The sequence below is a fragment of the Candidatus Methylobacter oryzae genome, from assembly GCF_003994235.2.
Classification (GTDB): Bacteria; Pseudomonadota; Gammaproteobacteria; order Methylococcales; family Methylomonadaceae; genus Methylobacter_A; species Methylobacter_A oryzae.
The window spans coordinates 1-50784 of the sequence record NZ_RYFG02000094.1; the positions used below are offsets into that span (position 1 = coordinate 1).

The following is a 50784-nucleotide window of genomic DNA, read 5'->3' on the forward strand; positions in this document are numbered from 1 at the left end:
TTCGGACAACTGTTTTACTGTACTCATCAATTTACAACGGCAAAAATCGATGGACTTTATAATAGCCTAAATAATGTGATAGGTGGTGAGCACCGGAGCTTTTGCCGAGAATGGCCCGCAGGGGTGCGGCAGGGATGCCGCACGTCAGCAGAGGGGCAGGAGCCCCTTCTGCTGACCCTCGGCAAAAGCGAGGAGCGCAGGAGACGAGCGGCAACCGGGCCGCCTTTCTTTTGGATACTTTTCTTTGGCGGAGCAAAGAAAAGTATCTCGCCCTCGGGTGCGAGAACCCGATTCAAATAACCGTCGCGCTAAGCGACTCTTTAACTAACTCAGAAGCCTCACAAACTTTTATGCCTGAAATAAAAAAACGGCGCATATTCAAAAATCGCAACATATCCCTGAATTTCAGGCATAAAAAAGCCGGCATTGACCGGCTTTTTTGCACATCGCTATATCGGCTTTTTAACCAAATTATTTCAAATACTGAATAACCGCATATCTCGTTATATTTCTTCCGCTTGCCGCATTGTAATAAGCGGTGCTCGAATAAGCGCCGTAAATATTAACCGACGAGCCGCCGGCTTTGTAAAACTCCGCCAATTGCGATTGGGTATTCATCTTCACAACCGCGTCGCCGCCTGCATTACGCGCCTTTTCGACGACATCGTCGCGAACCGACGACGTATGAGACTGCCACCAGCTCGAGCCGCGATTGTCCTCGATAAAACCAAGCACTTTAAACTTACGCGGAGGCTCGCCGCCATCCCAAACTTCCATGCCGTCGACGATAGTCTTGGTTCCGCCTTTACCGTCTATTACCGCTTGCTGCACGCCCTCAAACGCTTTGTATTCGGTACTTACGCATGCGCATCCGGACAGCAGCAACACTGTCGTTAATGCAGTCGTCATTGTCGTTTTTTTCATATTGTTCCTTATTTTTTGAATGCCGGCACCGCACAATCGCATTGATGAGCTGGGCCGTAAATGTCTAAATTACAGAAGGGGCAAATTATATAATCGTTAACGACCGCCTGCCCCGGTATCCAGGTTAAGTATAACGCATTCCGGCTTTTAACGGCTAAAACGGCGGCTTTTAAAGTGCTAACGAGACTGTGAAATATTATCCAAACCGGTTTAAAAGCTTATTCACCACGCACCGCGTCCATCATGCCATGCCGTCATAAGATACCGACTGGATGATATTGACCAGCAGGCTCGGATAAATTCCCAACCAGACCAACAATATCGTTAAAACCGTAAGCAGCACGTTGGAAAGCCAATCTTGCGTAAATCCGGTTTTAACGGTTTCGGCATCCATCGACATCACCACGATAATTCGCAAATAGTAATAAAGCCCCAGGCCGCTGCCGACAATAACGGCCAGCAATAATCCCCATAAGCCGCCGTCGGCCGCGCCGGTAAATATATAAAACTTGCCGATAAAACCCACAGTCAGCGGAATACCGGCCAGCGACAGCAGCATCAGCGTAAAAATCGCCGCCAACCACGGCCTTCGCCAGAACAGCCCCCGGTAAAAAGCCAGATCGTCGGCTTCCGCTTGCGGCGACGACAGCACCGAAACAACCCCAAAAGCACCGATCGTGGTAATGAAATAAGCCAACAGATAGAAAGCAACCGGCTCTACGATCAATACCGAAGAAACGCTGCCGCCGGCAATGAACGCCACCAGCAGATAGCCCATATGCGCGATGGACGAATAAGCCAGCAAACGCTTAACATTGTTTTGCAACAGCGCCAGCAGGTTACCGCCCAGTATCGATAGCGCGGCCATCACGCTGAAGACGTTCAATAACGGCGTATACGCGTAACTGTCGGTGCTGACAAAATATCTCAGCAATAAAACAAAAACCGCGCCTTTTGAAACGGTGGCGATAAATCCTGAGATCGGCGCGGGCGCGCCCTGATAAACGTCCGGCGTCCACAGATGGAACGGTATCAGCGACAGCTTGAAGCCCAGCCCGGCCATGACCAACAGGACTCCGCTAAAAACCATCGCGTTAATATCGTCGCGGCTGGCGATATAGCCTTCGATGCCGCGGAAATAAAGCTCGCCGCTTTGCGCATAAATCAACGCGATGCCCATCAGCAGGAAAGCCGAAGATACGCCGGACAAAATCAGGTATTTAATCGCCGCCTCCAGCGCTTGCGCTTGATTGAGCGGATAACCGATCAACACAAACAGCGAGATGCTGAGCAGCTCAAGACCGATAAAAAAGCTCGCAAAATGCGTGCTGGCAGCCAATACCGAAGCGCCCAGCAATGCAGTCAGCAACAACAACGGAAGCTCTTCGTTTTCACCGTCCCGGTCTTTGAAATAGTCGTAGCAAAACCCCAGCACCGCAAGGCCCGCCGACAACAATAGCGCTATATAAAACAGCGCGTAGACATCGATCAGCATCAGCGGGCTTGCCTGAACCGGAGTTCCCGGCCATACGGAGCCCAATGCGGCCAACGACAAGACGATGCCAACGGCGGCAATAGCGCAGGACAACACGAAGTTCCGCCAGGCCGCAATCCCGATCATTACCGCTATCGCGGTTCCGGCAAGCGCGGTCAACGGCGCAAGAGCGATAAATTGGTTAATATTCATCGCTCCGCCACCTCCATCGCGCTTTGCATTGCCGGAGCCGAGACGTTCAATACGGCTTGAGGACTCAGGCCCAACCACACGGAAATAAACACCAGCAAGCCAAGCGTCGCCCATTCGCGCCGGTTGAAACCGGGCAGGAAATCATGCCGGGAGCACGGGCCGTAAAAGCCCTTTTGCATCATGCCGAGCGCATAAAGCGGCGACAGAACCAGCACCAAAGCGGCCGCCGCGGTCAAAATCCGGTTAACGCCAAAAGCCCCTTGCAGGACCAAAAATTCGCCGATAAAGTTTCCCAATCCCGGCAAGCCCAGCGAAGCCAGTGCAAAGAACAACGTCACGGCCGACAGTCCCGGCACGACGGACCAGAGCCCGCCCATATTGCCGATTTCCCGCGTATGCAGGCGTTTTTGCAAGATACCGGCGATCATAAACAAGGCCGCAGCGCTGACGCCGTGAGCCAGCATCGTAATAACCGCGCCTTGCAAGGCCGCCCCGTTCCATGAAAATACCCCAATCAGGATAAAACCCATGTGACTGACGCTGGTATAAGCGATCAATCGTTTCAAATCGGACTGGGCAAACGCCATGACCGCCGCATACAGCACGCCAATGGCTCCCATTGCCATCGCAACCGGGGCGAATTGATGCGCCGCGTCAGGAAACAGCGGTACGACAAAACGCAGCAAGCCGTAAGCACCGGTCTTCAGCATGACGCCGGCCAGGATCACGCTGCCGCCGGTCGGGGCCTGGGTATGCGCATCCGGCAACCAGGTATGAAAAGGCAGCGCCGGCAGCTTGACGGTAAAGGCGATAAAAAAACCCAGCATCAGCCAAAATGCGGCTTCGGGACTCAGTCCGGTATTCAGCAATTCGAAATAACCGAAACTATAGACGCCCGTTGCTTCGCGATGTATCAATACCAAGGCAACAATCGCCAGCAGCATCAGCAGGCTGCTGACTTGCGTGAAAATAAAAAACTTTATTGCCGCATAAGTGCGGTCTTCATGGCCCCAAATGCTGATCAGGAAATACATCGGGATAATCATCAGTTCCCAGAAAAAAAAGAACAGGAACAGGTCAATCGCCATAAACACGCCAACAGTACCGGCCAGGCACGACAACAGATTAAAGTAAAAAAAGCCCTGGCGATGCTTGATTTCGGCCCACGAACTACTAACCGCGATAAATCCCAATACCACGGTCAGCGTTATCAGCAACAGGCTGAATCCGTCCATCGCCAAATAGAACTCGATGCCGAAACGCGGAATCCACGGCACATAAAAATAGCCGAACCAAGCCGACGGCAAGCTGCCGATACTCTCTACCGCCCGATACGGGAATATCAGCAACAGCGCCTCAAGCGTAAGAACAACAATCGCAACCCAGCGCGGCGCTCCCGGACGCCAACAGCCAAAAAACCAAGCGATAAAAGCGCCCAGTTGCAACAAACAAATCAACAAAAACAAAATCACGACAGCCACCCTATCGCGATAACGACCACGGTGCCGAGCGCTATCGACGAGGTATACCACCGGATATGCCCGGTCTGCGATCTACGGGCCAGCAGATGCCCTTCCCTGCCAAGCAGCGCTACCAATGTATAAAGACTATCCAGCGCATCGTTCTTATTGGCTTTAGCGATAAAGTAAAAAGGCCGTACCGCTAAGGCTTGGTAAAGCGTATCGATGCCCCAACCGCTAAAAAAGAACATCCGCATCCGGTTTATCAGGCCAAAACCGGCAAGAGGCAACGTAGAAAAACCGCCTTTAAAATACAGCAGTACTGCGATCAATAAACCGAGAAAAGGTGCCGCAATCGTAGCAACCGAAACCAGACTCAGATTGCGGTCGGGATTAAGCAGCCCCGGAAACACGGAATCCAGCGGAATTCTCAACATGCCGCCAAACAAAGTCAGCACGCCCAGCAAAACCAGCGGCACGCTCATCCGCCAGTCGAGACGATTGTCAACGTCCTGAGGCTGGACGCCGAAAAAGACCAAGAACACCAGGCGGAAACTGTACAGGCCGGTAATGACAGCGCCGAGACAGCCGGCTGCCCACAAGCCCGGAGAGACCTCGTAAGCCGCCGACAGAATCTCGTGTTTACTGTAAAAACCGGACGTAAAAGGCAATGCGGACAGCGCCGCGCTGCCGATCAAGAAACTCGCGAAAGCCAGCGGCATGGCTCGATGCAAGCCGCCCATCCTGAAAATATTATGTTCGTGATGAAAACAGAAAATGACCGCGCCGGCGGCCAGAAACAACAGCGCCTTGAAAAAAGCATGCGTCAGCAAATGGAAAATGGCCGACGACCAGGCCCCGACGCCTAAAGCCATAAACATATAGCCGATCTGGCTGATCGTCGAGTACGCAAGAATGCGTTTGATGTCGGTCTGGGCCAGCGCCGAACAGCCGGCCATCAATAAAGTCAGCGCACCGATCACCGCGACAATCCATTGAACCGGCGGCGCCATCGCGAACAGATCATGCGTCCTGGCAATCAGGTAAACGCCGGCCGTAACCATCGTCGCCGCATGTATTAACGCGCTGACCGGCGTAGGACCGGCCATCGCATCCGGAAGCCAGGATTGCAGCGGCAATTGCGCCGATTTACCGACAGCGCCGCCCAACAGCAGCGCCGCAACGGCGACAGGCAACGCAGTACCCGGAGCCCACAAGCTGGCAGCACGGAACATCAGGGCCTGAATATCGAAGGTATGCAGTTCTATAAACAGCAGCAACAGGCCTAGCAATAACGACGTGTCGCCTATCCGCGTCATTACAAACGCCTTGCGGGCCGCATAGCCGTTGTTCGGGTCTTCATACCAGAAACCGATCAGCAGATAACTGCCGAGGCCAACTCCCTCCCAGCCCAGGTAAAGTAATACCAGATTGTCCGCCAGCACCAGCACCAGCATCGCCGACACAAACAGATTCATATACGCGAAAAAGCGCGCATAGCCGGCATCGTCTTTCATAAAACCGGCCGCATACAGATGAATCAACAAGCCGACGCCGGTAACGACGAACATCATCGTCAGCGACAATGCGTCCAGATAGAAGCCGATGGGTACCGACAAGTCGCCGACTTCGATCCAATTGCCCAATACCAAGCGGTAAGGTTGCCGCGTTCCGCTCAGAAATTGGCCTCCAATCAATGCAGTCAATAGCATCGACACAGCGACGCTTCCGACGCCTACCCAGGCCACCGGCGGTTTGGGAAGCCGTCTGCCGGCCAATGCCAGCATTAAGAAGCCAAGCAACGGAAAAAATGGGACCCAGCCTAATAGCTCAATCATTCCCTCTCCTTTTCCTGGCTCTATCGTTCCCACGGGAGCGAACAAGCGAAGCTCCCCACAACGCCCAGCGAAACCCAAAAACAAAAGGCATCATTGCCATCCATCCAAGCACTTCGATCGCTTTCATCCCTATCCTCTCATTCCGTTTAACGAATCCGCATCCAGCGTATGGAAGCGCCGGAAAATTTGCAGCACCAAGCCCAGCCCGACACCCACTTCAGCCGCAGCCAGCGTCAATATCAGCAAGAACATGATTTGCCCGTCCGCCTGTCCCCAGCGCGATCCGGCGACGATAAAAGCCAAACCGGCCGCATTGAACATGACTTCCATCGCCATCAAAATCATAATCAGGTTGCGCCTCGCCAATACCCCGATCAGCCCAAGCACAAACAGCGCGGCGGATAACAGCAAACCCTGTTCAATAGAAATTTCACTCATACATTTCTCCCGGGCTTCCTAAGCTTAAAGCTGAGTTGAGCAGCTTGTCCGCTCAAACGAAACTTATGCCCTCTGGGTATAAGTATCGGCTTTGCCAAGTGATACGCGCCGACCAGGCCGGCCAGCAGCAACATCGAAGCCAGCTCCACGGCCAGCAGATAAGGCCCGTACAATACCGTTCCGACTTGCTTCGCGTTGACGATGTAGCCGGTATCTGCACGGTCGCCGGACATCACAATGACCAGCATTTCGGCAAACAGAATCAACGCCAACAGCGTCGGACCTATCCAGGTGCCCGGCTTCAGCCAGGCTTGTTCCTGGTCAATAGTCCGTTGGCCTTGATTCAGCATCATGATCACGAATACAAACAGCACCATGATTGCCCCTGCGTAAATAATCACTTCCAGCACGGCCGCAAAATGCGCGCCCAACAGGAAGAACAGCACCCCGACGGCCAGCAGCGATAAAATCAGGTACAGCAAGCCATGCACCGCATTGAGCCGGGTAATCATCATCACCGTCGCGAAAATAGCTACGGCGGACGTGATGTAAAACAAAGTCAAGGCCATGATGTTCTCCTCATTAACCGTCAATAGTTCCCACGCTCCAGAGCTCACCGTTATACACATCTCGAAGTAGTACGAAACCCATCCCCTATGCCGCGCCGAGCACCGGAGCTTTTGCCGAGAATAGCCCGTGAGGGGTGCGGCAGGGATGCCGCACGTCAGTAGAGGGGCAGGAGCCCCTTCTGCTGACCCTCGGTAAAAGCGAGGAGCGCAGGAAGCAAGCGGCATGGGGCCGCCTTTTCTTTGGTTACTTTCTTTTGGCGGAGCAAAAGAAAGTAACTCGCCCTCGGGGGCGAGACCCCGATTCAAATAAACCGTCGCACGAACGACTCCTTAATTGCCCTCCTTGGCCGCTGGATCCCGGAAATCCCTGCCGGGATGACGTGCTTTTATAGACTTGTGTATTACGACGAGCGCTGGAGCGCGGGAACAATAAAATCAAGGCAACAAAGTTCTCACATCCACCGGCGGCGCTTCGTTCTCGGCCTGCCCTTTCGTTTTGCCGCTCACCGTCATGCCGGCGATCCTATAAAAATTGTAATCGTGGTATTTCCCGGTCCCGTCAATCAACAAATGCTGTTTTTCGTAAACCATGTTTTGCCGGTCGTATTCACACATTTCAAAATCCGGCGTCAGTTGAATCGCATGGGTCGGGCAGGCTTCCTCGCAGTATCCGCACATAATGCAGCGGGAAAAATTGATGCGGAAAAACTCGGGATACCAGCGCCCGCTTTCGTCCTCGGCTTTCTGCAACGCTATGCAATCGACCGGGCAAGCCACCGCGCAAAGGTTGCAGGCAACGCAACGCTCTTCGCCGTCGGGATCTCGGGTCAGCACGATGCGTCCGCGGTAGCGGGCAGACAGCGCCGGTTTTTGCTCCGGGTATTCGACCGTATCCGCCTTGACGAAAGTATGCTTCAACACTTCCCATAATGACCGCAGTTGGCTTAGCATCGTTTTATCCTTCCTCACAAGTCATGTATTACGCTAGTTCCCAAGCTGGAGCTTGGAAACCAGCGGAAAAGCCTTCCGCCTGCTTTTTCGTGCTTTTCGTGTCTTTCGTGGACTTTGCTTTTCCCGTCTCAACCCTGCAACGACAACACCACCGCACCTGTCGCCAACAGATTGACCAGCGCCGCCGGCAGCAACACTTTCCAGCCGAAAGCCATCAATTGATCGTAACGGGGCCTCGGCAGCGAGCCTCTCAATAAAATAAAAAACATAATGCCGACAGCGGTTTTCAAACAAAACCACAGCAACGGCGGCAGCCAAGGGCCGAGCCAGCCGCCGAAAAACAGCGTCACGATCATCGCCGAACTGAGCGTAATGGCCAGATACTCGCCAACGAAGAACATGCCGAATTTCATGCCCGAATACTCGGTATGAAAACCGGCCACCAGTTCTTGTTCGGCTTCCGGCAAATCCAGCGGCGTCCGGCGGCTTTCGGCAACGACCGCGATCAGGAAAATAATAAAGCCGAGAAACTGCGGAATGATGAACCAGCCGCCGCGCTGGGCTTCGACAATCTCCCTTAAATTAAAAGTGCCGGCCAGCATCACGACACCCATGATCGAAATGCCCATGAAGACCTCGTAGCTGACCGTCTGCGCAGCAGCGCGAAGACCGCCGAGCAGCGAATATTTATTGCCGGATGCATAACCGGCCAGCACGACGCTGTAAACCGACAGCGACGACATCGCCAGGAAATACAGCAAGCCGAAATTGAAATCGATAATGCCGACGCCCGGCGCAAACGGAACCACGGCAAAACCGGTCAACATCGTGATAAAGACAATCGTAGGCGCCAGTACGAATACCGCTTTGTCCGCAAAAGGCGGAATCCAGTCTTCCTTGAAAAACATTTTGATCATGTCCGCGACCACCTGCATCAGCCCCAAAGGCCCGACCCGGTTCGGGCCCAAACGATCCTGCCAGACCGCCAGCAACCGTCTTTCGACCCAAATCAGCATCGCCGCGACCACAATCAATGAAGCAAGAATGCCGGCAATATCCGCTGCATCGCCTAGGCCTGCGTTCATAACGGCGCCCCCGGGTTAACTTTTTTTAAACCGACCTCCGCCCCGTTTTCGATAGCCTGTAGTCCCGGCAATCCGGCAGTTGCTGCCAGTAATCCCAAAGGCAGCGTAGGCTCGATTTGCACCGGAACTTTCATCGCCGCAACGCCCGTAAGACTGTCGATTTCCGCTAAATCGCCGGCTTCGACGCCCAAAGCCTCGGCGTCCAAAGGATTCAGCAACACGCAAAACGGCGGCAAGCGTTCGAGCAACGGCGGCGAATGCAGGCTTAATTCCTCGCTGCCGAAGATATGCGGCAATAACGCGGTTCGCCACCGGCCCGGCGACGGCGCGAACTCCGCCGGAATGTCGCCGAACCAAGGCAAGGAGCCGGATGCTTCAATCAAACGCACGCCTACATCGCCGCCACGCAAGGAAGCGCCGATTTCCTGCTGGAATTTATTAATCGCCTGGTTCGAATTCCAGCCCGGCGCCCAAACGACCGGCAACAATGCCGGCGGCGCTTGCTCCGTATCGCCTTCCATCGAAAAAGCGAACGGCGTTTCGTTATCCTGCGGCTGACGAGGCTCGCTGACCTCCGGGCGCATTGCCGTGCGGCCGCTGTAACGGTGCGCTTGCCTAGGAATTTTGCTGCCTTCGACGGTGTAATTCGCACCCGGTCCGGCCTGGACAATATCGGCAAGGCAGGGAAATGCGCCGGCGCAAGCGTCTGTCAACTGATCGTGATGCTGCCATTGGCAATCTTCAATCACGCTCGTCAGCCATTGCCAAGCGGCTCGCACCGGTTCCGCCTGCGGATAGACCGGAAAATAGCGCTGCGCCCGCCCTTCGTTATTGATCAACGTACCCTCGGATTCGGCAAACGTCGAAGCCGGCAACAGTAATTCGGCATGCTCGGCAGTTTTGTTTTCCAGGCTGTCAATAACCACGACATGATCGGTAAGCTGCAAAAACAAATCGACCGTGCGACTCGGCGCCCGGCGGTAAAGATCGTTCTGAAGAACAACCACGCTGTCCGTCAAGCCTTTGCCGATACGGTCGAAAGCCTGCGATAACGGCCGCCCGCCGATCATTGCCAAGCCAAGGCTGTTGCATTCCGGCACCGTGAACGTCAGTTGTTTGTTGGCCGACGGCAGCGCTTTCGCAACGTTGTAAGCCGCCTGAATCACGGCAAGGCTTGCACACACGGTCCCGGATACGATCAGCGGGCGTTTTGCCTGCTTCAAACTGTCGGCGATGCTTGCAGCGAGCGTTTGCACGCTATCGCTCAAACCGGAAGGCTCGGGAGCCGACGGTTCGAGACCGTGGGCAACCGCAAACCCCAAGCGGGCAATGTCTTCCGAACTGCCGTGATAAGTGTCCGTAGCTATATCGTCCAGCCGCGTCGCACAAATAGCGGCAATAAAAACCGGCGTGGAAGCCAGTTTATCGACGTTCCGCACGGCCGCATCCTGCCAAGGCTGTACATGCAGCGTGCCGGCCAGCTCGAATGACGCATGACGCGCCGCCTGCCTTAACGACAACGCCAATCTTGGCGCGCTGTGCGTCACGTCCTCGCCGAGAATCAGCACCGCATCGGCTTGTTCGGCTTCGCGCAGGGACGGCGAACGAATGCCGCCGTCAAGCATCAACTCCGCAATCGCATTCAACAAAGTATGTTCGGTATCGTCCAGGCCGAGAAAAAAGTTCTCCTCGCCGACCAGCCTCCGCAATGCAAAATTGGCTTCTAATGATGCGCGCGGCGAAGCTATGCCGATGGCGGGCTTCGGCGATTTCAGCAGGTTACGGAAATGGCTTTCGGCAGTTTCGGCAGTGATGTCGGGATAGCCTTTGAGCCGTGGATTCCTGATGCGTTCCGGACTGTTGACAAAACCGTAGCCGAAGCGCCCTCTGTCGCAAAGAAAATAGCCGTTAATCTCGCTGTTATAGCGATTGATAATTCGCCTGAGCGTGCCGTAACGTTCGCCGGGCGCGATGTTGCAGCCCAAACCGCAATGCACGCAAATCGACGGCGCGCTCTGCAAATCCCATTTGCGCACGTAATGCGCGCTGAAGGTTTTGTCGGTAAACACGCCGGTCGGGCAGACTTCGACTAGGTTGCCGCTGAATTCGTTTGCCAACGCGCCGTCTTCAAAGCGGCCGAAATAGACGTTGTTATGCATGCCCAACACTTGCAGGTCCTTGCCTCCGGCATAGTCGTCGTAAAAACGCACGCAGCGGTAACAGGCGATGCAGCGGTTCATTTCGTGATTGATGAACGGGCCGAGGTCCTGGTTGTTATGGGTTCGTTTCAGTCCCCGGTAACGGCGGAAAGTATGACCGCTCATAACCGTCATATCCTGTAAATGGCATTCGCCGCCTTCCTCGCAGACCGGGCAATCGTGCGGATGGTTGGTCATCAGCAACTCGATATTGTCGGCGCGGAATTTTTGCGCGTGTTCGGCATCCAGCGAAACCCGCAGGCCGTCGGCAACCGGCGTCAGGCAGGCCATGACCAATTTGCCGCGCTTGTCTTCGGCGTCCTTGTACTGGATCACCGCGCATTGCCGGCAAGCGCCGGCCGAACCCAACGCCGGATGCCAGCAAAAATAAGGCAAATCCAATCCCAACGACAAGCAGGCCGACAGCAGGTTGTCGCCGTTCCGGACTTCGTGGATTCGGCCGTCGATGTCGATGCGGGCCATTACGCGGCCTCCTTGACGATATAGCGCTCGAAATCCTCGCGAAAATATTTCAGCGCGCTTTGCAGCGGCTCTACCGCCCCTGGAGCCAATGCGCAAAACGTATTGCCGGGGCCCAGCATGCGGGTCAGTCCGGCCAACGTATCCAAATCTTCGAGCCGCCCTTTGCCGGCGATGATGTCTTTTAATAGCGAGACCGTCCACGGCAAACCGTCCCGGCACGGCGTACACCAGCCGCAGGATTCCTGGGCAAAGAACTGTTCCAGGTTCAGCACCATTTGCACCGGACAGGTCTTGTCGTCGAGCACGATCAAAGTTCCGGTACCGAGACGGCTGCCGGCCTTGGTAATCGCCTCGTAATCCATGGCCACGTCCAAATGCTCGGGCAGCAGGAAATCGGTCGAGGCGCCGCCGGGCAAGAAGCCGCGCAGCTTGTAGCCGTCCTTTATGCCGCCGGCGTGTTCTTCGATAATTTCCCGGATCGGCGTGCCCATCGGCAACTCCCATAAGCCGGGACGCTTGACGCGGCCGCTGGCGCCGAACAGTTTGGTGCCTTTGTCCGCGCCGTGCCCCAAACCCAGATACCAGTCGACGCCGTAGTTCAAAATATGCGGCACGTTGCATAAGGTTTCGACGTTATTGACCACGGTCGGCTTGCCCCAAAGCCCGCTGACCAGCGGATACGGCGGTTTGGCCCGAGGCGTGGCGCGCTTGCCTTCCAGCGCATTGATCAGCGCGGTTTCCTCGCCGCAAATATAGCGCCCGGCGCCGGTGTGCAGAATGATGTCCAGGCTGAATTCGGAGTCCAGTATATGTTCGCCCCAATAGCTTTTAGCCCTGGCTTCCTGCAACGCATTCTCAAGACGCTGCCGGGCCAGGTGATATTCGCCGCGCAGGAAGATATAAGCGATATTGGCCTGGATCGCATAAGACGCGATGATCAAACCCTCGATCAACTGATGCGGGTCTTGCTCCATCAGCATCCTGTCCTTGAACGTTCCGGGCTCCATTTCGTCGGCGTTCGCGATCATGTAACGGGTTTGCGGCGTATCAATGCCGGGCACCATGCTCCATTTCAACCCGGTGCCGAATCCCGCTCCGCCGCGGCCTTTTAATCCCGAATCCTTGACCCATTGCTGCACGTCTTTAGGCTGCAATTCCTTGACGGCCTTGCGCAAGCCTTGATAACCGCCGCTGCATTCGTAGTCGGCCAGCGTCGTAAAGACGCGATCCGGATTGATATTTTTAGTCAGCGGCTTCGTCACATTTTCCATCGCGCCTCACCTTTCAAAAATCTCGTTAACGGCATTTTCGGTCATGTCGAGCATCAACCGGTCGCCGACCATCGCGGCCGGCGCATGGTCGCAAGCGCCAAGGCAGACGATCGGCAACACGGTATATTCGCCGCCGGCCGACATTTCTCCCAAACCGACGTTCAATCGCCGGCACAAGCTCTCGCCTATTCGGTCGCTGCCCATCATCCAGCACGTCACGCTGTTGCAATAATGGATCACGGTTTTACCGACCGGGCGGCGGTAAATCAGGTTATAAAAAGTCGCGACCGCTTCCAGTTGCGAAGGCTGCATGTCCAGCAACCCGGCGACCGCAACCAGGCAATCGTCGGAAACCCAGCCGCGGTATTTTTGGACGATTTTCAACGCCTCGATAGCCACGGCGGCTTTATCCGGGTAATGCTCCAGCTCGGCGTTAATTTCGCGGATTTCTTCCTGAGTTAAAATCGGCTCGTTCATGTCAGCGGTCCACGTCGGCCATTACAAAATCGATGCTGGCTAATATCGCGACCAGGTCCGGGATCATCATGCCCCGGCACATCATCGGAATCATTTGCAAATGCGGGAAAGACGGCGTGCGGATGCGGGTACGGTACGACATCGTACCGCCGTCGCTGGTCAGGTAGTAGCCGTTCAAGCCTTTGGTCGCTTCGACGGTCATGCAGCATTCGCCGGCGGGAATCACCGGCCCCCAGCTGACGTTCAAAAAATGCTGGATCAGCGTTTCTATATCGTGCAGCGTCCGCTCTTTCGGCGGCGGCGTGGCCAACGGATGATAGGCCTTATGCGGACCTTCCGGCATGTTGTCCAGGCATTGCCTGATGATGCGCAGGCTCTGGCGCATTTCTTCGACCCGCACCGTGCAACGGTCGTAACAATCGCCGTGCCTTCCGGTCGGTATGTCGAATTCGAAATTTTCATAACCGGAATAAGGCCGGGCTTTGCGGTAATCCCATGCAAAGCCGGTCGCCCGCAGGTTCGGGCCGGTCACGCTCCAATCGATCGCTTCGTCGGTATTGTATGAGCCGACGCCCTGGGTCCGGCGCTTCAGCGTGCCGTTTTGCAGCACCATCTTGTCGTATTGATCCAACCGGGCCGGCAAATAATCGATAAACTCGCGAATGCGTTTATCCCAGCCTTTCGGCAAATCCATCGCGACGCCGCCGATCCGGAAGTAACTGGAATGCATCCGCGCGCCGCTAATCGATTCGATGATGTCGAAGACTTTTTCGCGGTCGATGAACATATAAAAAATCGGCGACATCTGCCCCAAATCCTGGGTATAAGTGCCGTAAAACAACAGGTGGCTCGCAAGCCGGTACAGTTCGCAAATCATCACGCGGATGACTTGGGCGCGCTCCGGCACTTGAATGCAGGCCAGTTGCTCGACGCTCAGCACATAAGGCAGGTTGTTCATCGAGCCGCCCAGATAATCGACTCGGTCCGTGTAAGGAATATAGGTGTGCCAGGATTGCCGCTCGCCCATTTTTTCGGCGCCGCGATGGTGATAGCCGATGTCCGGCAGCGCATCGACAATCTCTTCGCCGTCCAGTTGCAGCGCAATGCGGAATACGCCATGCACGCTGGGATGATTGGGGCCCATATTCAGGAACATGAAATCGGTGCCGTCGCCGGACCGGCGCATGCCCCACTCTTCCGGCACGAAGCGCAACGCATCCTGCTCGATTTCCTGCTGCTCGTCGGAAAGGCTGAACGGTTCGGCTTCGGTCGCACGGGCGTAATGATCCTTGCGTAGCGGATGCCCTTGCCAAGTCGGCGGCATCAGGATGCGTTTAAGATGCGGATGACCGTCAAAAGCGATGCCGAACATATCCCAGACTTCGCGCTCGTACCAATTGGCCGAAGGCCAAATATGGGTGACGGTCGGCAGCGACAAATCGTCTTCGACCAGCGCCACTTTGAGGCGAATGTCTTCGTTGCGCTGAAACGACAGCAAATGATAAACGACGGTAAAATCGCTGCCGGGCAACGCTGGCCGATGCGTGCGCCGGCGCTCGTCGATCGCGGTCAAGTCGAACAGCAAGGTGTAGGTCTGCGACTTTAAATAGAGGAGCATCCCCCGCAAGTCCTGCCGGGAAACCCACAGCGTGGTGATCCGGTCGCATGTCGGCTGCATCAGCACGTCATTGGCTGCCGTTCGCTCCGTCAGTTCGCGCACGATCTGCGGACTATCGGAAGGAATAGCGATTTTGTCGGCGGTACTGTCCAATGTATTCCCTCCTCATTGATAGATTTATAATGCTTAAAAGCTTATTCACCACGAAGGCACGAAGAGCACGGAGTTTTTATTTCTTCGTGCTCTTCGTGCCTTCGTGGTGAATAAAAAGCTCTTATAGTTTCCAGACGAGCTTATATCTCATCCGGGCTTCTCAACTGCTTCGTGCGCATTCTTTGTTCGGTCAGTAAATCGCGATAGCTCGGTTTGTCCGCTTGAGTCACGGTCTGGTCGCCGACAATCCAGCTTAACGGCCGCCGCTCTTTACCGATTGCCTGCTGCAACAACAGCAAGCCTTGCTGCAAGGCCTCGGGCCGAGGCGGGCAACCCGGCACGTACACATCGACCGGCAGGAATTTGTCCACGCCCTGCACGACGCTGTAAATATCGTACATGCCGCCGGAATTGGCGCAGGAGCCCATCGATATGACCCAGCGCGGCTCCAACAATTGATCGTAGAGGCGCTGGATCACCGGCGCCATTTTCCTGAACACCGTGCCGGAAATGACGATCAAGTCGGCCTGGCGAGGCGACCCGCGTATCACTTCGGACCCGAAACGGGCGATGTCGTGACGGCTGGTGAACGCGGTCGCCATTTCCACATAACAGCAAGACAAGCCGAAGTTAAAAGGCCAGACCGAATTGGACTGTCCCCAAGCGACCATATCCTCAAGCTTGGCAAACAGCATATTGCGCCGTAAGGCCTCGTCGTAACTCTGCCGGCCGGGTTGCGGCGTTGCGCCTGCCTTCGCTTCGGTTAGAGTCCAATGCATCTTTCCTCCGTGGATCGGCGGTTGCATGAGTCGATGCGTTGCCGGCACGTGCGCCAATCGAGTGCGCCTATCAGCCACAAGTACATTAATGCGGTAAGCAATACGCCGATAAAAACCGCGGCTTCGATAAAACCAAGCCAGCCTGCCTCTTGCAGCGCGACGGCCCAGGCGAACAGGAAAACGCTTTCCATGTCGAAAATAACAAAAAAAATAGCCAGTAAATAAAACTGCACGGAAAAACGAATATGCGCATCGCCTGCCGCCACAATGCCGGATTCGAAAGGCTCGTCGACCGTTTTCGAACGGTGTCTTTGCCCCAGCAGGTAGGCGCCGCCGAGCATGACGACGGTCATCGCAGTGACGACGCAAAAATAGATAATCAATTGAAACAGATCGTTGGCGAGAATCGCTTCGGAACTCTGCATATCGGAGACCTCATTATCGATAGACAAAATTACAATATTCAATCCATGGTTCACAGTGAGTAAAAACAGGTTAGAGAAGGCTAAACATTTCTACAATCCGTAGAAATGCCTACTGAATGGGCGTTGCAACTTGCCGAATGATTAAAGCGGCAATCGGGTCGTCTTTTTTGATTTGACTGACTACATAGCATCGGTTTTCAGCTATAGTTAAATATGCTTATTCCGCCGGTTCGGGTAGTTATACGTATTGATCGCTCTACCTGATTGTGGGATAAAGTTAATTTTTTATTGATCTTGACTGTCTCCGGGATCAAGCTTCGGCTGGAACAGCAGAACAAGCGCTGCTGTATTTCCGGAAGACCGGTTATCCAATCGATTGAGGAAGACTAACAATGAAACGTTTAGCGTTAGTGATCGTCCTTGCAGGCACCCTGTTCATGCTGAACGGTTGTGCCGTTTATACCCCGCCTTATGACGGCGTCGGCCTCTATTACAACTATGTTCCCTACGGTATGTACGGCTATGGCGGCAATGGCTTTTACGGCCGTTACGGTTTCAGGCCGCGTTTTTACGGCGGCTGGGGACATGGTTGGGGCGGAGGCTGGAGAGGCCGCGGCTGGCGCGGACGCGGCTGGCATTGAGCCGAGTTGATGCATCGAGCTTAGCTGAGCCCTGCTTATACCCAAAGGGCATAAGTTTCGTTTGAGCAAGCAAGCTGCTCAACTCAGCTTTATACCCAAAGGGCATAAGTAGGGTTTGAGCGGACAAGCTGCTCAACTCAGCTTTAATCCATTTCGATAAATGAGGCCATGACAATGATGCGCGGAAAATTATCTATTGTGCTGACGATCCTTATTGCGTTGCTAATCTGCGAAAGCGCTATGGCCGGCGGCGGCAGAGGTTCCGGAGGCGGACATGGAGGTGGGTTCGGCGGCGGCCGCGGCGGTGGTTTCGGAGGGCATGGCGGCGGTTTTGGCATCGGCCGTCCGGGTGGTTTCAGCGGTCATGGCGGCAACTTTGGCGGCGGCCGTATAGGCGGCTTTCATGGCGGTTTCAGGGGAGACCGTTTTGGCGGGTTTCATCGTCACGGTTATGGCGGCATCGGCTTTTCCATCGGTTCTCCTTTGTTCTGGCCGGGCTACTCTTATTGGCCCAACTATTCTTACTATCCCTATTATTACTCTTCGCCAACAATCGTCGCGCCTGCTACCCCGCCGACTTATATAGAACAGGGAGCTGCGCCGAGTATTCAGCCGCTCGAACCGGACAGTTGGAATTACTGTCCCGATCCTACCGGCTATTATCCCTATGTAAAAGAATGTGCGGCAGGATGGCAGAAAATCGATCCCCAACCTATAGGACAGCAACCCGACTATTGGTATTACTGTAGCAATCCTGCCGGCTATTATCCTTATGTCAGGGAATGTTCAGTTGTCTGGCAGCGTGTTGTCCCTTAACGGAGGCGTGCCCAATGTTACGAATTCCAAGCATCTTAATTTCTGTTTTCCTGCTCGGCGCTTGCTCGACAATGCCGTCCGGCCCCAGTATTTTGGTACTGCCGGGCAGCAACAAAAACTTCGATCAGTTCCATAACGACGATCTGTCATGCCGGCAGCTTAGCCATTCGCAGCTTGCCTCGTCGCAACAGAGTCCGGATTCCAAAGAAGAAGCGCAACAAAACTACGACATCGTTTATATCCAATGCATGTACGGCAAGGGGCACCGGGTTCCTGTGCCGGGGGAATTATCCTACGACACGCAACAGGAATGGCATCAGCCTCCTCCGCCTAATTTGCCTGCGCCGCCTCAAATGCGCGACGCGCAATAGAGGGTGGGTGTTGAAAAGGCGCGCACGGCACTCCCTGCCGCATATTTGATTTTTATCCGTGCTGATCCGTTAAATCCGCGTCATCCGTGTTCTATTTTTTGTATTTTCGCCATTAACGCAGATCCTGAGCCAACAAAGTCGCATTGCCGCCTATTGCGGCCGTGTTGACGGTAACGGTCTGCTCGATAACAAAACGGCGCAGATAATCGGGCCCTCCCGCTTTCGGGCCGGTGCCGGACAGCCCGGTGCCGCCGAATGGCTGTACGCCGACTACGGCGCCGATCATGTTCCGGTTGACATAGATATTGCCGACTTTCACGCGCTGCCGGATCGTATTGAAAGTGCTGTCTATCCTGCTGTGTATGCCCAGCGTCAAACCGTATCCGGTGGCATTGACTGCGTCGATGACTTGGTCAAGCTCCGGCTCGCGGTAGCGGATAACGTGCAATATCGGCCCGAACACTTCCCCCGTCAATTGCGACAGCGAGTGCAGTTCTATCAAGCTGGGCGGGAAGAAGCTGCCGTAGCCCAACCTTTCCGGCACCGGCAGTTGATAAAGCAGCCGCCCCTGCTGCTGCATGGCCTCCAGATGCGCGATCAACGGCGCCAATGCGGCGCGATCGATAACCGGGCCGATGTCGGTCCAATAAAAGCCGGGGTTGCCGATAACCAATTCCTGCATCGCGCCGATCAGCATCGCTACGGTTTTATCGGCAATTTCCTCCTGCACAAACAGTACCCGCAAAGCCGAACAACGCTGGCCGACGCTATTGAAAGCCGAAACCGCCGCATCCTGCACCAGTTGCTCAAGCAATGCCGAGCTGTCGGCAATCAGTACATTCTGTCCGCCGGTTTCGGCAATCACCGGCACAATATCGCGGCGTTGCAGGGCCAGTTGCCGGTTAATCGTTTGCGCGGTTTCGGTGGAACCGGTAAAAACAAGACCGGCGACCCTGGCGTCGGCAAGCAGATGCTCGCCAAACAAATTGCCGCCGATAGGCAAAAAATGCAGCACCGATTCAGGCACGCCGGCCTGGTGCAATAGCTGGACGCAGCGCATTGCGGTTAATGCGGTCTGGCTGGCCGGTTTGGCGATAACCGTATTACCGGCCGCAAGCGCTGCCGCTATCTGGCCGATAAAAATCGCGATAGGAAAATTCCACGGGCTGATGCAAACATAAACGCCGCGGCCGTAATGATAAAGCCAGTTTTCCTCGCCGGTAGGACCGGGCAACTTGACCGGTTGGCTGAATAAATCCATTGCCGACTGCGCATAGTAGCGGCAAAAATCGACGGCTTCCCTGACTTCCGCCAACGCGTCTTTAATCGTGCGGCCGCCTTCCCTGACACATAATGAAACCAATTCCAGCCGGTTTGCTTCCAGCAGATCGGCGGCCTTTAGCAAATACTGGGCTCGCTTCGCCACAGGAGCAAGCCGCCAATCGGCAAATGCCAGCGACGCTTCGGTTAGCGCTTCGCCGATGGCCTCCGGTTCCGCAAACGTGACCGAACCGACCTTCAAGCGGTTATCGAAAGGATTCACAATAAGCCGTTCCTTGCCGGAATAAGGCCTGCCGTTTATCAGCGGCATCGCCGTCCAATATTTATCGGACAGTGTATTCACGCTGTGCTGTAGCGATGCCAACTGCTCCGGATCGGCCAAATTGAGTCCTGAGGAATTAACCCGCCGGTCGCCGAACAAGTTACGCGGCAATACGATTTGCGCTTGATTGGCCGATGCTCTTACCGCGGCGACCGGGTCGCTGACCAATTCGTCGACGCTGATATTCATACGGCTGATTTGGTTAATAAAAGAGGTATTGGCGCCGTTTTCCAGCAAGCGCCTGACCAGATAAGGCAGCAACTCGTGGTATGCGCCGATCGGCGCGTAAACGCGGCAGTGTATCTTCCAGTCTTGCACGTCGATGATTTCCCGGTACAGGCTTTCGCCCATGCCGTGCAAGCGTTGGAACTCGTAGCCCGGATGCTGCCGGCCGAGATGGTAAATCGCGGCAACCGTATGCGCGTTATGGCTGGCGAACTGCGGATAAAACGCAGCCGGTTCGGATAGCATAACCTGCGCGCAAGCCAGGTAGGATACGTCGGTCGCCGACTTGCGGGTAAATACCGGGTAATCGGCCAGGCCGTATTCCTGCGCGCGTTTTATTTCGCTATCCCAGTAAGCGCCTTTAACCAGGCGCAACGGAATTTTCCGGCGATGATGGCTAGCCAATTTAGCCAGCCAGCGAATGACCGGCAGCGCTCTTTTTTGATAAGCCTGCACCGCCAAGCCCAGTCCCGGCCAACCGTCTAAATCGCGGTGCTTGAACGCAGAGGCAAAAATATCCAACGACATGTCCAGGCGTTCCGACTCCTCCGCATCGACAGTCAGCATAATATTAGCCTGACGGGCCGCGCGCGCCAGCACCAGCAGTTTATCGCGCAACGCTTTGACCGCGCGGACATGCTGCAAAGGCTCGTAACGGGGATACAGCGCCGATAATTTAATCGACAGGCCGGGGTTATCGTAAAGTTCGGCAGAAACGGCATGACCGGCCAACGCATCAATCGCGAACCGGTAGGCTTCGAAATAACGTTCCGCATCGGCTTTCGTCAGCGCCGCCTCGCCCAGCATATCGAAAGAATAGCGAAACACCGGCTCCTGTTCGCTGCGCCGGATCGCTTCCTGTATCGATTCGGCGAAAACGAACTGCAAGGCCAGATGCTGCATGGCTTGCTTGACGGCCGCGCGTATCAGCGGCGCGCCGACTCGGGACAATAGTTGTTCGAAGCCTTGGGAATCATGATGCGCTTCAAAATCCCCGGCGAACAATAGCGCCCTGGTCGCCAGATTGACCAGCTGAGAATCGCTATGGTGCAGGTGGCTTTGCCAGTCCACGCCGCTCAGTTTCTCCTGTAACAACAGGTCTTGCGTGCGGCTGTCGGGAATACGCAGCAAGGCTTCGGCAATGCTCATTAAAATAATGCCTTCGCGGGAAGTCAGCTGGTATTCATGCAGGAAGGCTTCAATCGCGGATTGCCGGTGCCGTTTTTCCCTGACCGCAACGGCCAGGGTTGTCGCGGTTTGGCTTATTGCAGCCGGATCGTAACCGTTTATTGCGGAAATATTCATCAACGGCGCGAAGTGCAGTTGCTGCCCTCCCCTTCTTTCGTTAAAAGGCCGGGGAGAAGGTTTTCTGAACAGCGCGAACCGCGCCCATACGCAATACAGCAATTCGCTGACCAGGCTTTTTTCATCGGCTAGATAAGCCTGATTCACTATTTTTCGTAATTCGGCTAAAGATTTTTGAGTCATAGGCTAACCCCATTGGCAAAAATCTCCAGTTTCTCAGGTAAATTTTTGAAACCGGAAATTGGATCAAAAAATAGTCCGATCAGTAGCTTCATTGTTCCATAGCAAGGCCGCAAGTCAATCTCTTTTCTAACTGTTTTAAATCATGACGAGAGTCGGTATGAAACGAAGGGCATTCCGGCGTTCGGCACTTTCGGCCGTTAGGTATTTCCGCTTATTGAACAAAGCCTTTATTTGCTCTAATTTGAATTTTTTTTCGTAACTGCTCTCCCCCTTTGAAATGGGGCGTAGATACTTCTTTTCTTTCAGCCGGCTTTCCAGGCTGCTCAACAGGCCCGGCTGAGATCTATTGCTAATCAATCACTAAGGGTTATTTCTATGAATATGACGCGTTGGTCTCAAGTTAGCATTATCGTTTTATGTTACTGGGCTTCCGGGCAGTCTGCCGCCCAACAATCGGCTAATAGCCCAACAGTATTGGACACTGCCAAGATCGAACAATTCACCGGTATGAAAGGCAAACTGGACCAAGCGGAATCCGTCTTCAAAGTCAGCCATCCTCGCAACGACCTGAACGCCACTGTCGCGGGCGTTAAAATGCTCCCCGAGATGGGCTTGACCTCTTGGGCCGGGTTTGCAGCGGCCGGCGACCAAGTCATGGTGATGGGCGACATCGTGCTACAGGAAGACCAAGTCAATCCTGTCCTCGGCACCGCCCTGGATAACGGCCTGGAAGTCACCGGCCTGCACAACCACTTCCTCTGGGATAAACCCAGAATTATGTTCATGCATATCGGCGGCATCGGCAATCCGGAAACGCTCGCAACCGGAGTCGGTAAAGTCTTTGCTAAAGCCGAAGCAATGCATCCCGGTAAAAAAGCGCCGGCTAGCCTTAACCCGGCAAAGACGACACTTGATCCCAAACCTATTGAAACCATCATCGGCACATCTGCCGAGAAAACAGGCCAAGTCTACAAAGTGACGCTGGGGCGTAAAACCCAAATAAACGGTCACGATGCGGGTAAAGCGATGGGCGTCAATACGTGGGCGGCATTTGCCGGCAGCGATGAAAAAGCTGTCGTTGAGGGCGATTTTGCGATGCTCGAATCCGAACTGCAAAGCGTATTAAAAGCCCTGCGTGGAGCTAACATTAATATCGCCGCGATTCATCAACACATGATGAATGAAACGCCGAAAATTGTGTTTTTGCATTATTGGGGAACAGGTTCCGCCATTCATTTAGCAAAAGGGATCAAAACCGCATTGGATACTCAAGCAAAGCCGTAGCCTATATTTGTTATTAGCGCGAATCATGAGAACTGCCGCCGTAATCATCCTAGAAGAACTGATGCGTTAGCGGAAAAGCAATGTCGGAATTCAGCGAGCCTGCCGGTAAAACATATTATGAACTGTTCGGCATTGCCAACGACGCGGATTACTCGGCGATCAAGAAAGCCTATGATGAAGAATACCGAAAATATCTGACGGCTAAAGACCAGGCAAGATGGCTCCGGGTTTCGGAAGGTTGGGAAGTCTTAAAAGATCAGGCGAGAAGAGCCGACTATGACAGGAAAATAAAAGAACAGGACAGAAATCCGGTCCTGAAAGTAATACGCCGGATGGACGAACACTATGTTTATAAGAACGTCAAAAAAGGTACGGCGTTTACCGAAACAATCGTCATTAAAAATACCCATAAAGGCCGCTTGAAAGGAAAAATATTTTCCGATGCCGAATGGTTGGCGCCCGATAGGGACGATCTGAGCTTTCAACATGAGCAAGCCCTCGATATACATGTCCTTACCTCAAAGATTCCTGCAAATTGCTACGATGCTAAAGGCACTGTCACGATTGATACGAACGGCGGCCTTCCGTATTCGATACCGTTCAGGGTCGTTTTGGCGGATATTGACGTCGCTGCCGGCAAGTTCAGGAAGACTTATGTGCCTGTTGCCGTTGCCGGTGCCGGTTTCATCGGTTCTTTTAGCGGCTTGACACTTCCATTACTGCTGATTGGGGCCGTTTCCACGGGAGCCGTTTTTTATGCCGCGGCGAAATTTATCGTTAAAACCTGTCTGCAAAACGGCCTGAATATAGTTAAACTTCCTGCTGTTTTTATCCAAGCTTTCGCCGGCTGTCTGGCCGCTTTAGCCCTGCTGTTTCATTCCGGTTTTAATCCGATGCCGAGGCCGGAAAAGCTCGATATACCGTTCCTGCCGGAAAATCCGCCGCTAGCGGCAATACCGCAACCTGAGCCGTTGCCGGCAGCGCCGGAGCCCATTATTGAAAATCACGATCGGCAAGCCAATCCGGCAGACGACGGCGCTCCAGCCAACGAAACGATCGCCTTACCCGGCAGCGTAATCAATATAGACTCAAAAACCACCGCTCCTAATGCGCTATGGGAGTTTGGTTTTGAAGCGGCAGCCGACAACCTGCATTACGGCTTTGGCTGCAATAGCCGCGATGGCGTGCATTTTCGCATTAACGGTAACAATGCCGATTGGACGGCCGGCGTCGAGGCAGTGAGAACGTCCCCGGGTCGCGTCACCTTGTACTTTCGCTCGGCGGATTGGAATTTTATTCAAAAATGTTCTAGCGCGGCTCACTGCGAGCAAACGGTTTGCCCGCTTGCGATAGCGGTTGAGCCTTATACAAATCCCGAGCAGGCTCCGTTAGCAGGGCTTTCGAGCACAACGGTTAATCCCGGCAAAACTGCACGAAAAAAAAACCATCCCGCCTCAAGAAGCGTCCCCAAGAAGAAAAACCGGAAACCTGAAACGAGCAGTTTTGCGCCACCATCTCGAGATAACCTGTAGATCAGGAGGGCTAATGTTATTAAATACTAGGGCTTTTTACCTGTTGCTTACAATGACGGCAATAACGTCCGGTTGTGCTTACAATGTTCCCTTGGCGGTCGATCCCGTTAAAGATATGCATCAATCCCGGCTTGTCAGCAAAAAGATGCCGATCAAGGTGGGCATCTACTTGAGCGACGATCTTAAACATTATGTTTATAAGCAGCAGAGAATGGGGACGGCTTTTCGAATGAAAATCGGAAAGTATCTGCCTATCGTCGCCGCGGCCATGGCATCGGCTATGTTCGATGACGTTATCTTGGTGGATTCTGTTCCGCCTTATAGCAATAGTTACAAGCCGGACGTTGAGGCGGTAATTAGACTGGAAATCCTTTCTTGTTATGCCAATGCTGTTGGCGATCTTTCAGGCTATATCAAGGCAAAGACAAAATTGCGCATTACCGCCTATGACTTAGACGGCAATAGCTTATGGCAAGATGAAGCGGTAGGCGAAAGCAGAAGTACGGAGCTGGATTTTATCGGCAGCTTGCTTGACGGCATGGAAGAAGCCGGTAAAACCGGCTATCAAGCGGTTTTTTCCGCTACGGCCCGCCTGATAAACGATTTCTATGCCAAGCCCCCTCAGAAGCTGCTTGCTCTTCTTGAAGTTAAGAAAGCGGAAAACTTAAGGAACCTGCCGAATTTTGAACTTTTTAAAACGCTCTATGAAAAAGGCCGGTTTCAATACGATAAAAAAAACTATTGCCAGTCATTATATTTATTCGCCAAGGCATCAACTATCGTCCCCGACGAGCCGGCAACCCTGTTTTATACCGGTGCCTGTTATACGCATTCCGGCGATAAACAAAACGCTTTAAAAAAGTTCGCTGACATTATTGCCAAGAGTCCTTCCGGACAAGAAGCGAGCGACGCGAAAAAATGGATTCAACGCTTGAACGACCCTTTAAAAATTGGTCTCGCCAATATTAATAAAGCCAATAAGACCGCATTAGATAATGAAGCCGTCCGGAATGCGCTAACAAATAGCAATATGTATACAGTGATAGATACGGCTAAATTAACAGCGCTGAATAACCCTCTTATATCGCCGGACTTTTCGCAATTCCTTGATAGCTGTTCTAAAAAAGGCGCCAAAGTCATTATCTTGCATGAGATTGATAGTTCATCCCAAAAAGCCTCGCCGGACTATTACGGCGGTGAAGACGTTGCAACCGAACATAGCGTCAGAATTTCGGCAAAAGCCTACTCAACAAAGAGGAAACAGTTAACAACCGCGATTCTGATAAATGAAAAATCAAGCACTATGCAAAAACAAACAGCGGAAGAGGAAGCAAAAACAAAACAGCAGCTATTGGAAAACGCTTCCAGGAAACTGGTCTTACAGTTATTAAAGAACGATATTTTTTAGTAACTGATATTGCGTATCGTCCACGAAAAGCACGAAAATAGGTAAACCGCACCGTTCCCACGCTCTTGTGCTCACCGTTATAAACAGCTATCGCGGGCAGTCGTCATGACAACCGTCCCTGAGCTAACGTTAAAAGCGAGAAATAGTCCGCTAGGCAGACCTTCCAGGTTTTACCAACAACGTTCCGAGAACAGGCGGAACCTATTAATGAAGGCCGAATATGATATTGTCGGCAAGAAACCGACGACCGATATTTTTCGTGTCTTTCGTGTTTTTCGTGGACAACTGCGTAACATCAGTTAGCAACCCGATTTAGGCCTAAAAATGAATCGAATCCCAACTTACAAAATTCCGTCCCTCGCGCTTGGCCAAATAAAGCTGGTCGTCGGCCAATCCCAGTAAACCCACTGCCGAACCGTCTAGGCAAGGTATTATAGAAGCGCCTCCAATGCTAATAGTCACGACAGAAGCAACATTAGAGGTTTCATGATTGATAGCCAGCGCTTCTACTGAGTAGCGAATCTTTTCCGCAATATGAATGGCTTCATCACGCCCGACCTCCGGCAACAGCATGACAAACTCTTCGCCGCCGTAACGGGCAACCAATTCGCCGGAACGGTTAACTACTTTCAACATGGCTTTAGCAATCTGCCGTAGCGCCTCATCGCCGGCACCATGACCGTAGGTGTCGTTGTATTGCTTAAAGTAGTCGATATCCACCATTGCCAAAGAAATAGGCTTCCTGTGGCGAGTCGCCCGCCTCCATTCGCTTTCCATGGTCTGATCGAATCTACGGCGGTTATGAAGCCCCGTTAAACAATCAATAAACGCATCCAGCTCAAGCTGTTTGCGCTGCCCTATATAATTCATGTGATTGCGCACTCTGGCACGAACAACCGCTAACCGAAAAGGCTTTAACACATAATCGACTGCGCCCATACTCAAACCTTTGGCTTCATCTTTCGACTCGCACATGCCGGTAACGAACATGACCGGTATTGCTCTGGTGCGTTCATCGTCACGCAAGCGGCGCAGAACTTCATAGCCGTCCATATCCGGCATTACCACGTCCAATAATATAAGATCCAGCGCAGTTATGGTCCTGGCCCGGTCGATAGCTTGCTCGCCATTCTTGGCAAGGAATACATCATAATCCGGAAGCAGCAATTCGCTCAAAATCTGGCGGTTGAACTTTTCATCGTCGACGATCAGGATGCGTTGTCTATCAGTCATTGACTTGCTCCGGTTTCGCAGCATGAATATCAAGCAAGGCAGTCAACTTGCTTAAAGCAAGGTCAATATCCAGCTCTTCGAAAGCGTCGCGGATGGCTGTCAGCGCCGCAGATAGCGGATTACCTATCAGGCTATGCTCAAGCTCAATGAGCTTGAGCGATGCCCTGGCGTCTCCCGCACAAATCAGCGGTTCAATTTGTTTCAATGTTTCGACGAAACCGGCAGGAATGCTCTCTACCGGACTTAACTCGGCGTGATCAAGGATATGGGACATAATAGACGCCAACACCGCCTGCAATTCTTGCTTTAGCGTTGCGGTATGTTCTGGTGTGGGAACCTCGCTGTTCCATAATTGCCATAGCTGGGAAGCAAGAAGCTGCAACCGCAAAGCGCCTACGTAACCGGCTGCCGACTTAAGTGTATGGGCCATTCTCCTTAGCTCGTCGTACTCGTTGTTTAAGGCCAGAACATCCAGTTGCAGCGCTGCTGCTCCATAGCAAGAATAAAAATTGATCAACCTGCTGCGCATTTTATTTTCATTCTGTTCGGCGTACTGTAGCGCCTTGCTAATATCGAGCAAAGCAACCTTGCTGGTGTCATCCTGCGGCTCCAGAGGGCGGGGAGGCTTTATAGCCGCTCCCTCAGTACCCAGCCAACGCTGCAGCACCACAGCAAGCTGGGCTGAGTTAACCGGCTTGGTGATATGATCGTTCATGCCCACGGCCAAGCTTTGTGCGCGATCTTCGGGCATCGCATGGGCCGTCATTGCAACGACCGGTAAGCGGGCAAAACGGGGATTTTCGCGAATCAAGCGGGTGGCTTTGAGTCCGTCCATGATAGGCATCTGAATGTCCATTAGCACCAGATCGTAAGACGTATCGGTGTTCAGCCGGTCAATACCCTCCTGGCCGTTCAATGCGTAATCCACGTCCAGATCCAATGCGTGCAGCATTTCGATAGCAACATCCCTATTGAACGCATTGTCCTCTACCAGTAGAACTCTGCGCCCGGTAAACGACAGTTCCTCAAGAGCTTGCCGTTTATCGGGTGCGGGTTCCGATGTAGCCAGACCGAAAATCGCATTGAGAGCATTGACCAACGACACCTCCGTAACGGGTTTTTGCAGGAAACCTTCCAATCTAGCTTGCTGGGCCTGATGCGCCAGGTCCTCGCCGCAAAATGTGGTAATCAACAAGATAGCGGGAGGAGTCGCCAACCTGCTATCGGATTTGATTCTTGACGCTGCTTCTATGCCGTTCATATCGGGCATGCGCCAATCCATTAATACTAGGTCGAAGGCATTGCCGGCTTCATAGCGGCTATGGACCCGTTGCAATGCTTCCGCGCCGGAATCCGCGCTTTCCACTACAAAACCCAATGAGCTCAACATGAAGGAAAGCATCTCCCGCGCAATCATGCTGTCGTCGACCACCAAAACATGCTTCCCCTGAAACTCGGCAGGAGGAATTATCGTTTCTTCGAATGTCGGCGCAACTTTCAAACAAACGCTAAAGCGGAAAGTACTTCCCTGCATTGGCGCGCTCTCTACCGATATATCCCCGCCCATTAGATTTACCAGCTGCTGGCAAATGGCCAGGCCTAATCCGGTCCCGCCGTACCGGCGGGTGATTGAACTATCCGCTTGTACGAAAGGTTTAAACAGGCCTTGAATTTGTTCGGAGGTCATGCCTAAGCCGCTATCCTGGACAGCGAAAAGTAGACGGCATTGCACATCGTCGATGAACTCGACAGCAACCGAAATCAGGATTTCGCCATGCTCTGTAAACTTGACCGCGTTATTGGTCAGGTTCAAAAGAATCTGCCCCAAGCGCAAAGGGTCGCCCAATAAATGGCGAGGCACATCCGGGGCAACGGAAAAAATGATTTCCAAGCCTTTTTCCTCGGCATTGAATGCAACCAGATCGGCTAAATTATTCAAAAGATCATCTAAAGAAAAAGGCGAATATTCCAGGTCCAGCCGGCTGGCCTCGATCTTGGAAAAATCCAGAATATCGTTAATGATGCGGAGTAAGGATTGCGCGGCACTGTCGATTTTTGCCAGATAGCCTCTCTGCTTTGGACTTAGGTCGGTAGCTAACGCAAAGTTGTTCATACCGATGATCGCATTCATCGGCGTACGGATCTCGTGGCTCATGTTGGCGAGAAAGTCGGATTTGGCGCGGTTTGCGGCATCGGCAGTAGCGGCGACCTGTTGTAAATCCTTGGTCTGCTCGTTAATAGTCTCTTGCAGATTCTCCAAATGATGAGCCAACGCCTGTTCAGCTTCATCCCGTTTTTGCAGATTCACGTCGAGCTGCGTCAGCATCTGGTTAAATGCCTCAACTAAAACGCCTAATTCATCATTGGTCTCTTTTTTTGCATGGACTGTATAAGTCTTCGACTCGGTAACATTATTAATAAATTTGGCGATGCGAATAATAGGACCGGAAATTATCCGCTGTAAGCGTAGCGACAACGACAGGGCGACAAGCAAGGCAATAGCGAATGCCAACAGGATAGTTAATGCATAGCTGTAGAGTTTCTGGTAAAGCGATTCGAAGCTCCCGCGTATCAGCAGATAGCCCAGCAATTCGTTGTCCAGCCGCACCGGCTGAATGATTTGCACAAATTGATCGCCTCTTGTTAATTTCGGGGCGTTATTTAACTCTCCGGTGGATAACGGTTCGATGATTTGGTATGAGGGCTTTTGATAGCTTGCTAATAGGCTATGCGACTTATCGTATATGCCCGCATAAAGAATATCGGGGTTATGTTTTAATGCCCCCAAGGTTTTTTTTGTCGTCAATTCATCCATGAAAGCTAATGATGCCAAACTGTTTTCGGTGATGATATCGGCTTGAGTCTGTAGACTGTTAACCAGGCTTTTCTCAACAAACTTAACCTCGTAAAACAACAACACAGAGCTGAATGCCAATAATGCAATACCGCTGCTGAGCACCGTGATGAACATTAGTTTAAATTTAATGGATCGATTAGGTAACATTAAGGTTCCTTGGACAGCCTGAGCAATTGCGAATTAATCTTCAACCCTGAATTTGCTGCTGCTGCATTATTAATGTAAAAACGTAGTTTCTGGTTTTCTTCAAACAAATAAATAATTCCGCCCAGCTCTATAAAGTCTTTTTGGATTCCAACGGACAAGATCGGGAAATTACTCGCTTTTTTCAGAAAATCGGCAGGTCCCGGTCCGGGAAAATAGATTAATTGACAATCGTCCAGCTTGGATTGAGTGCTGATATTTTTGACTTCGATGCTTGCTTCGCCAATGGTTTTACTTTGGTAGGTTTGCCGTAGCAAATCAGTAAAGCCGACATCATCGTAAACACAATAATGAAAAGTCGTCGCAACAGCCGGCCATTCGGTGAATTTGGTGAAATGATATAAATACGCGGCAGTAATTTGCGATTCCCTCTCCGACGGCTGCGAGGCAATACTGCTATTCGATGCAAACAATAATGCCCATACAACTAAAATCAATCTACAGCGCATTACCAACCGATAATTAATGTTTAAATCGATAGCGAAGCGCAGCAGTATAAAGCTGAGTTGAGCAGCTTGCCTGCTCAAACGAAACTTATGCCCTTTGGGTATAAAGCTGAGTTGAGCAGCCCGCCTGCGCAAACGAAACTTATGCCCTTTGGGTATAGATAAAGTTAATCTGCTTAAAGACATTAGTTATTTAAACAAAAGGCCAAGTAAAATTTCCGGTTTTTACGGCTAACGCCTTAACACAGTTCCAAAGTTGTTTGCGAGTCGGATGACAGGCGTCTAAATCAAAAACAATCTAGCGGCATTTATTTGATGCTCATGACCAGATACATAAGTAAAGCACTGTACGCACTATGCTTAGCGTACCGGCAACCTTTAAAAACCGCGGCTGCGGTTTAGGCGGCTACTCTGCTCAAACCCTACATGTGCCCGTTGGGTATAAAGATATTTTGATATTACCATTGTAAATCACAAATCCAACATCTAAATTTTCGGCCACATGATTTATATTTATTGCGAATGCGTAAAAACCAAACCCGTTCAGTAACTTATTTTTAACTATCCAGCCACAGATTGACACAGATGCACAAGGCGAAGGTTAGAGATTAAAGGCCGGCAGCGTTCGGCGCTCGGTTTTTTGCCTTGTGTCTTTAATCTTTCCGTTTAATCCGTGTCGCCTCGGCAATTGCTCCGTGCATTGCTCTACCTCCTGCATCCTTGCAGTCGTCGGCAATTGCTCCAGACAATCTTGCGGCATTTCCTCCATCCCTGGAGTCAATGCAGCTTACGCATGGAGCGGTTTTCCACCTACCTCCTGCATGAGCCCCATGGATGGGGTGAATGCAGATATTGCATAAGACCATGGATGGTCTGTAGTAGAGCAACGCAGGAGCAGTTGCCGAGGAGCAAATAGCTGTCCTTGCAGGCGTAGAGGCGCCTACTGTTAGTGATCCGTGGCTGAATAGTTACACTTAATTTCTTATAAATAAAAGCAACGCCAAACCCTGACCTGAATTTAAATCTCGCCTAATAAATAGGCCGATAACTTTAACTCCTTAAACAAATAGAACATAATGCAAAAAAACATCTAAGATAAGTGAGTTTCTTAGAAAAACTTTCCAGTTCCCACTCAGTTCAAGAATGCTTAGCGCTAGTACAAAATTGAAGTTATGTCTGTCAGCTTTACTTCTCAGCTTGAATTGTCATGCAGAGAATCAGCAGAGCATAGATACGCTTACTTCCGAAGATTTATTGGCCATGTCGCTTGAACAAGTCATGGCATTAAGCATAACGACCTCTGTCAGCAAGAAAGAACAAAATGTAAAAGACTCTGCCGCCGCTGTTTTCGTCATTTCAGCCGAGGATATTCGCCGCAGCGGCGCGACCAATATTCCCGAAGCGCTTAGAATGGCGCCCGGCCTGCAGGTTGCTCGCGTCAATGCCAGTCAATGGGCCGTCACTATTCGCGGGCTTAATGACCGTGCCGCCAACAAATTGCTGGTGTTAATGGACGGCAGGACCCTGTTTTTTCCCGGTTTTTCCGGAACGCTGTGGGAAACGCTGGATATGCTGATGGAAAATATTGAACGTATTGAAGTCATTCGAGGTCCGGGAGCGACTTTATGGGGCGCGAATGCTGTCAACGGCGTTATTAACATCATTAGTAAGAATGCAAAAAAAACTCAGGGCACTCAACTAAGCATCGCCGGAGGAGACGAACAGGTATTCGGTTCCGCCCGCTATGGTTTTCAAATCGATGCACACAGTTTTGGCAGGATTCATGCCCAAGGTAAAAAGCACGATAGTTACCGCAATACCAACGGTACCGACGCTTATGACGGCTGGGATGCGCAACAAGGCGGAGTGCAGTTGGATTTGTCTGATGGCGATGACGACGCCGTAAAAATCCAAAGCAATTTCTCTCGCGGCCGGTTCGATAATCAACAAACAGCCCCGCGATTAACGGCGCCTTATTTCCCCGCTGTCCGTAGCCAACAAGACAGTAACATGTTTAGTCTGTTAAGCCGTTGGGATAAAACCTTGTCTGCCGACTCCAGTTTTTCGTTGCAAGCCTATTATGACTATCAACAGCATGAATTTTATCTTCCATCCACCTTCCATCAATTCGACCTGGATTCCCAGTACCGTCTGAAACTTTTTGATCGTCATGACCTGATCTTAGGCGGTGGATATCGGTTTATACAAGACCAGTTCAATAACAATGCTATTTTCCAGTTCTCTCCCGGCAGTCTCGATTACAAGTTATATAACGGTTTTATTCAAGATGAGATAACACTGGTTCCCGAAAAGCTAAAATTCATTCTCGGCACTAAACTGGAGCATAACGATTTTTCCGGCTTGCAATTCCTTCCTAATACCCGGCTGATTTGGAGCCCTGACAACAATCACAGCGTTTGGACTGCGCTATCCAAGGCGGGAACAACGCCTGCCCGTAGCAAAGAAGAAATGGATATTTGGTTGACGACAGTACCTGCTTCGGCTCAAACCGGAAATATGCCGGTAAAAGTTTTCGGTCAATCTTCTTTCATGCGCGACAGATATAAATCCGAAGAAGTTATTGCCTACGAGCTGGGCTATCGTTTTCAAACCTCAAAAGTCAGCGCCGATCTCGCTTTATTTTACAACGATTACAGCAGGTTGCCTTTCATCATCTCCGCAGGATCGCCCAGCGTTACCGTATCTGAAAGCGGCATACCTTATATTTTACAGCCGGTAAGCTTGATCAATGACGTCCGTGGTTATACCTATGGTTCTGAATTATCGGGCGCTTGGCAAGCAACTGATTATTGGAAATTGAATTTAACTTACGGTTTTCTTGAAGAGCGGTATAAAACTTCAAGCGGTAACTTAAACCGGCCCGTTTACGGAACGCCGCAAAATCAATTCAGCTTACGCTCATCCTTTGATATTTTAAGCAATCTGGAATTGGATTTTTGGCTCCGATATGTAGACAAATTAGCAGACGTCGGCGAAAAGCCGGTAAGCGATTACACCAGCCTTAACTTGCGCTTAGCCTACAGGCCGGTGCGGAATTTAGAGCTTTCAGTGGTCGGCGACAATTTAATCGAACCGCATGTCGAATTTAATCCCGACATACAACTAGGGGATTATCAGCAAACCCTGCTATCCCGGCATTTTTATCTTAAAGCCAAATTGGATTTATAGTTTCTCCAGTGTTTATACCCAAAGGGCATAAGTAGGGTTTGAGCAGACGGGCTGCTCAACTCAGCTTTATACCCAGAGGGCATAAGTTTCGTTTGAGCAGACAAGCTGCTCAACTTAGCTTTAGCAATATAAGGCACGAAACCATTGGTAGCCGCGCTCCTTTTCTGTACAATCTGGACATTTTGTAGTGGAGCAACTGACAAATGGGTAGAGCCTATCAAAATCGTAAAGTTTCCATGGCTAAAACGTCCGATGCCAAGGCAAAGGTCTATAGCAAATATGGTCGTGAAATATATGTATGCGCTAAATCGGGGGGCGTCGACCCGGCAGGAAATTTAGCGTTGCGCGGTTTGATAGAGCGCGCAAAGAAAGACCAAGTCCCTACCCATGTCATTGAAAAAGCAATCGATAAAGCCAAAGGCGGCGCGGGCGAGGATTTTGCGCCGGCGCGTTACGAAGGCTTTGGCCCCGGCGGCTGCAAGGTCATCGTCGACTGTCTGACCGATAATCCTAACCGTACTTTCGGCGACGTGCGCCAGTGTTTTACCAAAACAAAATGTAAAATCGGCACTCAAGGCACGGTCAGTCATATGTTCGATCATGCCGCTATTTTGGCATTTAAACATGATGACGAAGACGCTATTCTCGAAGCCTTATTAACCGCCGACGTCGATGTTAGCGATATTGAAAGCGAAGATGGAAAAATTACCGTTTTTACTCCCCAGGCCGATTATTCCAAAGCCAAACAAGCATTAACGGATTTATTAGGCGAGATTGATTTCGATGTCGACGAAATTCAATTTCTGCCCAAAGACACTACGACTATCGAAGGTGACGATCTGGCATTGTTCGAAAAATTCCTGGATCTGTTAAATGACCTGGATGATGTGCAAAATGTTTACCACGATGTCGAATTCTAAATACGCAAAATCTTTCCTAAAGCAAAGTAACCTTATCTAGTTCCTGAGCTTATTGCATTTCAATACCCGCTTTGCCTGGAGGGCGGAAATCTTTTCCGGCAAGGCGGGCTTATTTGTTGGCCGGCAGGCTTTAAAATTGGTTTTCAGCAGACCGGAAAATCAATTTTAACAACCAATCCTTCTTTCATTATTGTAAGCTACAATCCTTTATAATTTTTTCTTTACTGAAAAAGCTTAATAAAATTGTATAACCAATACTTTCATTTCAGCGAATCCCCTTTTTCGATAGCGACCGATCCGCACTTCATTTACATGAGTCCGCGTCATCAGGAGGGACTTGCCCATCTTCTTTACGGCATCAATTTTGGAGGCGGCTTCGTTGCATTAACCGGAGAAGTCGGCACTGGAAAAACCACGCTTTGCCACTGCCTTTTGCAGAAGATACCGGAAAATATAGATATCGCCTTAATACTGAATCCCAAGCTTAACGCTGTCGAATTATTGGCAACCATCTGCGATGAGCTGGGCATTATTTATGACAAAAAGCGGCTTTCGTTAAAAAACCTGGTTGACCTGTTAAACCAACACCTACTTACCGCCCACGCCAACGGCAGGCGAACTGTTTTGCTAATCGATGAAGCACAGAATTTAAGCATGGAAGTGTTGGAACAAGTTCGCCTGTTGACCAACTTGGAAACCAACAAAACAAAATTATTACAAATCATCCTGGTCGGCCAACCTGAGTTAAAAGAATCACTGAAACGGCAAGACTTACGCCAGTTAAACCAGCGCATTACCGCCCGCTATCACCTATTACCGTTATCGCTTGATGAAACGCGGACTTATATCCATCATCGCTTGACTGTTTGTAACGGCCGTCCGGAAATTTTTAAAGAAAGCGCGATACGAAAAATTCATAAGCTTTCTTCCGGCATCCCAAGAATGATTAATATCCTTTGCGACCGTGCTTTGCTGGGCGCCTATTCAACCAATACCCACGAGATTACCCCGGCCATCGTGAACGCCGCCGCCAAAGAGACACTGGCTTTTAGCGATAAAAAATCGCCTTCGCTGGCCGTATTGCTAAGTCTGCTATTTTTAGGTGCTGCCGCCGGTATTTATTTCTTAACCTTTGAACCCAAAACGAACAGCCAAAACGCTGTTAATACAACAGCAACCGCTGACAGCAAAATCTTTCATGACTGGATCAACAACCCGGATTATTCATTAAATGCCGCCTTAATCGGCACGCTGAAACGCTGGGGCAAAGCTGTACCCGAGCATAACCAGATCGATTGTCATTACATAGAAACGACAGGGCTGCTATGCAAGTTCGGCAAAACCAACTGGAAAGATATGTTGACGATCAAACATCCGGCCATTCTGGAATTTTCTCTGGCCAAAGGGACAAAATTCTATGCGCTGCTGACAGGATTCGAGCAAAACCAGTCCATGCTTCGTTTCAACAATCGCATGATATTTCCGGTAGCCGACGTATTGAAATATTGGAACGGCTATTATTTAATAGTCGAACCGCCGCCAACGCCCGATGCCAAAATGATACGTCCTCACGAAACGTCGGATAACGTATTATGGTTACGATACCTGCTAAATAGCATCGACGGAAAAATTGAAGCCGTAGAGCAGCCCCGCTTTTATGACGATAATTTAGCCGCTCGAGTGATGAAGTTCCAGCATCTGCACCAATTACCGGAAGACGGCATGATAGGCGATCAAACCATGCCTTATCTTAAGAACATAGCGCAAACATTCGACATTCCCCGCATAGAAGTAAGCGAATAATCATGTCTTTTATCCTTAATGCCTTACGTAAATCGGAACAGGAAAGACAAGCCCGCCAGGCTGAAAACGTAACGGATAAAATCCTTCTGCCTCAATCGCAGCAAACCGGCAGCAAGACAACCAAACTCCTGGTATTTCTTCTTGTTGCCAACGTAGCGGTTATTGCCGGCATCGTCTGGCTGCTGCGAAATAACGCGACGCCGACGCCCGACACAACAGCCGCTGCCCAGCCGGGGCAGCAAGCAAAGCTTGAGCTTAAAATCACCGATAATCCTATTCAGCCGCCAAAGCAGGAACAAGAAACGGAACATGCAACAATTTCCATTGCAGAGTTAATTGATAAAGCAAAGCCGGAACCCGCTCCGCAAAAGCCGGCTGCCGAAATCATTAAAAAGCCCGCCGCCGTTACCGGCAAACCCGAGCCAAAGCCATTAACTGCTTCGGAAATAGCGGCTGCGATAGACGAACCGGATGTGCCCGAAGCAACTCCGATGACAACGCCAGGCATCCCTTTTTTAAGCGACTTGCCTTTTGAGTTTCGCCAAAGCGTACCGAAATTTACTGTTAACGTGTTTGTCTACGCAGAAGCTCCTGAAGAGCGCTTTGTTATGATCGATATGGTCAAATATACAACCGGCCAACAAATAAAAGACGCAATGCTACTGAAAGAAATTCTGCCTGACAGCTTCGTCGTTGATTACCAGAACCGGGTCTTCAGGATCAAGCGTCCTTAAAAGCATTTTTCACCACGCCGTTCATCAGATGTGCCCCCTCCGGGCAGGGTAAGTATTTATACTTATATATATTCTTTTTGTGTTTCTTTAATATTATCAAATAAGTTGTTAGCTTGCGTTATTTGATCAAGTCATAACACAAGCTGATCCAAGCAAGTTCAAATCCTACAGAATTCACTAGCAAATCACTCTAAAGATGAGCTTTGTCCGTTGACTTCCTCGTTCTCATTTTGCTTCTAAATCATCTTTCGCGCATGACTCACAATAGAGTAATCGCCCACAAAATTTACGAAACATTTCTACCATTTGCTCAATGGCGACTATGTCCCGCATTGCTCTATTCTTCACAAAAACACAGCTCACGTGATTGATCCAGTAACAAAAAATAAAACACGGGATGTACCGAAACCAGACAACTACGTTATTACCGAAAAACTCGGAGAAAGCCTGCAAGCCTTGGTGTTCAAGGGCTACCACAAGCATGTGCCGGACCGGCCGCTGGTAATCAAACAATTGAAACTGCTGTCGAGCTGGGACGACCAAACCCGGCATCTGCGCCAGAAAATCGAGCGCCTGAAAGTGCTGCACGATCCGCGGGTCTGCACTCCGCTCGCGCTGGAAACTGACCGCGACTTGCAATTTATCGTTCAGCCCTGGTTCGCGGGAAAACCGTTGAATTATTGGACAACAGAACAAAAACCGCTCGATCTTAACGATTTTTTTACGCTGGCCTGCACGTTGGCCGATACGCTACAAGCCGTGCACGATGCGGGCATTACCCACGGAGGCGTCAAACCGCACAATATTTTACTGCAAGCGGGAACGCTGACGTTGCGGCTGACAGATTTCATTACCCCGCTCGATATCCGCGACGTCAGCCATTTTATCTACGACCCGGAATTCGTCCGCCATACCTTGGCCTATACCTCGCCTGAACAGACCGGCCGCATTAACTATCGCGTCGATTATTCCACCGATTTATATTCGCTGGGCATCGTATTTTATGAAATGTTGACCGGCAAATTGCCGTTTTTTTCCAACGATCCGCTAGAGCTGATTCATTCGCATCTGGCCGAAGAAACGCCTATCGTCAATCGGCTCAACCCGCAGATTCCGCAGGCATTGGCCGATATTATTGCCAAGCTAACCGTCAAGCAGCCGGAAAAACGTTACCAGAGCGCCTCGGGCTTACTGGCCGACTTGATCCGCTGCAAGAAAGAATACGGCGCCACCGGCAGCGTATCGGCATTTACGATCGGCCTGCACGATCGCAGCCGCCGGGTTATCTTTATCTCAAAAATGGTCGGCCGCCAGGCCGAAAGCCGGCTGATACAGCAGCAATACAACGAAGTCCTCGACGGCAAATTCCGTTCGGTGTTCATTTCCGGCCTGTCCGGCATCGGCAAAACCCGGCTGATTCAGGAGCTGCAAAAACCGCTGGTCAAAAACCGCGGCTACTTCACTTCCGGCAAATTCGACCAATACCAGAAAAATATTCCCTACAGTTCGCTGATTCAGGCTTTGCGCAACCTGATCCGCATCTTTTTGACGGAAAGCGACGATCAAGTCCGGCAATGGCGGAGCAAGATACTCGACGTTGTCGGCGACAACGGTAAAGTCATCGGCGATGTATTGCCGGAATTGGAATTCATCATCGGCCCTCAGCCGGAAGTGCCGCACCTGCCGCCGGTCGAGGCTCGCAACCGTTTCAACAACCTGTTCGGCCGCTTCCTGACCTGCCTGGCCGGCGAGGATAATCCGCTGGTGCTGTTTATCGACGACTTGCAATGGTGCGACAGCGCAACCTTCGATTTCCTGCAAAACCTGTTCGACAACCATCGAGAGCATCCGTTTTTGTTTTTCATCGGTGCTTACCGGCATAACGAAGTCGACAGCAGCCATCCGCTCAGCAAGCTGCTGCGCAAGATTCATGACAACAACGGCCCATTCGCGGAAATTCGCCTGGAGCCTTTAACCGACGCCGACTGCCACGAGATGGTCGCCTATATTCTCGACTCCTCGCTGGAAGCCACGGCCAATCTGGCAGAATTTATTGCCCACCTGACCGAAGGCAACCCGCTGTTCGTCAGCGAAAGTCTGGCCTGGCTGTACAACGAGGACTTGCTGAATACCGACGCCGAGCGGCACTGGCAATGGGACATCATCCGGATTCGCGACACCCGGATGCCGGCTTCTGTGGTCGAATTATTCAGCTCCAAGGTCGGCAAGCTGCCGATCAAAACCCTGCATATCCTCAACCACTGCGCTTGCATGGGCAACCGTTTCAGCGTCGAAGACGTCGCGCTGGTGCTGGCTATTCGCATCGAACCGTTATTCGAGGATTTGAAGCCGGTGTTGAACCTGGGCATGCTGCTGGAAAATAAATCGGATTTACAGTTCGTCCACGACCGTGTCCAGGAAGCGGTGCTGCGCCAAGTCGATCCCCAAACCAAACCCGCAATCCACTGGCGTATAGGTAACCGCCTGCTGCAAGCGGTGCCGGCCGAAACCGATCTTGAAACGCTGGATAACCTGTTCACGATCGCCGCCCACCTCAACCTGGGCCGCCCGGCGGACATGGATCAGGGATTGGCTTATCAATTGGTCAATATCAACTTTCATGCCGGCAACAAAGCGCTGGACGCCCTGGCCGGCGATGCGGCCAACGATTTTTTCCAAACAGCCCATAACTATCTGCCGGACGATTGCTGGCAACAGGCTTACGACCTGAGTTTTCGCATTTACCAGCGTCTGGCCAAGACTGAGCTGATGTGCGGCCGTTACGAAAAATCGGAAGTACTGATTAATCAACTGATCGAACACGCGGTCAGCGACCTGGACAAAGCCGAAGCCCTGGCGGAACAAACCACGTCATTGTCCTCGTTCGGCAATTTCAACAAAGCGATAGAAACCGCCAACCGCGGCCTGGCCTATTTCGGCAAGTCGATTCCCGAACAGCCCGAAACGGCCCGGCAACGGATGCTGGCGTTGATGGCGGACATCGAACGGCACGACAATGTCTGGCCAACGATCCTGAATATGCCTTTTACCCAGGACCGGAAAAGCAAGATCGAACTGGCGTTTTACAGCGAGCTGATCCCCGATCTGTATATGTCCGGACTGGTGCCGCAGCTGTATCTCTCGGCCGCGCAATCGACAATGCACTGTTTACAGGGCGGCATGGACGAATCGGTGATTTATTCGTTTTCTATCATGGGGCTCAATCTCGGCGAACAGGGCAAGTTCGAACAGGCCTTCCTGTACCAGGACCTGGCCCACGACCTGTGCGCCAAGCACCCGAATACGTTCGGCGCGACCCGCGGCATGAACGGCATTGTCTGGTGCAACATGCATTCGCGCAGCCATCCGGCCGAGATCGTCGATTATTGTCATAAAGCCATCCAATGCGGTAAGAATTGCGGCGATTTGTATAACGCCGGCCTGTCCTACGGACCGCTGATGTGGAATTTGCTGGTGCAAGGCAAAAACCTGCGCCTGGTCGAAGAAGCCGCCGAGGAATGCCTGAATTTTTCCCGCAAAAACCAGTTGTCGTTCTCGGTCGGCTTGGCCGAAGCGGTACTGGCAGGCTGGGTCGCGCCGATGATCTCCGGTTACCAGCCTGTGGACATGAGCGAAACGCTGGCGCGCTGGGAAACCGACAATTACGTCTCCGCGTCCGGCAGTTATTTTGCGCTGCTCGGATTCGCCCAGCATTACCTGGGCGATTACGCTGCCGCCGCCGCGTCCTTGCAAACGGTGGAACGCTACCTGCACGGCCTGACCGACAACGTGCTGAAACGCCTCTGGTATGTGTTCCGTATCGTCAACCGCCTGCGTTGGCCGGAAGGCTCGGACTGGCCGGCGCTGGAAGCCGAAATCGCGCCGTTGCTGGCGCAACTGGAAATATGGGCCGGCCTCGGACCGCTGTTGAAACCGTTCCTGGCTTTTGTCCATGCCGAAATCGCCCGTGCCAAGAACCAACTGCGCGATGCCCGCAACTTGTATTTGGACGCAATCGCCATCGCCCAGGCGCAAAACTACGGCCTGCTCACCGGCCATTTATACGAAGCCTTGGCCGAGACGATGACGGCCGGCAATCTCGGCGATGCCGACCTTTACTGCAACGCCGCGCAACGGATGTACCGGCTGTGCCGCGCCGAGCGCAAAAGCGCGCTGTTACAGCAGCGCCGCCCTTGCAACGGCGATTCCTGCTGCGTAATGCTCGCCGAAAAAACCATTGTTCCCGATACGCCGCCTACGCTGCCGAATCTCGATTTTAATTACCTGATGAAATCGGCGCTGGCGCTATCGGCGGAAGTCGACCTGAACCTGCTGATGCAAAAAATCATGAGCGTGGTGCTGGAAAGCTCGGGCGCCCAGCACGGCTACCTGCTGATCAAGAAAGCGGATGAATTGCTGATTGCCGCGGAAAGCCACATCGGCAAAAAACATATCGTCAACAACCGGTATCAAAGCCTTAACCAGGAGCAGGGCCTGATCAGCCGCGCCATTGTCAATTACGCGCTACGCACGCGCAAGAAAGTGCTGCTGCACGACGCAGTCAGCGAAGGCGAATTTCAGAACACCCAGGAAGTGCAGGCGTTGAAACTGCGCTCGGTGCTGTGTCTGCCGGTCATCAAACAAAACGAGCTGATCGGCCTGCTCTACCTGGAAAACCGGCTGGCGGCCGGCGTGTTTACCGCCGAAAAAACCGATATGACCGAGCTATTGACCGCCCAGGCCGCGATTTCGCTGGAAAACGCCCGGCTGTTGGAACAAACCCGGCTGGCCTACACCAAACTCCAGGAAAACCAGGAACACATGCTGCAAATGGAAAAACTGTCGGCGTTGGGTACGCTGGTCGGCGGCGTCGCGCATGAAATCAACAACCCGTTGATGGGCATCATGAATTTTGTCGAATTCGCCGCGAACAGATGCACGGACCGAAAATCCAGGGAAATTCTCGATCAGGCGCTGCAACAAATCCACCGTATCAAGAAGATCGTCAGCAACATGCTGCTATTCGTTCACAACCGCGCCGCTCCCAGCGGTAACTGCCGGGTCACGGAGGTCGTCAAACAAAGCCTGTTGCTGCTGGAAGGCGAACTGAACAAAGCCGGGATAACGGTCGAGATCGATGCGGCCGACGATTTGGCGGCTATTCACTGTAGCGCCGACAGTTTACAGCAGATCCTGGTCAATCTGATCATCAATGCCCGCGATGCGCTGGCCGGCAGGCCTCAACCGCAAATCAAAATCCTGGTCCGGCTTGTGGACGATATGGTGGAATTAAGCGTGATCGATAACGGCCCCGGTATTCCGCAAGAGATACAAAGCAAAATTTTCGACCCGTTTTTTACCACCAAGCCGCCGGGAAAAGGTACCGGCCTGGGCTTGTCGGTGATCAGCCGCCTGGTTCAGGACGTCGGCGGCGCGATACAGGTGGAAAGCGTATTTGGACACGGCTGTTGCATGCGTTTGCAGTTCCCCTCTATTTGAGCATTTAAACCCATTACTTACGAGGCACGATATGGTAAGCAAAATACTGGTAATAGACGACGATCCCGCGGTGCGCTCCGCCTTTAGACTGATACTCGAAGACAACTGTTTCTCGGTGCGCGAAGCCGAGAACGGCGAACAAGGCCTCGAGATGGCCCGAACCGAACGTCCCGACCTGATTTTTCTCGATCTGCGCATGCCCGGCATCGACGGCGTGGAAACCTTGCGCCGCCTGAAAACCATTGATGAAACGCTGAATATTTATATCGTGACCGCTTTCGCCAACGAGTATATGGAGCAACTGAAAAGCATACATGACGAAGGCTTTCAGTTCGAACTGGCCAGCAAGCCGCTGTCTTCGCTACAAATCCGCAATATCGCCCAAACCGCTACCCCCCCGGAAGAACGGTGCGCAACGCAGCACAAACTGGTGCTGACTCTGTACGTGGTGTCGTTGAACAACGAAACCCGCCGCCTGGTCGAGCAAATTACCGAGGCACTGACCAATCTTTACGAGCCCGGACACTGGGTTTTCGATGTCGTCGAAGTCTTGGGCATGCCGGAAAAAGCGTTGGAAAAAGACGTGTTCGCGACGCCGATGCTGGTGCGCGACATGCCGGAACCGGTGTTGAAGTTGCTCGGCGACCTGTCGCGCGTACCTTCGGTCATCGCCGCCATTACCACCCAAGCGAAAGGAATCGGCGTGCAAACTATCATCATTTAAGTCAAAGTATCGCCCATGTCCAAAGACCTTCCCAAACTTAACCTGATCCTCGACACGATCACCGACGGCGTTTTGGTTGTCGATGCGCAAGGCGTCGTGCTCTATGCCAACCATGCGGCCAAAATCCTGCTGGCGCGTTCCTCGTTGATCGGCCAGTCGCTGGCGATTCCGGTCAATCCCAATAAAAACAGCCACCAGGATATTAACCTGATCCGTCCGGACGGACTGATTTGGGCGGAAATGCGTTCCGCGCCGCTGGAATGGGACGGGCACCCCGGTTACGTTATCGCCCTGCGCGACATTACCGAACGCAAGCATATGGAGCTGGAGCGGCAAAAGTTCGTGTCGCTGGCCGACAACAGCATGGAGTTCATCGGCATGTGCGACATGAATTTTATTCCGTTCTATGTTAACGAAGCCGGCATGCGTCTGGTCGGCATCGATAGTTCTGACCAATGCTTGCGAACGCCGATCCGGGAGTTTTTCTTCCCCGAAGACCAGCGCTTCATTCTTGAAGAATTCTTTCCGCGCGTTTTACGCGAGGGTCATGCCGATGCTGAAGTCAGGTTCCGTCATTTCAAAACCGGCGCCACCATCTGGATGCTGCTCAACGTGTTCTTCATCAAAGACAGCACCGGCGAGCCGGTCGGTTTCGCCGCCGTCAGCCGTGATATTTCCGCCAGCAAGCAAGCCAAAGCGGATTTGCACGAGGCCGACCGGCGCAAGGACGAATTCCTGGCCATGCTGGCGCACGAATTGAGAAATCCGCTGACTCCGATCAACAATGCGGCCCATATACTGGATATGCTGAAGCTGGAAGATCCGCGGCTCAACTGGGCAACGGAAGTGATTAAGCGGCAAGTCACGCACCTCACTCACCTGGTCGACGATCTGCTGGACGTTTCCCGTATCGTGCGCGGCAAAATTTCACTGAAGAAAGAACGGCTCGACCTGATAGAAGTGGTTAACTCGGTTCTGGAGACAGAACGCGCTCCGATTCTGGCTAAACAGCAACATCTCGATGTTTGTCTGCCCGAACAACGGGTACTGGTGGATGGCGATTCCGTACGCCTGTCGCAAATATTGCTTAACCTGATCGACAACGCCTGCAAATACACACTGGAAGGCGGCCACATCGAAGTTAACGTTAAGTTGCTCGGGAGCGAAGTTGAAATTCAGGTTCGAGACAACGGCACCGGTATCTCGGCTGAATTATTGCCGACCATTTTCGACTTGTTCCAACAAGGCGCGCGAACCTTGGATCGTTCCCAAGGCGGATTAGGCATCGGGCTTACGCTGGTAAAGCGGCTGGTGGAACTGCACGGCGGCCGGGTAACCGCATCGAGCCTTGGCCCCGGATTGGGTTCCACCTTCATCGTCCGGTTACCGACGCTTGCCGAAGAAACGGCTACCTTTCCGACCCTCGAAGCGCCGCCGCCAGTTCCTCATGCCGGTACGCAGGTGCTGGTTGTCGACGATGATCTCGACGTCAGGGAAAGTACGTCCCTGCTGCTGAAACTGAACGGCTATGAGGTCAAAATGGCCGATTCCGGAGAACAAGCCATGGCCCTGATTCAAACATTCCATCCCGACGTGGTATTACTGGACATCGGCATGCCCGTAGAGAATGGCTATCAGGTAGCTCAACGCATCAGGCAACTGCCCAACGGCGGCGATATGCTGCTGATAGCATTAAGCGGCTATGGGCGTGCGGAAGAATTAGCCGGCTCGCAACGTGCGGGTTTCGATCATCATTTAATAAAACCGTTAAATTTCAGCGTTCTCTACGAGTTGCTTTCAAAATGGGAAGATGAGGTACATAGTTGTGCAGCAAGTATTCACGGAAAATAGAACTCGGGCTTTCAAATAGGTATTGAGCAGTGCAATGAACTGTCTTTTTACGATCCAGCTGAAAAGGCAGATCTTTTACCATCGGCGGGGAAATGGGTTTGTCTTAATGCCGAATTACGTTAAAATTTTGCCATTCATTCCAATCATATTTTATACCCAAAGGGCATAAGTTTCGTTTGAGCAGGCAAGCTGCTCAACTCAGCTTTATACCCAAAGGGCATAAGTAGGGTTTGAGCGGACAGGCTGCTCAACTCGGCTTTATACGCTTAACCGTAGTCCACCTCGTTTAATCAACAAACGACACCATAACAACAATAAGGAATCCAATGAATAACAAAGTTTTAGTGTTTATAGTGGCTTTATGCATCAACTTGTCCGCATGCGGTGGAAATAAAAGTAATGAAAACACGGCCAAACTGGCTTTCATTAATAACTGTGTAAAACAGGAGAGTTCCACGCGCGCCGTGGAACAGGCAAAATCTTACTGCGATTGTGCCGCCGATGCGGTTTTTAGCAATAGCAGCATTTCCGACGAAACCAAAAACCTGATGCCTACAATCAGCGACAAGAGCAGTAAAATTCATACTCAACACGACATTGCAACGGTTAGAGGCTTGTTGATGTCTTGCTACACCAGCAAGTTTTATAAAAAATAACCGCTAAAAACAGACATGAACTCACTCTCTGAACTCCATGCCGATATTGAAGCGCGCGTACAGGCCATCCGCGACGCTCATCCCGATTGGCTGTGCAGCTTGGGCTGCGACGGCTGCTGCCACCGGCTCGCCGAAATTCCGTTGCTGACCGAAGCGGAATGGGATTGGCTGAGGGAGGGACTGGCCGCGTTGCCCCCGGAGCAGCTCCGGGAAATTGGCCGGGGCATTGCCGCGCTGGCCGGGCAGTCATCGCGCCCGATTGTCTGCCCGTTGTTGGACAAGTCTTCCGGGGCATGCCGAGTCTACGCCTACCGTCCGGTGGCCTGCCGTACTTACGGATTCTACGTCCAGCGTAACCTGGGGCTTTACTGCAACAGCATCGAATCGCGCGTGGCCGGCGGCGACTGGGCTGAAGTGATGTGGGGCAATCAGGATGCGATCGACCGCCGTCTCTCGGGTTTGGGCAATAGCCGCGAATTAACCGAGTGGTTCATCAGCTGGAAACAAGACTCGGCCTAAAGTCTGTGCCGTCCGGATCAGCAACAAGCCCCACTTGCCGATGCAGACCCGCTCTGCGAATCGGGTTCGCAATCGAATAAGCCGAAATGGAGGGATTTATCGCCCAATATCCGGAAATGTTCGGCATAGCGGCTCTTGCCGAGCATGTCTGCGGTATTGCCGCATACTCGCAACGGGCGGCCGGTTTCGAAATGATGATGGTCGTCCAAATCGAAAGCGTGTAAATGTTCGGGGATGCAGCCAAGATAGCAGGCAACCTGTCCGTAATCCTCGCAACGGTTTTCCAGTGCCAGCTTAAAGGCGCGCACGGTAACCGAACGGAATTTGACCATGCCGATTTTAGCGGCGATTTCAGGATCATCAAGGCTGATAGGATTTTGTTTAACAACACGCACATCGGGACAACCCAAGTCGTGCAGGATCCGCTTGAAATCCTCCCAATACAAAGCACCGCCCAAGCATTCGCCAAGCAAGACAGGATCTTGACGCAACGCGGCCGGAATACGGCGATCGGCAAACACATCGGAAAAATACAACTCACCGCCGGGCTTTAGGACGCGGAATATTTCCGCCATGACGCGCGGCTTTTCCGGCGATAAATTAATCACGCAATTGGACACCACCACATCGATGCTGTTATCGGCAATACCGGCAGTCGCAAGGTTTTCAATATGGCCATGAAAAAATTCAACATTGGCGTAACCGAAACGCTCGCTATGCCAATCGCGATGGCGCATAGCAATTTCCAATTGCTCCGGCGTCATGTCTATGCCTATGACGCGGCCGCTTGGGCCAACCAATTGCGATAACAGATAGCAATCCCGTCCGCTGCCGCAGCCTAGATCCAGCACGGTTTTACCCTGCAAAGACGGAGGCAGCGGAGAACCGCAACCGTAAAAGCGCTCCAATATTTCAGGATGTAACGAGGATAACAAAGGCTTTAAATAAGCCGGCATCGCATCGATGCTGCAACAGGCACTGGTTTTTAGATCGTTACTGGATTTTAAGACTTGCCCATAGTAATGGCGTACCGATTCTTCAATTTCAATATAAGTGCTCATGAGTTATGTTTCTCGCGTTTTAGTTTTAGATTAAAAATGAGCGCCGATAGCAGAAAATCTGCGCCACTTCACGGACAACCGGAACGATGATACTCAACAGTGTTTTACTTCCAGCGCACCGCCGCAACTGCTGCCCTGCCCGGCCGTGCAACCGTAGCAGTGCGCGGCAGTGGCGATAGCTGCGCCATTTAACATATCAACTGTTAACTCGTTAATATGAGTTTTGCTGCGCGCCGCCAGCGGCATAGCCAGCATCTGATTAAAATCGCAATCGTAAAGATAGCCCTGCCAATCGATGCTGATCGTATTCAAGCACATCAAGCTGTCGAGATTATCCGCGCGGTAATGATCGCGTAACAATTGCAAATAGGCGTCAAACCGCCCCTGACTGACCAACTGGCTGCCGAAACGCTGGATTGGCATATTGGCAATAACGAACAATCGGTTAAAAACAATGCCGTATTGTTGCTGTAAATGCTGTTTATAGGCTAGCTCTAAACTGTTTTGTTCGGGTGGCAATAGCGCATCTTGCGGATTAAAAACCAAGTTAAGCCGCAATACGCTGTCGGCTTGACCGTAACCCAGTTTATTCAAGCGTTGCAGTGTCGTGATGCTGTCTTTGAAAACGCCTTTGCCGCGTTGCTTATCGACATTTTCTTCCAAATAACAAGGCAACGAAGCGACGATCTCGACTTGATGTTCCGCTAGAAATTCGGCCGTGTCTTTATAATGCGGGTCCTCCAATATCGTCAGATTGCAGCGGTCGATAATTTTAATGCCCTTGCTGTGTGCGGCTTTGACCAAATAGCGAAAATGCGGATGCATTTCAGGCGCACCGCCGGTCAAATCCAAAGTGTGAATATCGGCTTGCTCTGCAAAATGCAAGACTTGCTCCAGCGTTTCCAAACTCATCAGTTCGGTACGTTTCGGCCCGGCGTTGACGTGGCAGTGCACGCAACTCAAATTGCATAAATAGCCGAGATTGATTTGTATTATTTCGAGTGGTTTGCGGAAGATAGCAGGAAAGTCATCAGTTGCCAGTAACGGCCGAGTATCGTGCATAGTTAATCCTTAGAGAAAGCAAATATCGCCATGAAATTTGCCGGCATTTGTTAGCGGCAATAAGCATTGATAAGCGGCGCCTCTTTGTACACATCATGGCATGATCGCCCCAAGAAGCATAGTCTCAGGATATTATCTTTTATTGCATCAAGGGCCTAAACATAATTAATCGCTTCGGATTATCAAAGCCCGCTTCATTGCCGTATAAATCTATGCGGTACAAATCTCTCCGGCCTCACTTGCTTAGTTCTTCTAAACGATTAACGTATGGTCAAAAAGCGTCTGCTTTAATTCGGACAATAGACCTGCTCTTTCATTCCTGTGTTAGATTTTTGAAAACTTGCGTCATCAAGTCAGCAATGCGCTGATCGGCGCAATACAAAACGCCGCAGTGATTCAGAAACGTTGATCCGACAGGATTTAAGGCTAGAGGATTGCCATGAATATCGCTGACAAATGCGCCGGCTTCGTGAAACAGGCAGGCTGTCGCCGCATAATCCCAGATGCTGCCGCCGCCCAATTGCGGTTTAGGAAACTTGAAATAGCATGCCGGCGGACTGACCAAAACTTGACAAGCATTCATTGCCGCTCCGCCTTGTAATCGTATAGCCGCACCGTCATATCCCAGTATAGTGGAAATATGCTCCAGTTCGGCCAAAGTGCTTTGATAAAGCGGATCTTGGGCGAAACTTTTATCGGTGATGAAAGTCAGCGTCCGTCCCGCTGATGGCGATATTACCGTCGGCTGTAAGGCTTGGTTATTACACCAGGCACCTTGGCCTTTAATAGCATGATACAGTGTTTGTGTCAGAGGATCATAAACCACGCCTATTGTCGGAATGCCATCGCAAGAAACCAAGGCGATGGACACCGAATAGCCGGGCACGGACTCAATAAACGGCAAGGTGCCATCGAGAGGATCGATGCTCCAGAAAAAGTCTTTGCGCAGTCGCTCGCAGTCGTCGGGACTTTCTTCCGTTAGCAAGGCCAAATCGAACATCGCGCAAGTCGGCTGCAAAACCTGCAGGATGATGTCCTGGCTCAAGTAATCAACTTCCGTCACTACTTGAGCAGCCAGACTGGTACCGCCATCTTTGGCATTGACTGCGACGGATCGTTGCGAATATCCGGCAATCATCTGCCCGGCCTGACAGGCGGCCGAGATCGCGCATTGGCTGAGCAAAAACAAGTCATCTTTAGACAAACGCATTTTTTCTCCTTCAATTATCCTGTAACTGCGCAATGACTTCACGAGCCAGGCGCTCACTGTAGCTGTCTGGATTCCAATGGCCAGGACTCCAACCTTTCAGGAAACGGTGGAAATCGGTCCAGGCTACAGGATAAAGCGCTCGCCAATTTCGCTCAACGGCTTCAGCATCGACGGCTTTTTGTTTCGTTTTTAAAGCTCGCTTCAGCGCTTGAAAATAAATGTCCAACAACCGGCTTTCCTGTCGTTCGCATTCGTCTTGATTTAAGCAACTATCGATAAAGTAAGCCACATCTTTGATCCCGCATCCACCCCCAACATATTGAAAGTCCACGACAGCGACGCGGCTACAATCATTGGAAAAGCAAAAATTGGCCAGTTTTGCATCCCCGTGGACGATGGTTTGATAGGGGCTCTGACGGAGTTTTCGATCTATCGCCGATGCGGCATTTTTCAACGGTATGTCGTTTAATGCCTGCAATTCGTCGGGCCGGGTTTCCAGGTGCCAATAAGTTCCCGTCGGCCACAAGCCATTGGGAGACTCGCCGATAAACGTCGCATGAAAATTCGCCAGCCAGTTCAAACAAGCACGCATCTCGTTTTTACCGGCAATCGATCGGCGATTCGGAAAACCGGCATTATCAAGGTCTTCCAGCACAATAAGCACTTCATCATCGAAAGATTCGAACATCAAACAAGCCGGTATGCGGCATTGAGCATCGCAATGCTCACTCCAATTTCCGTACCAAGTCGTTTCGACTTGGTAGGAGCGCATTTTGCGCCGATGTGATACATCAGTGTTCCAACCACACGGATGACTGCCCTGAGCCGACAGCTTTACATGCTTAACGATTACGCTGCTCCTATCGCCTCCTGTTAAGCCATAGCGCACAATTTCACCATAACCGCTCCATAGGCGTTGAATAACTTCGCGTCGAAAAGCTGTTTTGCCGCCTGTGGCCTTGATGACGAGATCGCGAATATGTTCATTCATGGGCGGCGGCAAACGCAAGTCAAAAAAAAACCCAAGCGATTAAGCTTGGGTTTTTGGTTTTAGGCGCTTGGCAATTCCCTACTTTCGCATGGCAAACGGCC

38 protein-coding genes are annotated in these 50784 nt (G+C 51.8%); 16 read left to right on the forward strand and 22 right to left on the reverse strand.

The annotated features are described in order from the left end of the window. The first annotated feature begins 134 nt into the window (after positions 1–134). Positions 135–491, forward strand: a complete 357-nt coding sequence (locus EKO24_RS22385) for a hypothetical protein (protein ID WP_154671592.1) — start codon at positions 135–137, stop codon at positions 489–491. Here the strand turns inward: EKO24_RS22385 and EKO24_RS10725 are convergent. The 14 genes from EKO24_RS10725 to ndhC form a co-directional block, all read right to left on the reverse strand. Further along, a complete protein-coding gene (locus EKO24_RS10725) occupies positions 472–924 on the reverse strand; it encodes a hypothetical protein (RefSeq protein ID WP_127030651.1) in 453 nt (150 codons plus the stop codon). The two genes, EKO24_RS22385 and EKO24_RS10725, sit on opposite strands and share 20 nt — an antisense overlap. Before the next feature lie 241 nt (positions 925–1165). Further along, entirely contained in the window at positions 1166–2611 is a 1446-nt protein-coding gene (locus EKO24_RS10730) for an NADH-quinone oxidoreductase subunit N (protein WP_127030650.1), read from the reverse strand. Beyond that, positions 2608–4083: a complex I subunit 4 family protein gene (locus EKO24_RS10735; RefSeq protein ID WP_162853356.1), complete on the reverse strand. Its 1476-nt coding sequence runs from the start codon at positions 4081–4083 to the stop codon at positions 2608–2610. Before EKO24_RS10735 ends, EKO24_RS10730 begins: the two co-directional genes overlap by 4 nt. Next, a complete protein-coding gene (nuoL, locus tag EKO24_RS10740; protein ID WP_127030649.1) occupies positions 4080–5909 on the reverse strand; it encodes an NADH-quinone oxidoreductase subunit L in 1830 nt (609 codons plus the stop codon). Before nuoL ends, EKO24_RS10735 begins: the two co-directional genes overlap by 4 nt. A gap of 129 nt (positions 5910–6038) precedes the next feature. After that, a complete protein-coding gene (gene nuoK / locus EKO24_RS10745) occupies positions 6039–6347 on the reverse strand; it encodes an NADH-quinone oxidoreductase subunit NuoK (RefSeq protein ID WP_127030648.1) in 309 nt (102 codons plus the stop codon). Next, positions 6344–6916: an NADH-quinone oxidoreductase subunit J gene (gene nuoJ, locus EKO24_RS10750; RefSeq protein WP_127030647.1), complete on the reverse strand. Its 573-nt coding sequence runs from the start codon at positions 6914–6916 to the stop codon at positions 6344–6346. The genes nuoK and nuoJ overlap by 4 nt, the downstream gene beginning before the upstream one ends. 435 nt (positions 6917–7351) lie before the next feature. Next, complete coding sequence (gene nuoI, locus EKO24_RS10760; RefSeq protein ID WP_127030646.1) at positions 7352–7867, reverse strand: NADH-quinone oxidoreductase subunit NuoI; 516 nt, start codon at positions 7865–7867, stop codon at positions 7352–7354. Between the two features lie 128 nt (positions 7868–7995). Then, a complete protein-coding gene (nuoH, locus tag EKO24_RS10765) occupies positions 7996–8952 on the reverse strand; it encodes an NADH-quinone oxidoreductase subunit NuoH (protein WP_127030645.1) in 957 nt (318 codons plus the stop codon). Beyond that, complete coding sequence (gene nuoG / locus EKO24_RS10770) at positions 8949–11633, reverse strand: NADH-quinone oxidoreductase subunit NuoG (protein WP_127030644.1); 2685 nt, start codon at positions 11631–11633, stop codon at positions 8949–8951. The genes nuoH and nuoG overlap by 4 nt, the downstream gene beginning before the upstream one ends. After that, positions 11633–12904: an NADH-quinone oxidoreductase subunit NuoF gene (gene nuoF, locus EKO24_RS10775; RefSeq protein ID WP_196240015.1), complete on the reverse strand. Its 1272-nt coding sequence runs from the start codon at positions 12902–12904 to the stop codon at positions 11633–11635. Before nuoF ends, nuoG begins: the two co-directional genes overlap by 1 nt. Before the next feature lie 6 nt (positions 12905–12910). Continuing rightward, the gene (gene nuoE, locus EKO24_RS10780; RefSeq protein ID WP_127029976.1) at positions 12911–13381 is read right to left on the reverse strand and encodes an NADH-quinone oxidoreductase subunit NuoE; all 471 of its coding nucleotides are present in this window, start codon (positions 13379–13381) and stop codon (positions 12911–12913) included. Between the two features lies 1 nt (position 13382). After that, complete coding sequence (gene nuoC / locus EKO24_RS10785; protein WP_241674471.1) at positions 13383–15059, reverse strand: NADH-quinone oxidoreductase subunit C/D; 1677 nt, start codon at positions 15057–15059, stop codon at positions 13383–13385. A 233-nt stretch (positions 15060–15292) separates the two neighbouring features. Then, the gene (locus EKO24_RS10790; RefSeq protein ID WP_127029977.1) at positions 15293–15931 is read right to left on the reverse strand and encodes a NuoB/complex I 20 kDa subunit family protein; all 639 of its coding nucleotides are present in this window, start codon (positions 15929–15931) and stop codon (positions 15293–15295) included. Next, positions 15916–16356: an NADH-quinone oxidoreductase subunit A gene (gene ndhC / locus EKO24_RS10795; protein ID WP_127030000.1), complete on the reverse strand. Its 441-nt coding sequence runs from the start codon at positions 16354–16356 to the stop codon at positions 15916–15918. The genes EKO24_RS10790 and ndhC overlap by 16 nt, the downstream gene beginning before the upstream one ends. A 392-nt stretch (positions 16357–16748) precedes the next feature. Between ndhC and EKO24_RS10800 the strand changes: the two genes are divergently transcribed. The 3 genes from EKO24_RS10800 (at position 16749) to EKO24_RS10810 (ending at position 18184) form a co-directional block, all read left to right on the forward strand. Next, positions 16749–16997 carry a hypothetical protein gene (locus EKO24_RS10800; protein WP_127029978.1) on the forward strand — a complete coding sequence of 83 codons (249 nt, stop codon included), beginning with the start codon at positions 16749–16751 and terminating at the stop codon, positions 16995–16997. A 174-nt stretch (positions 16998–17171) separates the two neighbouring features. Beyond that, entirely contained in the window at positions 17172–17813 is a 642-nt protein-coding gene (locus tag EKO24_RS10805) for a hypothetical protein (RefSeq protein WP_206667260.1), read from the forward strand. A gap of 14 nt (positions 17814–17827) precedes the next feature. Next, positions 17828–18184, forward strand: coding sequence for a glycine zipper family protein (locus EKO24_RS10810; protein WP_127029979.1), 357 nt, complete (start codon positions 17828–17830; stop codon positions 18182–18184). Between the two features lie 112 nt (positions 18185–18296). Here the strand turns inward: EKO24_RS10810 and putA are convergent, their stop codons facing one another. Then, complete coding sequence (gene putA / locus EKO24_RS10815) at positions 18297–21500, reverse strand: bifunctional proline dehydrogenase/L-glutamate gamma-semialdehyde dehydrogenase PutA (protein WP_241674469.1); 3204 nt, start codon at positions 21498–21500, stop codon at positions 18297–18299. Between the two features lie 375 nt (positions 21501–21875). On the opposite strand from putA, the gene EKO24_RS10820 reads away from it, so the two are divergent. From EKO24_RS10820 to EKO24_RS10830, 3 genes are all read left to right on the forward strand, one after another. Next, positions 21876–22784: a DUF1259 domain-containing protein gene (locus EKO24_RS10820; protein ID WP_127029980.1), complete on the forward strand. Its 909-nt coding sequence runs from the start codon at positions 21876–21878 to the stop codon at positions 22782–22784. Between the two features lie 80 nt (positions 22785–22864). After that, positions 22865–24316, forward strand: coding sequence for a J domain-containing protein (locus EKO24_RS10825; RefSeq protein WP_127029981.1), 1452 nt, complete (start codon positions 22865–22867; stop codon positions 24314–24316). 13 nt (positions 24317–24329) lie between these two features. Beyond that, the gene (locus EKO24_RS10830; RefSeq protein WP_127029982.1) at positions 24330–25724 is read left to right on the forward strand and encodes a tetratricopeptide repeat protein; all 1395 of its coding nucleotides are present in this window, start codon (positions 24330–24332) and stop codon (positions 25722–25724) included. A 318-nt stretch (positions 25725–26042) separates the two neighbouring features. Here the strand turns inward: EKO24_RS10830 and EKO24_RS10835 are convergent, their stop codons facing one another. The 3 genes from EKO24_RS10835 to EKO24_RS10845 are packed head-to-tail and all read right to left on the reverse strand — an operon-like array spanning position 26043 to position 30650. Then, positions 26043–26957: a diguanylate cyclase gene (locus EKO24_RS10835; protein WP_127029983.1), complete on the reverse strand. Its 915-nt coding sequence runs from the start codon at positions 26955–26957 to the stop codon at positions 26043–26045. Further along, positions 26950–29961, reverse strand: a complete 3012-nt coding sequence (locus EKO24_RS10840) for a response regulator (protein ID WP_127029984.1) — start codon at positions 29959–29961, stop codon at positions 26950–26952. The genes EKO24_RS10835 and EKO24_RS10840 overlap by 8 nt, the downstream gene beginning before the upstream one ends. Continuing rightward, positions 29961–30650, reverse strand: coding sequence for a YfiR family protein (locus EKO24_RS10845; RefSeq protein ID WP_127029985.1), 690 nt, complete (start codon positions 30648–30650; stop codon positions 29961–29963). The genes EKO24_RS10840 and EKO24_RS10845 overlap by 1 nt, the downstream gene beginning before the upstream one ends. Before the next feature lie 1074 nt (positions 30651–31724). Here EKO24_RS10845 and EKO24_RS10850 point away from each other — a divergent pair. The 9 genes from EKO24_RS10850 to EKO24_RS10890 all read left to right on the forward strand — a co-directional run bounded on the left by EKO24_RS10850 (position 31725) and on the right by EKO24_RS10890 (position 46359). Beyond that, positions 31725–33653 carry a TonB-dependent receptor plug domain-containing protein gene (locus EKO24_RS10850; protein ID WP_161990597.1) on the forward strand — a complete coding sequence of 643 codons (1929 nt, stop codon included), beginning with the start codon at positions 31725–31727 and terminating at the stop codon, positions 33651–33653. Positions 33654–33856: 203 nt separating this feature from the next. Then, entirely contained in the window at positions 33857–34573 is a 717-nt protein-coding gene (locus tag EKO24_RS10855) for a YebC/PmpR family DNA-binding transcriptional regulator (RefSeq protein ID WP_127029987.1), read from the forward strand. A gap of 243 nt (positions 34574–34816) precedes the next feature. Continuing rightward, on the forward strand, positions 34817–36376 hold the full coding sequence (locus EKO24_RS10860; protein ID WP_127029988.1) for an ExeA family protein: 1560 nt from the start codon (positions 34817–34819) through the stop codon (positions 36374–36376). Positions 36377–36378: 2 nt separating this feature from the next. Then, complete coding sequence (locus EKO24_RS10865; RefSeq protein ID WP_127029989.1) at positions 36379–37110, forward strand: general secretion pathway protein GspB; 732 nt, start codon at positions 36379–36381, stop codon at positions 37108–37110. A 363-nt stretch (positions 37111–37473) separates the two neighbouring features. Beyond that, complete coding sequence (locus tag EKO24_RS10870; RefSeq protein WP_127029990.1) at positions 37474–42609, forward strand: trifunctional serine/threonine-protein kinase/ATP-binding protein/sensor histidine kinase; 5136 nt, start codon at positions 37474–37476, stop codon at positions 42607–42609. Between the two features lie 31 nt (positions 42610–42640). Beyond that, positions 42641–43333, forward strand: a complete 693-nt coding sequence (locus EKO24_RS10875) for a response regulator (RefSeq protein ID WP_127029991.1) — start codon at positions 42641–42643, stop codon at positions 43331–43333. A 15-nt stretch (positions 43334–43348) separates the two neighbouring features. Beyond that, positions 43349–45184: a hybrid sensor histidine kinase/response regulator gene (locus EKO24_RS10880; RefSeq protein ID WP_127029992.1), complete on the forward strand. Its 1836-nt coding sequence runs from the start codon at positions 43349–43351 to the stop codon at positions 45182–45184. A 326-nt stretch (positions 45185–45510) separates the two neighbouring features. Continuing rightward, positions 45511–45840 (forward strand): hypothetical protein, encoded by a 330-nt coding sequence (locus EKO24_RS10885; protein WP_127029993.1) that lies wholly within the window; start codon positions 45511–45513, stop codon positions 45838–45840. A gap of 15 nt (positions 45841–45855) precedes the next feature. After that, the gene (locus EKO24_RS10890) at positions 45856–46359 is read left to right on the forward strand and encodes a YkgJ family cysteine cluster protein (protein WP_127029994.1); all 504 of its coding nucleotides are present in this window, start codon (positions 45856–45858) and stop codon (positions 46357–46359) included. Between the two features lie 17 nt (positions 46360–46376). Here EKO24_RS10890 and EKO24_RS10895 read toward each other — a convergent pair whose 3' ends face one another. The 4 genes from EKO24_RS10895 to EKO24_RS10910 all read right to left on the reverse strand — a co-directional run bounded on the left by EKO24_RS10895 (position 46377) and on the right by EKO24_RS10910 (position 50683). Beyond that, positions 46377–47420 carry a methyltransferase domain-containing protein gene (locus EKO24_RS10895; RefSeq protein ID WP_127029995.1) on the reverse strand — a complete coding sequence of 348 codons (1044 nt, stop codon included), beginning with the start codon at positions 47418–47420 and terminating at the stop codon, positions 46377–46379. Positions 47421–47513: 93 nt separating this feature from the next. Continuing rightward, positions 47514–48482, reverse strand: a complete 969-nt coding sequence (gene arsS / locus EKO24_RS10900; RefSeq protein WP_127029996.1) for an arsenosugar biosynthesis radical SAM (seleno)protein ArsS — start codon at positions 48480–48482, stop codon at positions 47514–47516. 313 nt (positions 48483–48795) lie between these two features. Beyond that, positions 48796–49692 (reverse strand): 3'(2'),5'-bisphosphate nucleotidase CysQ family protein, encoded by an 897-nt coding sequence (locus tag EKO24_RS10905; protein ID WP_127029997.1) that lies wholly within the window; start codon positions 49690–49692, stop codon positions 48796–48798. A 10-nt stretch (positions 49693–49702) separates the two neighbouring features. Then, entirely contained in the window at positions 49703–50683 is a 981-nt protein-coding gene (locus EKO24_RS10910) for an oxidoreductase family protein (protein ID WP_127029998.1), read from the reverse strand. Positions 50684–50784 lie beyond the last annotated feature (101 nt).

Excerpts from the sequence above, each read along its gene's own strand:
- EKO24_RS22385 (WP_154671592.1), top strand. The coding sequence starts at position 135 with ATGCCGCACGTCAGCAGAGGGGCAGGAGCCCCTTCTGCTGACCCTCGG.
- EKO24_RS10725 (WP_127030651.1), bottom strand. The coding sequence starts at position 924 with ATGAAAAAAACGACAATGACGACTGCATTAACGACAGTGTTGCTGCTG.
- EKO24_RS10730 (WP_127030650.1), bottom strand. The coding sequence starts at position 2,611 with ATGAATATTAACCAATTTATCGCTCTTGCGCCGTTGACCGCGCTTGCC.
- nuoL (WP_127030649.1), bottom strand. The coding sequence starts at position 5,909 with ATGATTGAGCTATTAGGCTGGGTCCCATTTTTTCCGTTGCTTGGCTTC.
- nuoK (WP_127030648.1), bottom strand. The coding sequence starts at position 6,347 with ATGAGTGAAATTTCTATTGAACAGGGTTTGCTGTTATCCGCCGCGCTG.
- nuoJ (WP_127030647.1), bottom strand. The coding sequence starts at position 6,916 with ATGGCCTTGACTTTGTTTTACATCACGTCCGCCGTAGCTATTTTCGCG.
- nuoI (WP_127030646.1), bottom strand. The coding sequence starts at position 7,867 with ATGCTAAGCCAACTGCGGTCATTATGGGAAGTGTTGAAGCATACTTTC.
- nuoH (WP_127030645.1), bottom strand. The coding sequence starts at position 8,952 with ATGAACGCAGGCCTAGGCGATGCAGCGGATATTGCCGGCATTCTTGCT.
- nuoG (WP_127030644.1), bottom strand. The coding sequence starts at position 11,633 with ATGGCCCGCATCGACATCGACGGCCGAATCCACGAAGTCCGGAACGGC.
- nuoF (WP_196240015.1), bottom strand. The coding sequence starts at position 12,904 with ATGGAAAATGTGACGAAGCCGCTGACTAAAAATATCAATCCGGATCGC.
- nuoE (WP_127029976.1), bottom strand. The coding sequence starts at position 13,381 with ATGAACGAGCCGATTTTAACTCAGGAAGAAATCCGCGAAATTAACGCC.
- nuoC (WP_241674471.1), bottom strand. The coding sequence starts at position 15,059 with ATGCAGCCGACATGCGACCGGATCACCACGCTGTGGGTTTCCCGGCAG.
- EKO24_RS10790 (WP_127029977.1), bottom strand. The coding sequence starts at position 15,931 with ATGCATTGGACTCTAACCGAAGCGAAGGCAGGCGCAACGCCGCAACCC.
- ndhC (WP_127030000.1), bottom strand. The coding sequence starts at position 16,356 with ATGCAGAGTTCCGAAGCGATTCTCGCCAACGATCTGTTTCAATTGATT.
- EKO24_RS10800 (WP_127029978.1), top strand. The coding sequence starts at position 16,749 with ATGAAACGTTTAGCGTTAGTGATCGTCCTTGCAGGCACCCTGTTCATG.
- EKO24_RS10805 (WP_206667260.1), top strand. The coding sequence starts at position 17,172 with ATGATGCGCGGAAAATTATCTATTGTGCTGACGATCCTTATTGCGTTG.
- EKO24_RS10810 (WP_127029979.1), top strand. The coding sequence starts at position 17,828 with ATGTTACGAATTCCAAGCATCTTAATTTCTGTTTTCCTGCTCGGCGCT.
- putA (WP_241674469.1), bottom strand. The coding sequence starts at position 21,500 with ATGACTCAAAAATCTTTAGCCGAATTACGAAAAATAGTGAATCAGGCT.
- EKO24_RS10820 (WP_127029980.1), top strand. The coding sequence starts at position 21,876 with ATGAATATGACGCGTTGGTCTCAAGTTAGCATTATCGTTTTATGTTAC.
- EKO24_RS10825 (WP_127029981.1), top strand. The coding sequence starts at position 22,865 with ATGTCGGAATTCAGCGAGCCTGCCGGTAAAACATATTATGAACTGTTC.
- EKO24_RS10830 (WP_127029982.1), top strand. The coding sequence starts at position 24,330 with ATGTTATTAAATACTAGGGCTTTTTACCTGTTGCTTACAATGACGGCA.
- EKO24_RS10835 (WP_127029983.1), bottom strand. The coding sequence starts at position 26,957 with ATGACTGATAGACAACGCATCCTGATCGTCGACGATGAAAAGTTCAAC.
- EKO24_RS10840 (WP_127029984.1), bottom strand. The coding sequence starts at position 29,961 with ATGTTACCTAATCGATCCATTAAATTTAAACTAATGTTCATCACGGTG.
- EKO24_RS10845 (WP_127029985.1), bottom strand. The coding sequence starts at position 30,650 with ATGTCTTTAAGCAGATTAACTTTATCTATACCCAAAGGGCATAAGTTT.
- EKO24_RS10850 (WP_161990597.1), top strand. The coding sequence starts at position 31,725 with ATGTCGCTTGAACAAGTCATGGCATTAAGCATAACGACCTCTGTCAGC.
- EKO24_RS10855 (WP_127029987.1), top strand. The coding sequence starts at position 33,857 with ATGGGTAGAGCCTATCAAAATCGTAAAGTTTCCATGGCTAAAACGTCC.
- EKO24_RS10865 (WP_127029989.1), top strand. The coding sequence starts at position 36,379 with ATGTCTTTTATCCTTAATGCCTTACGTAAATCGGAACAGGAAAGACAA.
- EKO24_RS10875 (WP_127029991.1), top strand. The coding sequence starts at position 42,641 with ATGGTAAGCAAAATACTGGTAATAGACGACGATCCCGCGGTGCGCTCC.
- EKO24_RS10880 (WP_127029992.1), top strand. The coding sequence starts at position 43,349 with ATGTCCAAAGACCTTCCCAAACTTAACCTGATCCTCGACACGATCACC.
- EKO24_RS10885 (WP_127029993.1), top strand. The coding sequence starts at position 45,511 with ATGAATAACAAAGTTTTAGTGTTTATAGTGGCTTTATGCATCAACTTG.
- EKO24_RS10890 (WP_127029994.1), top strand. The coding sequence starts at position 45,856 with ATGAACTCACTCTCTGAACTCCATGCCGATATTGAAGCGCGCGTACAG.
- EKO24_RS10895 (WP_127029995.1), bottom strand. The coding sequence starts at position 47,420 with ATGAGCACTTATATTGAAATTGAAGAATCGGTACGCCATTACTATGGG.
- arsS (WP_127029996.1), bottom strand. The coding sequence starts at position 48,482 with ATGCACGATACTCGGCCGTTACTGGCAACTGATGACTTTCCTGCTATC.
- EKO24_RS10905 (WP_127029997.1), bottom strand. The coding sequence starts at position 49,692 with ATGCGTTTGTCTAAAGATGACTTGTTTTTGCTCAGCCAATGCGCGATC.
- EKO24_RS10910 (WP_127029998.1), bottom strand. The coding sequence starts at position 50,683 with ATGAATGAACATATTCGCGATCTCGTCATCAAGGCCACAGGCGGCAAA.